Origin of the sequence: Streptomyces sp. NPDC001401 (assembly GCF_042895385.1) — a bacterium.
In the GTDB taxonomy this organism is placed as follows: Bacteria; Actinomycetota; Actinomycetes; order Streptomycetales; family Streptomycetaceae; genus Streptomyces.
In genome coordinates this window covers 226,928-283,135 of record NZ_JBIAWI010000002.1, presented here as the reverse complement: position 1 = coordinate 283,135, position 56,208 = coordinate 226,928, and the positions used below count along the sequence as shown (strand labels likewise).

At 70.5% G+C, this 56,208-nt stretch carries 53 protein-coding genes and 3 pseudogenes (2 of these 56 only partly in view); 23 read left to right on the top strand and 33 right to left on the bottom strand.

What is annotated here, in order from left to right:
• Positions 1-754, bottom strand: partial view of a PucR family transcriptional regulator gene (locus ACFY10_RS08975; protein WP_390664381.1) — the 5' portion only. Its footprint begins 242 nt before the window's first position; only the first 754 of its 996 coding nucleotides appear in the window; the start codon lies at positions 752-754; its stop codon lies beyond the left edge, outside the window.
• A 194-nt stretch (positions 755-948) separates the two neighbouring features.
• Positions 949-1,254: pseudogene (locus ACFY10_RS08970) on the bottom strand (PucR family transcriptional regulator ligand-binding domain-containing protein); the annotation flags it as partial.
• Positions 1,255-1,444: 190 nt separating this feature from the next.
• On the opposite strand from ACFY10_RS08970, the gene ACFY10_RS08965 reads away from it, so the two are divergent.
• Complete coding sequence (locus tag ACFY10_RS08965; protein WP_390664380.1) at positions 1,445-2,266, top strand: FAD binding domain-containing protein; 822 nt, start codon at positions 1,445-1,447, stop codon at positions 2,264-2,266.
• A complete protein-coding gene (locus ACFY10_RS08960) occupies positions 2,263-5,001 on the top strand; it encodes a molybdopterin-dependent oxidoreductase (protein WP_390664379.1) in 2,739 nt (912 codons plus the stop codon). The genes ACFY10_RS08965 and ACFY10_RS08960 overlap by 4 nt, the downstream gene beginning before the upstream one ends.
• Here the strand turns inward: ACFY10_RS08960 and ACFY10_RS08955 are convergent.
• From ACFY10_RS08955 to ACFY10_RS08935, 5 genes are all read right to left on the bottom strand, one after another.
• Positions 4,955-5,422, bottom strand: a complete 468-nt coding sequence (locus ACFY10_RS08955; RefSeq protein ID WP_390664378.1) for a molybdopterin-dependent oxidoreductase — start codon at positions 5,420-5,422, stop codon at positions 4,955-4,957. The two genes, ACFY10_RS08960 and ACFY10_RS08955, sit on opposite strands and share 47 nt — an antisense overlap.
• A 127-nt stretch (positions 5,423-5,549) precedes the next feature.
• The gene (locus tag ACFY10_RS08950) at positions 5,550-6,503 is read right to left on the bottom strand and encodes an XdhC family protein (protein ID WP_390664377.1); all 954 of its coding nucleotides are present in this window, start codon (positions 6,501-6,503) and stop codon (positions 5,550-5,552) included.
• 21 nt (positions 6,504-6,524) lie between these two features.
• A complete protein-coding gene (locus tag ACFY10_RS08945) occupies positions 6,525-10,589 on the bottom strand; it encodes a molybdopterin-dependent oxidoreductase (RefSeq protein WP_390664916.1) in 4,065 nt (1,354 codons plus the stop codon).
• Positions 10,590-10,794: 205 nt separating this feature from the next.
• Positions 10,795-11,214, bottom strand: coding sequence for a hypothetical protein (locus tag ACFY10_RS08940; RefSeq protein ID WP_390664376.1), 420 nt, complete (start codon positions 11,212-11,214; stop codon positions 10,795-10,797).
• A gap of 21 nt (positions 11,215-11,235) precedes the next feature.
• On the bottom strand, positions 11,236-11,772 hold the full coding sequence (locus ACFY10_RS08935) for a DUF2231 domain-containing protein (protein ID WP_390664375.1): 537 nt from the start codon (positions 11,770-11,772) through the stop codon (positions 11,236-11,238).
• A gap of 91 nt (positions 11,773-11,863) precedes the next feature.
• Between ACFY10_RS08935 and ACFY10_RS08930 the strand changes: the two genes are divergently transcribed.
• From ACFY10_RS08930 to ACFY10_RS08880, 11 genes are all read left to right on the top strand, one after another.
• The gene (locus tag ACFY10_RS08930) at positions 11,864-12,517 is read left to right on the top strand and encodes a helix-turn-helix transcriptional regulator (protein WP_390664374.1); all 654 of its coding nucleotides are present in this window, start codon (positions 11,864-11,866) and stop codon (positions 12,515-12,517) included.
• 243 nt (positions 12,518-12,760) lie between these two features.
• Positions 12,761-13,384, top strand: a complete 624-nt coding sequence (locus tag ACFY10_RS08925) for a hypothetical protein (protein ID WP_390664373.1) — start codon at positions 12,761-12,763, stop codon at positions 13,382-13,384.
• Positions 13,381-14,703, top strand: a complete 1,323-nt coding sequence (locus tag ACFY10_RS08920; RefSeq protein ID WP_390664372.1) for a copper resistance protein CopC — start codon at positions 13,381-13,383, stop codon at positions 14,701-14,703. The genes ACFY10_RS08925 and ACFY10_RS08920 overlap by 4 nt, the downstream gene beginning before the upstream one ends.
• 60 nt (positions 14,704-14,763) lie before the next feature.
• Positions 14,764-15,780 (top strand): plastocyanin/azurin family copper-binding protein, encoded by a 1,017-nt coding sequence (locus ACFY10_RS08915; protein ID WP_390664371.1) that lies wholly within the window; start codon positions 14,764-14,766, stop codon positions 15,778-15,780.
• A gap of 105 nt (positions 15,781-15,885) precedes the next feature.
• The gene (locus ACFY10_RS08910) at positions 15,886-16,401 is read left to right on the top strand and encodes a hypothetical protein (protein WP_390664370.1); all 516 of its coding nucleotides are present in this window, start codon (positions 15,886-15,888) and stop codon (positions 16,399-16,401) included.
• Complete coding sequence (locus ACFY10_RS08905) at positions 16,389-17,087, top strand: plastocyanin/azurin family copper-binding protein (protein ID WP_390664369.1); 699 nt, start codon at positions 16,389-16,391, stop codon at positions 17,085-17,087. The genes ACFY10_RS08910 and ACFY10_RS08905 overlap by 13 nt, the downstream gene beginning before the upstream one ends.
• 178 nt (positions 17,088-17,265) lie before the next feature.
• The gene (locus tag ACFY10_RS08900; RefSeq protein WP_390664368.1) at positions 17,266-17,703 is read left to right on the top strand and encodes a Fur family transcriptional regulator; all 438 of its coding nucleotides are present in this window, start codon (positions 17,266-17,268) and stop codon (positions 17,701-17,703) included.
• A gap of 23 nt (positions 17,704-17,726) precedes the next feature.
• A complete protein-coding gene (gene katG / locus ACFY10_RS08895) occupies positions 17,727-19,916 on the top strand; it encodes a catalase/peroxidase HPI (RefSeq protein WP_390664367.1) in 2,190 nt (729 codons plus the stop codon).
• 696 nt (positions 19,917-20,612) lie between these two features.
• Complete coding sequence (locus tag ACFY10_RS08890) at positions 20,613-21,446, top strand: PIG-L family deacetylase (protein WP_390664366.1); 834 nt, start codon at positions 20,613-20,615, stop codon at positions 21,444-21,446.
• Positions 21,447-21,843: 397 nt separating this feature from the next.
• On the top strand, positions 21,844-22,026 hold the full coding sequence (locus ACFY10_RS08885; protein WP_390664365.1) for a hypothetical protein: 183 nt from the start codon (positions 21,844-21,846) through the stop codon (positions 22,024-22,026).
• A gap of 235 nt (positions 22,027-22,261) precedes the next feature.
• Complete coding sequence (locus ACFY10_RS08880; RefSeq protein WP_390664364.1) at positions 22,262-22,603, top strand: carboxylesterase family protein; 342 nt, start codon at positions 22,262-22,264, stop codon at positions 22,601-22,603.
• Between the two features lie 56 nt (positions 22,604-22,659).
• Here the strand turns inward: ACFY10_RS08880 and ACFY10_RS08875 are convergent, their stop codons facing one another.
• From ACFY10_RS08875 to ACFY10_RS08865, 3 genes are all read right to left on the bottom strand, one after another.
• Complete coding sequence (locus ACFY10_RS08875) at positions 22,660-23,427, bottom strand: SDR family NAD(P)-dependent oxidoreductase (protein ID WP_390664363.1); 768 nt, start codon at positions 23,425-23,427, stop codon at positions 22,660-22,662.
• 30 nt (positions 23,428-23,457) lie between these two features.
• Positions 23,458-23,805, bottom strand: coding sequence for a cyclophilin-like fold protein (locus ACFY10_RS08870; RefSeq protein WP_390664362.1), 348 nt, complete (start codon positions 23,803-23,805; stop codon positions 23,458-23,460).
• A gap of 203 nt (positions 23,806-24,008) precedes the next feature.
• Complete coding sequence (locus tag ACFY10_RS08865; protein WP_390664361.1) at positions 24,009-24,674, bottom strand: SDR family NAD(P)-dependent oxidoreductase; 666 nt, start codon at positions 24,672-24,674, stop codon at positions 24,009-24,011.
• Between the two features lie 197 nt (positions 24,675-24,871).
• Here ACFY10_RS08865 and ACFY10_RS08860 point away from each other — a divergent pair, with 197 nt between their 5' ends.
• The gene (locus ACFY10_RS08860; protein WP_390664360.1) at positions 24,872-25,753 is read left to right on the top strand and encodes a helix-turn-helix transcriptional regulator; all 882 of its coding nucleotides are present in this window, start codon (positions 24,872-24,874) and stop codon (positions 25,751-25,753) included.
• A gap of 239 nt (positions 25,754-25,992) precedes the next feature.
• Entirely contained in the window at positions 25,993-26,655 is a 663-nt protein-coding gene (locus tag ACFY10_RS08855; RefSeq protein ID WP_390664359.1) for an alpha/beta hydrolase family protein, read from the top strand.
• A gap of 119 nt (positions 26,656-26,774) precedes the next feature.
• Here ACFY10_RS08855 and ACFY10_RS08850 read toward each other — a convergent pair whose 3' ends face one another.
• From ACFY10_RS08850 to ACFY10_RS08820, 7 genes and pseudogenes are all read right to left on the bottom strand, one after another.
• Positions 26,775-28,196 carry an MFS transporter gene (locus ACFY10_RS08850; protein ID WP_390664358.1) on the bottom strand — a complete coding sequence of 474 codons (1,422 nt, stop codon included), beginning with the start codon at positions 28,194-28,196 and terminating at the stop codon, positions 26,775-26,777.
• Positions 28,197-28,449: 253 nt separating this feature from the next.
• Positions 28,450-29,319, bottom strand: coding sequence for a helix-turn-helix transcriptional regulator (locus ACFY10_RS08845; RefSeq protein WP_390664357.1), 870 nt, complete (start codon positions 29,317-29,319; stop codon positions 28,450-28,452).
• A 93-nt stretch (positions 29,320-29,412) separates the two neighbouring features.
• Entirely contained in the window at positions 29,413-29,751 is a 339-nt protein-coding gene (locus tag ACFY10_RS08840) for a hypothetical protein (protein ID WP_266421262.1), read from the bottom strand.
• A 48-nt stretch (positions 29,752-29,799) separates the two neighbouring features.
• Positions 29,800-30,502: pseudogene (locus ACFY10_RS08835) on the bottom strand (type 1 glutamine amidotransferase domain-containing protein).
• A gap of 29 nt (positions 30,503-30,531) precedes the next feature.
• Entirely contained in the window at positions 30,532-30,921 is a 390-nt protein-coding gene (locus ACFY10_RS08830) for a nuclear transport factor 2 family protein (protein WP_390664356.1), read from the bottom strand.
• A 45-nt stretch (positions 30,922-30,966) separates the two neighbouring features.
• Positions 30,967-31,566: a flavodoxin family protein gene (locus ACFY10_RS08825; protein ID WP_272176065.1), complete on the bottom strand. Its 600-nt coding sequence runs from the start codon at positions 31,564-31,566 to the stop codon at positions 30,967-30,969.
• 132 nt (positions 31,567-31,698) lie between these two features.
• Positions 31,699-32,555: pseudogene (locus ACFY10_RS08820) on the bottom strand (helix-turn-helix domain-containing protein).
• Positions 32,556-32,796: 241 nt separating this feature from the next.
• Here ACFY10_RS08820 and ACFY10_RS08815 point away from each other — a divergent pair.
• The 4 genes from ACFY10_RS08815 (at position 32,797) to ACFY10_RS08800 (ending at position 36,843) form a co-directional block, all read left to right on the top strand.
• Positions 32,797-33,813, top strand: coding sequence for a zinc-dependent alcohol dehydrogenase family protein (locus ACFY10_RS08815; protein ID WP_390664355.1), 1,017 nt, complete (start codon positions 32,797-32,799; stop codon positions 33,811-33,813).
• 89 nt (positions 33,814-33,902) lie between these two features.
• Positions 33,903-34,274 (top strand): DUF2255 family protein, encoded by a 372-nt coding sequence (locus tag ACFY10_RS08810; protein WP_390664354.1) that lies wholly within the window; start codon positions 33,903-33,905, stop codon positions 34,272-34,274.
• Positions 34,275-34,296: 22 nt separating this feature from the next.
• On the top strand, positions 34,297-35,883 hold the full coding sequence (locus ACFY10_RS08805; protein ID WP_390664353.1) for a Na+/H+ antiporter: 1,587 nt from the start codon (positions 34,297-34,299) through the stop codon (positions 35,881-35,883).
• A 24-nt stretch (positions 35,884-35,907) separates the two neighbouring features.
• Complete coding sequence (locus ACFY10_RS08800; protein ID WP_390664352.1) at positions 35,908-36,843, top strand: NADP-dependent oxidoreductase; 936 nt, start codon at positions 35,908-35,910, stop codon at positions 36,841-36,843.
• A gap of 414 nt (positions 36,844-37,257) precedes the next feature.
• Here ACFY10_RS08800 and ACFY10_RS08795 read toward each other — a convergent pair whose 3' ends face one another.
• Together ACFY10_RS08795 and ACFY10_RS08790 are read right to left on the bottom strand one after the other, a co-directional pair.
• Positions 37,258-38,586, bottom strand: coding sequence for a class I SAM-dependent RNA methyltransferase (locus ACFY10_RS08795; protein ID WP_390664351.1), 1,329 nt, complete (start codon positions 38,584-38,586; stop codon positions 37,258-37,260).
• A gap of 117 nt (positions 38,587-38,703) precedes the next feature.
• A complete protein-coding gene (locus ACFY10_RS08790) occupies positions 38,704-40,758 on the bottom strand; it encodes an APC family permease (protein WP_390664350.1) in 2,055 nt (684 codons plus the stop codon).
• 403 nt (positions 40,759-41,161) lie between these two features.
• Between ACFY10_RS08790 and ACFY10_RS08785 the strand changes: the two genes are divergently transcribed.
• Together ACFY10_RS08785 and ACFY10_RS08780 are read left to right on the top strand one after the other, a co-directional pair.
• Positions 41,162-41,833: a potassium channel family protein gene (locus tag ACFY10_RS08785; RefSeq protein ID WP_390664349.1), complete on the top strand. Its 672-nt coding sequence runs from the start codon at positions 41,162-41,164 to the stop codon at positions 41,831-41,833.
• Positions 41,833-42,510, top strand: coding sequence for a potassium channel family protein (locus tag ACFY10_RS08780; RefSeq protein WP_390664348.1), 678 nt, complete (start codon positions 41,833-41,835; stop codon positions 42,508-42,510). Before ACFY10_RS08785 ends, ACFY10_RS08780 begins: the two co-directional genes overlap by 1 nt.
• A 211-nt stretch (positions 42,511-42,721) precedes the next feature.
• Here the strand turns inward: ACFY10_RS08780 and ACFY10_RS08775 are convergent, their stop codons facing one another.
• The 8 genes from ACFY10_RS08775 to ACFY10_RS08740 form a co-directional block, all read right to left on the bottom strand.
• The gene (locus tag ACFY10_RS08775; protein ID WP_390664347.1) at positions 42,722-43,486 is read right to left on the bottom strand and encodes a DUF3159 domain-containing protein; all 765 of its coding nucleotides are present in this window, start codon (positions 43,484-43,486) and stop codon (positions 42,722-42,724) included.
• A 3-nt stretch (positions 43,487-43,489) separates the two neighbouring features.
• Positions 43,490-43,894, bottom strand: a complete 405-nt coding sequence (locus ACFY10_RS08770; protein WP_390664346.1) for an OB-fold nucleic acid binding domain-containing protein — start codon at positions 43,892-43,894, stop codon at positions 43,490-43,492.
• A gap of 81 nt (positions 43,895-43,975) precedes the next feature.
• Positions 43,976-44,662 carry a response regulator gene (locus ACFY10_RS08765; protein WP_390664345.1) on the bottom strand — a complete coding sequence of 229 codons (687 nt, stop codon included), beginning with the start codon at positions 44,660-44,662 and terminating at the stop codon, positions 43,976-43,978.
• Positions 44,659-47,205, bottom strand: a complete 2,547-nt coding sequence (locus ACFY10_RS08760) for an ATP-binding protein (protein WP_390664344.1) — start codon at positions 47,203-47,205, stop codon at positions 44,659-44,661. Before ACFY10_RS08760 ends, ACFY10_RS08765 begins: the two co-directional genes overlap by 4 nt.
• A gap of 177 nt (positions 47,206-47,382) precedes the next feature.
• Positions 47,383-48,561 carry an alginate lyase family protein gene (locus ACFY10_RS08755; protein ID WP_390664915.1) on the bottom strand — a complete coding sequence of 393 codons (1,179 nt, stop codon included), beginning with the start codon at positions 48,559-48,561 and terminating at the stop codon, positions 47,383-47,385.
• A gap of 158 nt (positions 48,562-48,719) precedes the next feature.
• Entirely contained in the window at positions 48,720-49,481 is a 762-nt protein-coding gene (locus tag ACFY10_RS08750; protein ID WP_390664343.1) for a DUF3710 domain-containing protein, read from the bottom strand.
• Position 49,482: 1 nt separating this feature from the next.
• Positions 49,483-50,034, bottom strand: a complete 552-nt coding sequence (dut, locus tag ACFY10_RS08745; RefSeq protein ID WP_390664342.1) for a dUTP diphosphatase — start codon at positions 50,032-50,034, stop codon at positions 49,483-49,485.
• A complete protein-coding gene (locus ACFY10_RS08740; protein WP_390664341.1) occupies positions 50,031-50,615 on the bottom strand; it encodes a PaaI family thioesterase in 585 nt (194 codons plus the stop codon). The genes dut and ACFY10_RS08740 overlap by 4 nt, the downstream gene beginning before the upstream one ends.
• A 58-nt stretch (positions 50,616-50,673) precedes the next feature.
• Between ACFY10_RS08740 and ACFY10_RS08735 the strand changes: the two genes are divergently transcribed.
• Positions 50,674-51,138: a DUF3093 domain-containing protein gene (locus ACFY10_RS08735; protein WP_390664340.1), complete on the top strand. Its 465-nt coding sequence runs from the start codon at positions 50,674-50,676 to the stop codon at positions 51,136-51,138.
• 6 nt (positions 51,139-51,144) lie between these two features.
• On the opposite strand, the gene ACFY10_RS08730 is transcribed toward ACFY10_RS08735, so the two are convergent.
• From ACFY10_RS08730 to ACFY10_RS08715, 4 genes are all read right to left on the bottom strand, one after another.
• Positions 51,145-52,059, bottom strand: coding sequence for a hypothetical protein (locus ACFY10_RS08730; protein WP_390664339.1), 915 nt, complete (start codon positions 52,057-52,059; stop codon positions 51,145-51,147).
• A gap of 13 nt (positions 52,060-52,072) precedes the next feature.
• On the bottom strand, positions 52,073-52,369 hold the full coding sequence (locus ACFY10_RS08725) for a DUF4193 domain-containing protein (RefSeq protein WP_005481602.1): 297 nt from the start codon (positions 52,367-52,369) through the stop codon (positions 52,073-52,075).
• 393 nt (positions 52,370-52,762) lie between these two features.
• A complete protein-coding gene (locus ACFY10_RS08720; protein WP_390664338.1) occupies positions 52,763-54,001 on the bottom strand; it encodes a sensor histidine kinase in 1,239 nt (412 codons plus the stop codon).
• 6 nt (positions 54,002-54,007) lie between these two features.
• A complete protein-coding gene (locus tag ACFY10_RS08715; protein WP_031134731.1) occupies positions 54,008-54,661 on the bottom strand; it encodes a response regulator transcription factor in 654 nt (217 codons plus the stop codon).
• Positions 54,662-55,087: 426 nt separating this feature from the next.
• Between ACFY10_RS08715 and ACFY10_RS08710 the strand changes: the two genes are divergently transcribed.
• Positions 55,088-55,252, top strand: coding sequence for a hypothetical protein (locus ACFY10_RS08710; protein WP_242764828.1), 165 nt, complete (start codon positions 55,088-55,090; stop codon positions 55,250-55,252).
• Positions 55,253-55,381: 129 nt separating this feature from the next.
• On the opposite strand, the gene ACFY10_RS08705 is transcribed toward ACFY10_RS08710, so the two are convergent.
• Entirely contained in the window at positions 55,382-56,197 is an 816-nt protein-coding gene (locus tag ACFY10_RS08705) for an inositol monophosphatase family protein (protein WP_390664337.1), read from the bottom strand.
• Positions 56,198-56,205: 8 nt separating this feature from the next.
• Positions 56,206-56,208, bottom strand: the final stretch of a protein-coding gene (locus ACFY10_RS08700; RefSeq protein ID WP_390664336.1) for a ferrochelatase. 1,125 nt of this gene lie beyond the right edge of the window; the window shows 3 of its 1,128 coding nt (coding positions 1,126-1,128); the start codon falls outside the window, past its right edge; the stop codon is at positions 56,206-56,208.

Sequence of the window (56,208 nt, the reverse complement as noted above, 5' to 3'; positions counted from 1 at the left end):
GCACGGTGTGGCTGTAGGCGGTGCGGACCTCGGCGGGTATGCCGGTCAGCAGCGTCTCGAGGCCGGTGAGGGCGGCTGAGTCGCGGAGCGTGGAGGCACCGGGCGCGGTGGTGCGGGCGGAGGCAAGGGCGTAACTGGCCTCCGCGAGGGCCCCGCCCAGCCCGCGCGGGCCGGATCCGATCCCGCCGTGCACCGGCACGGACGGCTCGCAGGCGGTGACAAGGGGCCAGGCCTCGGCCACCCGCTCGGCGTCCTCCGCGGGCACGACGGCGAAGGCGAGCCCGTCGGGCAGCCGGCCCACGGCGGCGGGCCCCGCGCCGTGCGCGACCGCCTCGGTCAGCGCCCCCTCCGCCAGACCGTCCTGCCGGGTCCCCGTGTCGGCGACGATCACCCGGTAGGGGCCGTCCGGGGGCAGACCACAGGTGCGCAGCGCCGCCCCGACGGCCGCCGGCTCCGCCCCGGGGAGGGTGAGCAGGGCGCCGAGTTCGTCCGCGGACTGGTGTGCGGCGGCCCGCTGCCGGGCGCTCGACTCCTGGCAGCGGCCCAGGATCGCGGCGATCTCGTGCAGCATGCGCGGCGGTACGGCGTCGGCCTCGGACAGGTGGAGGTGCCACCGCTCGTAGAGGGAGACCGTCTCGGCCTCGACCGGCACCGCACCGGCCTCCACCAGGGCGGCGGCCTCACGCGCCGGGATCGCGGGGGCGCCCTCGGTGGCCGCGACGGTCCGCCCCGACGGCGTGAGGACGTATGCCACGGTCTTGTCGAGATGGGCGAAAGCGGCCGCCAGGATCGCGCCGGGCCGGTGTCCCGGGCGAGCAGCCGGGTCAGGGTGGAGCGGACGACCTCGGGCAGCGCGTGGTGGCGGCTCAGCTCGCCCCACTGCCGCAGGTACACGGTGTCGGTGATCGTCCGGAACATGATGTGGGCGGGCACCCCCGCGACCGGCACACCGTGCCGTACGCACGCCTCGATCAGGTCGTCGGGGACCGCGCCGTGCGTCTCCTCGCCGGCCAGCAGCACGGTGGCGCCGGCGCCCTTGAGCGCGGAGACGAACCGCTCCGCCTTTCCTCGCCCGCCGTCCGGCTGCCACCAGACCAGGCCGCTCATGACGGCCTCCCCGGGCCGCACGAACCGGGCCGGGTCCTCCAGGTCGGTGACGGTCACTCCGGTGATCTCCCGCCGCAGAAGTCCGTCCTCGGCCCACAGCAGGCGCAGGCCAAGGGACTCGTCCCCCAGGAGGTGTTCGACGTGCATGTGCTCAGGCTCCTCGCGCTTGCTTGCCTCGCATTCACCAGGTCAATGCGGGTTACAGCATCGTAAATGCAAGGTCCCGGACGGAGGAACACTCTTTGGTTGATCCTCCAGTACGGGCCGGTCCGGTGACGAGTTTTCCGTGCTCGGCACCAGTCGTCCCGGCCGGGTCCGCGTTGCTTCACTGACGGTCATGGACCTGAACACGGTGACGGAGATACGGGACGCCCGGGTGCCCGCGCCCTGGCGGCCGGGCGACGCCTGGCTGGGCGGCGGGACCTACCTGTTCTCCGAGCCGCAGCCGCAGCTGCGCCGCCTGGTGGACCTCAGCCGCACCGGCTGGACCCCGCTCGAGCTGCTCCCGGACGGCTCGCTGGAGATCGCCGCCACCTGCACGATCGCCGAACTCTCCCGGTTCGCCAAGGGACTTGGGGTCGGGGCGGCGCCACTCTTCGAGCAGTGCTGCCGCGCCTTCCTCGCCTCGTTCAAGATCTGGAACATGGCCACGGTCGGCGGCAACCTCTGCAACGCCCTCCCGGCCGGCCCGATGATCTCCCTCACGTCCGCGCTCGACGGGGAGTGCCTGCTGCTCGGCCAGGACGGCGTACGGCGCCGGGTGCGCGTCGCCGACTTCGTGACCGGCGCGGGCCGCAAGGACCTGGCCGAGGGCGAGCTGCTGCGGTCCGTCACCCTGCCCGCCCGCGCGCTGGGCTGCCGTACGGCGTTCCGGCAGGCCTCGCTGTACGGGCTGGGGCGCTCCGGGGTGCTGGTGATCGGGGCACTGGACCCGGTCGACGGCTCCATGAACGTCACGGTCACCGCCTCGACCGTGCGGCCCGTGCGGCTGTGGTTCCCGCTGTCGCCGACGGCGGGAGTGCTGCGGGCGGCGATCGGTGCCGCCGTCGCGGACGACGAGTGGTTCGACGACATCCACGGGCTGCCCGAGTGGCGGTGCCATATGACATTGCACTACGCGGAGGAGATCCGCCGGGAGCTCGAAGGGGTCGCGAAGTGAGGATCGACGTCAACGGCCGTTCCCACGAGGAGGAACCACGCCCCGGCCAGTGTCTGCGCACCTATCTGCGCGAACGCGGCTGGTTCGGCGTGAAGAAGGGCTGCGACGCGGGCGACTGCGGCGCCTGCACGGTCCACGTGGACGGCCGTCCCGTGCACAGCTGCCTCTACCCGGCCTTCCGCGCCGACGGCCGCACGGTCACCACGGTCGAGGGACTGGCGTCTCCCGAGGGCGAACTCCATCCCGTACAAAGGCAGTTCCTGGACGCGCAGGGCTTCCAGTGCGGCTTTTGCACGGCCGGTTTCCTGATGACGACGGCCGCCATGGACCAGGACCAACTCGCCGATCTGCCAAGGGCGTTCAAGGGCAACCTGTGCCGCTGCACGGGCTACCGGGCCATCGAGGACGCGGTACGGGGCGTCAAGCACGTCGAGGCTCCGTGCGCGGGCGAGTCCGTCGGCCGCAACCTGCCCGCTCCCGCCGGCCCCCAGGTCGTCACGGGCACCGCCCGCTACACCTTCGACCTCGAGGCCCCGGGCCTTCTGCACATGAAGCTGCTCCGCTCCCCGCACGCCCACGCCCGCATCACCGCGATCGACACGACCGCCGCCCTCCGGGTCCCCGGCGTCCACGCCGTGTTCACCCATCTCGACGCCCCGGAAGGGCACTTCTCCACCGCCCGCCACGAGCACCCGGAGGAGGACCCGGACGACACCCGCGTCCTCGACGACACCGTCCGGTATGTCGGCCAGCGTGTCGCCGCGGTCGTCACGGACAGCGAGGCGACGGCCGAGGAGGGCTGCCGGCGCATCGAGGTGACGTACGAGGTGCTGCCCGCGGTGCTCGACCCGGAGGAGGCGATGCGGCCGGGCGCACCGGTCGTGCACGACAAGGACCCTTCCGTGGCCCGGATTTCGCGGCCCCACGACAACGTCGTCGGCGAGGCGCACGGCGAGATCGGCGACGTCGAGGCGGGCTTCGCGGAGGCGGACGCCGTGTACGAGGGCACGTACCGCACCCAGCGGGTGCAACACGCCAGCCTGGAGACGCACGGCGCGGTGGCCTGGCTCGACGAGGACAACCGGCTGACCGTGCGCACGAGTTCGCAGACGCCGTTCCTCACCCGGCGCGCCCTGTGCGCCCTGTACGACCTGCCCGAGGAGCAGGTGCGGGTGGTCGCGGGACGGGTCGGCGGCGGCTTCGGCGGCAAGCAGGAGATGCTCGTCGAGGACATCGTGGCCCCGGCGGTGCTGCGGCTGCGCCGGCCGGTGAAGCTGGAGTACACGCGCGCCGAGCAGTTCTACGGGGCCACCACCCGGCACCCGTTCACCATCCGTGTGAAGGCGGGCGCCCGCCACGACGGCACGCTCACCGCACTGCAGCTGCGGGTCGTGTCCAACACCGGTGCGTACGGCAACCACGGACCGGCCGTGATGTTCCACAGCGTCGGCGAGTCGATGGCCGTCTACCGCGCCCCGCACAAGAAGGTCGACGCCTTCTCGGTCTACACGCACACCGTCCCCGCAGGGGCCTTCCGGGGCTACGGCCTCGGCCAGGTGATGTTCGCCGTCGAGTCGGCGCTGGACGAGCTGGCCCGCCGACTCGGCCTGGATTCCCTGGAGTTCAAGGCCCGCAACATCATCGGCCCGGGCGAGTCCATGATCACGCCCGGCGGTGAGGAGGAGGACCTGCACATCGCCAGCTACGGCCTCGACCAGTGCCTGGCGATCGTGCGCCGCGCCCGGGCGGAGCCGGCGGCCGAGCCCGTGCCCGAGGGCTGGCTGGTCGGTGAGGGCGCCGCCCTGGCGATGATCGCGACGGGCCCGCCCGGCGGCCACATCGCCGACGCACGAGCCGCACTCCTCCCCGACGGCAGCTTCGATCTCGCCGTGGGCACCGCGGAGTTCGGCAACGGCACGACCACCGTGCACCAGCAGATCGCGGCGGGCGAACTGGCCACGACCGTCGAGCGGATCACCGTCCGCCAGTCCGACACGGACGTCGTACGGCACGACACGGGCGCCTTCGCCTCGACCGGCACCGTCGTCGCGGGCAAGGCGACCCTGCGCGCCTCCCGTGCCCTGGCCGACCTGCTGCTGGACTTCGCCGCCGCCCAGCTGCGGGTGGAGCGCGCCGACTGCCGGCTCGCGGAGGAGGCGGTGCTGCATCCGGGCGGACGGCTGTTGCTGAAGGAGGTGTACGAGGCCGGACGTGCGGTGGGGGTGGAGTTCGCCGCCGACGGGCACTTCGGCGGCACCCCGCGCTCGGTCGCCTTCAACGCGCAGTGGTTCCGGGTGGCCGTGGACCCGGGCACCGGCGAGATCCGCATCCTGCGCAGTGTGCACGCGGCCGACGCGGGCAAGGTCATGAACCCGATGCAGTGCCGGGGGCAGGTGGAGGGCGGGGTCGCGCAGGCGCTCGGGGCCGCTCTCTTCGAGAACATCCGTATCGACGAGCGGGGCGCCGTCGAGACGGCCGCCTTCCGCCGCTACCGGCTCCCCCAGTACGCCGACATCCCGCGCACCGAGGTCCACTTCATGGAGACGGCGGACGCGATCGGTCCGCTGGGCGCCAAGTCGATGAGCGAGAGCCCGTTCAACCCGGTCGCGCCGGCCCTTGCCAACGCACTGCGGGACGCGACGGGCGTGCGCTTCACGGAGGTGCCGCTGACCCGGGACCGGGTGTGGCTCATGCTTCGGGGCGCGGGTAGCCGCCGTCCACCCGTATCGCCCTGATCCCGCTGATGTAGCGGGCCCCGCAGCGGTCCTGCGGCAGCACCAGCTGGGATCCGGCCCGGTCGAGCGGGGTGTCGTCGATGCTGGTGGCCAGCAGTACCGGCGCGTGCGCGAAGTCCGGGTCGATCTCGGCCCAGGACAGGAGGGCGTGGTGGCCGTCCGTGCCGGTAACGGCGATCAGGAAGCGCAGCCGGTCCTTGCGGCGGGCGGGGTCGAAGCCGGGGCCGGCGTCCGACAGCACGTCGTAGAGCCGGGGCCCTGCGAACTCGTGGTGCTGGACGCCGCTGGTCCGGCACTCGAACGCGACCCGCACCCGGTGCTGCGGCCAGCCGAGCAGGTCGGGCACCGTCAGGCGGGCCGGGCGGGCGAGATCACCGGTCAGGGCGAGCTCGGCGACCGGCTGCGTCAAGGTCTGGCTCACGGGCTACCACCTCCCGGGAGACGGTACCCGGGAGGCCACTCACGACAAACGCACCTGCACGCCAAAATAGGAGCATGGTCGAGCTTGTGCGATGTGACAGCGCGACTTCGCCTCGCATCTGCGTCAGCTAGTGCACAAGGGCCGCGAGAACCTCCGCACAGATGGCCATCGCGGTCTCCGCCGGTGTACGGGCGCCGATGTCCAGGCCGATCGGGCCGTGGATGCGCCCGAGGTGCTCGTCGTCCAGGCCCGCCTCGACCAGCCCGGCGGCGCGACGCTCCTGGGTGTGCCGGGACCCCAGCGCACCCACGTACGGGATGCCCGAGGTCAGCGCGGCGTGGAGGGTGGGGACGTCCACGTCGGGCTCGTGGCTCAGCATGATCAGGCAGGCTGCGGCCGGACGCTCGGCGAGCAGCTTGCCCGCGTCCTGGGCGGTCGGCGTCACCGTGGCCTGCCAGCCGAGCAACCCGGCCTGGGCGACGAGGAGTTCGGCGAGTTCGCCGCCGCCGGCGATCACGAGGTGGGGGACGGCGGGGCAGGCCTCGATGAGGACGAGTCCGGCGTCGGTGGCGTGCTCCTCGCGGCCGGCGCGGTGGCGGGCGAGCAGCTCGCGGGCCCGGGCGGCGGCCTGTGGTGGTACGTCCGGCCCATCGGCCCGGCCGTCCCGGGACACGACGGCGCTGACGGCATGCGTACGCCGCTCGTCCAGCCAGGTCACCAGTGCCGCGTCGACACCCGCACCGAGCAGCTCCCACCAGCGGGCCGGAACGGCGGCCACCGGCTGGAGCAGGATCTCGGCCTGGCCCCCGCAGGTCAGCCCGGCCTCCTTGACGCCGTCGTCGTGCACGGCCACCGCGACCACCCGGGCGGTGTGACCGGGCGGAAGCGAGGCGGCCTCGGCGGCGAGCTGCCGGTCGAAGGCGCCCCGGTAGAGCCGGCCGTGGCAGTGCCCGTCCTCGTCGACGAGGATCGCGTCGGCCGGATGCCGGGGCCCGAAGCCCCGCTCACTGAGCGGCCGCGCAAGGACCGCCGCACGTCCCTGGGCCGCCCACTGTCGTGCCGTGTCCGCCAGTTCACGCATGGTTCCAGCGTAGTCCGCAGGTCAGTACACGTCCCTGACGTAGCGCTTCTCGCTCGCGAGCTGCTTCACGTACGCCGCCGCGCCCGTCTCGTCCAGGCCGCCGTGCACGGCGGCGATGTCCTTGAGGGCCTGCTCGACGTCCTTGGCCATGCGCGAGGCGTCGCCGCAGACGTAGAAGTGGGCGCCGTCCTGGAGCCAGGACCACAGCAGCGGGCCGTGTTCGCGCATCCGGTCCTGGACATAGACCTTGGCGCGCTGGTCCCGGGAGAAGGCGGTGTCCAGGCGGGCGAGGGTGCCGTCGGCGAGGAAGGCGGTGAGCTCCTCCTCGTAGTAGAAGTCCGTGGCCTGGTGCTGCTCGCCGAAGAACAGCCAGTTGGAGCCCCGGTGGCCCAGGGCGCGGCGCTGCTCCAGGAACCCGATGAAGGGGGCGACACCGGTGCCGGGGCCGACCATGACCATCGGGGTGGCGGGGTCGGCGGGCGGACGGAAGTGCGCGGAGCGCTGCACATGGACCGGTACGGGGGTGTCCTGTTCGGCGTCGGCCAGGAAGGGGGAGCAGACGCCCTGGCGGGGGCGGCCGTGCAGGTTCTCGTAGCGGACCACGGAGACGGTCAGCGAGACCAGGTGGGGGTCGGTCAGCGGGCTGGACGATATGGAGTACAGGCGGGGCTGCAGGCGGCCCAGCGCGTCGGCCCACTCCTGGGCCCCGGCGCCGACCCCGTGCTCGGCGACCAGGTCCACGGCCTGCCTGCCCCAGGACCACTTCGCCAGCTCGCCCTTGTTGTCCGGGCGCAGCAGCTTCTTCAACTCCCTCGGGTCGCGGGCCCGTTCGGCGACGAAGCGGAGCAGGTAGGGGGTGATGCGGGTGATGTCGAGGTGGCGGAGCAGGGCTTCGCCGAGGGGGATCTCGCCGGCGCCCTTCACCTCGACCGCCGCGTCCGCGTCCAGGCCGGTGACGGTCAGCCACTCGCCCACCAGCTCACGGGAGTTGAGGGGCCGCACGCCGAGCGCGTCGCCCGCCTCGTAGAGCAGTGGGGTCTCGCTGTCGCGGGTGTCGAAGGTGAACCGGCGGACCTCCTTGCCGGCGCCGGGCAGGCTCAGCAGACGGTTTCCGGTGAGGCGGGCGGTGACCGGGGCGGGTTTCTTCGTACGGGGGGCGGGCGGGGCCGTCGCCGGAGCGAGGGCGGGCCGTTCCGGCGTTCCGGACAGGGCCGTGAGCACCTGGTCGAGCCAGGCGTGCGCGGCGTCCTCGTAGTCGGGCTCGCAGTCCGTGCGCGGGGCGAGGCGCAGTCCGCCGAGTTCGTCGAGGCGCTGGTCGAGGCGGCGGCCGTGGCCGCAGAAGTCGTCGTAGGAGGAGTCACCGAAGGCGAGGACGGCATAGCGCCGTCCCTCCATGTGCGGGGTGTCGGACGCGGCGAGGGTCTCCCAGAACCCGGTGCCGTTGTCCGGGGCGTCGCCGTCGCCGAAGGTACTGGTGACGAGGAGCAGATCGGCGCCGGCCGGCAGCGCGGCGGGGTCGGCCTCGTCCATGCCCAGCAGGGACGTGGCGTGGCCGTCGGACTTGAGCCGCTCGGCGACGGCGGCGGCGAACTCCTCGGCGTTGCCGGTCTGCGAGGCCCAGAGGATCACGACCTCACGGCCGGGTGACGGCGTGGTCGGTACGGGGGTTTCGGGCGCCCGCGAGTACATGCCGGCCAGGACCCCGTTGACCCACACGGCGTGCTCGGGGCTGAAGGGCGCGGAGGGCGGCAGCACCGGCACACCCGGGGCGCCGGACGGGATACCGGCGAGGAACCCGACGAGGTACTGCCGTTCCTGCGCGGTGAGCACGGGCGGCGGGGCGGGCGCGAGCCCGAAGGGATCGGCGGCGGGTACGGACACGGATACAGGTACGGGTGTCTGTGCGGTGTCAACTGCCGTTGCCGCGGCGGGCGTTCGCACCGCCACCGGCGTCGACACCTTGGTCAGCGACACCGCGCACACCTTCAGCTCGGGCTGGAAGGACAGCGGATCGACGGCGTCGCTCGTCACGGCGTTGACGCTCAGGTACTCCCCGAACAGGTCGTTCCAGTGGAACGGCGCGAAGCAGCTCCCGGGCCGCACCCGGTCGGTGACCACCGCGGGCAGCACGGCCCGCCCGCGCCGTGAGGCGACCTCCACCGAATCGCCGTCGGTGACGTCGAGTCCGGCGGCGTCCTGCGGGTGGAGCTCCACGAACGGCCCCGGGTTGAGCCTGTTCAGCTTGGGCACCTTCGCCGTCTTGGTCAGCGTGTGCCACTGGTGCTGCAGCCGTCCGGTGTTCAGTACGAACGGGTAGTCGTCGTCGGGCATTTCGGCGGCCGGGAGGTGCGGGCGGGCGAAGAAGGCGGCACGGCCGCTCGCGGTGGGGAAGGTTAGGGAGCCGTCCTCGCCGACGTACCGGACGGGGTTGCGGTCGGGCCCGTCGGCGCTCGCGGCGGGCCACTGCACGGGAGTCTCCCGCAGCCGGTCGTAGGTGACCCCGCGCAGGTCCCACCCGGTCTTCGGGTTCCAGGCCCGCTTGATCTCCTCGAAGATCTCCTCGGCGCTGTCGTACGAGAACCCCTTCTCGTACCCCATCTCGCGCGCGACGGCCGCGATGATCCGCCAGTCCGCCGTCGCCTCGCCGGGCGGGTCGGCGGCGGGCCGGGCGAGGGTGAGGTTGCGCTCGCTGTTGATGAGGACGCCCTCGGTCTCGGTCCACAGGGCGGCGGGCAGGACGACGTCGGCGTAGGCGTTGGTCTCGGTGTCGGCGAAGACGTCCTGCGTGACGACGAACTCGGCGGCCTCCAGGCCCTCGATGACCGTCTTGCGGTTGCCGACGGAGGCGACCGGGTTGGTGCAGATGATCCAGCAGGCCTTGATGTCCCCGTCGGCCATCTTGCGGAACATCTCGACGGTGCCCTTGCCGACCCCGTCGGCGCGGATGCTGCCGGGCTCCAGCTCCCACAGCTCCTCCACGAACGCCCGCTCTTCGTCGACGAGCACGGACCGCTGGCCGGGGAGCCCGGGGCCCATGTAGCCCATTTCGCGGCCGCCCATGGCGTTGGGCTGGCCGGTGAGGGAGAACGGGCCGCTGCCCGGTCGGCAGATGGCGCCCGTCGCCAGATGGAGGTTGACCAGGGCGTTGGTGTTCCAGGTGCCGTGCGTGGACTGGTTGAGGCCCATGGTCCAGCAGCTGGTCCACTCCCCCGCCTCGCCGATCAGCCGGGCGGCCTCCCGGATGTCGTCCTCGGGGATTCCGGTGATCTCGGCGACGGCGGCGGGCGGATAGTCGGCGAGGAAGGCGGGCATCTCCTCCCAGCCGTCGGTGTACCGGGCGATGAACTCGGGGTCCGTGTGGCCGTTCTCGTGCAGGAGGTGCAGCAGCCCGTTCAGCAGTGCCAGGTCGGTTCCCGGCTTGATCTGCAGGAACAGGTCGGCCTTCTCGGCGGTGGCGCTGCGGCGCGGGTCGACGACGACGAGCTTGGCTCCGGCCGCTTTGACCCGTTCCAACATGCGCAGGAAGAGGATCGGGTGGCAGTCGGCCATGTTGGAGCCGATGACGAAGAAGAGGTCGGCCTTGTCGAGGTCCTGGTACGAGCCGGGCGGCCCGTCGGCGCCGAGCGACAGCTTGTAGCCGGTGCCCGCGCTCGCCATGCACAGCCGCGAGTTCGACTCGATCTGGTTCGTGCGCACGAACCCCTTGGCCAGCTTGTTCGCCAGGTACTGCGCCTCGAGGCTCATCTGCCCGGAGACGTAGAGGGCGATCGCGTCCGGCCCGTGCTCGTCGACGATCGCGCGCAGCCGCCGGGCGGTCTCCCTGACGGCCGCGCCGACGGCATCGGGCACGGGCTCCTCGCCCCGCTCGTGCCGGACCAGGGCCGTGGTCAGCCGTCCGGGGGCGACGAGCAGGTCGGCGGTGGTCGCGCCCTTGGTGCACAGGCGGCCGAAGTTCGCGGGGTGCTCCTTGTCGCCGGACGCCTTCAGGACAGTACGGCGTCCGTCCGGTCCGAACCCGACATCCAGCACGATGCCGCAGCCCACACCGCAGTACGAGCAGACCGTCCGCACCTTCGTCGCCTTCATCGTGTTGGCGTTCCGCGAGTCCGGCGCGGCCACGGGCACCCCCTGCCTCTCATGATCGTCCCGTACGGGTGGAGCTTCCGTGACGGTACGAAATGCCCATTACACCGGTGTCTCCTGAGCCGGTCATCAGGAGTTACGCCCGGCGCACAGGGATGGGAGGCGCCATGTGAGAGGTCCTCCGGGAGGCGGATCGGGGCATGAGAGATCAGCTGCCGACTCCGGCGGCCGCCAGCAGCACCAGGACCAGGGTGGTGGCGCCGAGGAGGCCGTGGGCGGCGACGACCGGCACGGGCAGATGCCGTTCGGCGGGTGTCGCCTCGGGCCCGGCGGGGGCCGTGCGGTAGACGGGGATCCAGCGGGCGAGCAGGGTGAATCCGAGCAGGGCGACGGCGACGAGCACGCCGAAGGCCGTCCAGGCCAGGGCGTCCTTGTCGGCGGCGAGATAGACGATCCAGACCACCAGGCCGACGGCCGCCAGCAAGAAGTGCCCGAAGACGACCGGCGCCGGGAAGCGTGTGGTCCCGGTCTGCTCCTGGCGCAGGCCACCGCCGGAGATCCAGCGGGCGAGGAGGACGGATCCGCCGAGGGCGGTGACGATCCAGGCGACGAGAGCGGCGATGTCCATGTCCGCCTCCGGTTGCTCCGGTCAGGGCGTCGTACGAGTACTGCGGTAGCCCTCCGCCTGCACGGACTCTGCGGCCACGCGGACGCCGTAGCGGTAGGCGAGCCTGCCGCCGAGGTATCCGGAGACACCCAGGGCGGCCAGGGCGGCGGCGGAGAGCGTCAGCTGCCCGTTGCCGACGCTCTGCCCTCCCGCGTAGCCGCCGCCCTGCCGCCAGGCGAAACCGGCCGCGTACGCCGCGGTCACGGTGAGATTCAGCGCCATGTGCACCAGTGCCGTACGGAATGCCGGTGTCCCGGTGGGGATGGCGAACAGATCGAGGAAACCGACGCAGGCCGCGACGAGGGCGCCGAGCACACCGATCGCGATCAGCCAGGCCGAGCCGTGGGTCAGGAAGCCCGGCCGGTCGACGATCTTGGAGGCGATGTCGAAGACCAGGCTGCACACCCAGGCCCCGATCGGCACGGTGACCAGGATCGGATGGAACGGATGCCCGTACGGCCCCGCCAGCGCACCGCTGACCGGCTGCTTCGCCTGACGTAGAGCACTGTCGACGGTCATGGGGGCACCTCGCCTGAGAGGTATTTCACCAACAAGTGTTGGTCTTATTCGAGCGGGGGTCAAGCCTCCGGGTCGGAGTTACGGTGAGTCTGTGACGTCCGGCTCCGACCCCATGACCGCCCTCGCCGTTCTCGGCGACGAGTCACGGCGGCGGCTGCTCGACTTCGTGCGGCGGGCCCGGCGGCCGGTGACCCGGGAGGAGGCCTCGGCGGCGGTCGGGATCTCCCGCAAGCTCGCGGCCTTCCACCTCGACAAGCTGGTGGCATCGGGCCTGCTCCAGTCCCGGCACGGCGGCCACGCCCCGCGCCGGGTCGGCCGCGCACCGAAGGTGTACGAGCCCACCCCGCACACCCTCTCCCTGAGCCTCCCCCCGCGCCGCCACGAATTGCTGGCCTCGCTCCTGACCGAGGCGCTGACGGCACAGAAGCCGGGGGAAAACGCACAGGAGGCGGCTTTGCGCGTGGCCCGGGAAAGGGGCGAGGCTCTCGGCAACGAGGCCCGCTCCGGCGACATCATGGCCACTCTGGAATCGCTCGGATTCGAACCCGCTGCCGCAGGAGCCGGCCGCACGGTGCTGCACAACTGCCCCTTCCATCCGGTCGCCGCACAGGCACCGGATCTGATCTGCGGCATGAACCACGCCTTCCTGGGCGGCTGTCTCGCGGCCTCCGGCCATCCCGAGACCACGGCCGTACTGACCCCGCAGCCGGGCATCTGCTGCGTCGAGTTGCACACCGAGCCGTAAGGCATATGCATTCAGGGCGATTCAGTGAAGAAAGAAATGCCCTGCGCGTTCGAATTCACGCTCCCCTCGCTTTCTTCACTGAAAGCAATGCACGCATTGGGGCGGGGAGGTCCGTTCTCACAGTCACCCCCCGGTCGGAAATGAGGCAACGAAACGACCGATTAACGGACGCGTAGCGGACGGGAATCGTCACAGCTGTGCACTCCTGGTCACCGCCGTTCACGCACAGCGTCAGGAGGGACCATGTCCTTCTTCGCCAGGGCATCCTGGCCAGGAGACCATCGTGACGAGATCGTCGCGGGCGCGCTCGTCGCAGCCGTGGTCGTCGTACTCGGATACGCCTCGGGCATCGGCGCATCCGCACCGACGACCATCGACACCGCGTCCCCGCCGGCCTCCGAAGCCCCGTCCACGTCACACGAACCCACGGCCCGCTCCGAGACCGGCCCGCCCGACACCTCCGGGGATGTCGCAGGGTCCGGATCGACGGGCGGTTACTGGGCGGGAGGTGGCGGGACCGGAATTCCCGCGGCCGACGGCTCGTCTCCCACAGGCGGCGAGAGCGGTCACGACCACGGCTCGACCGGCGAAGGCGGCGGACAAGGAAACGGATCCGCCGGCCCCTCGCCCTCCCCCACACCGACCCCCTCCCCCACCTCTTCCGACAGCTGCGACGAAGGCGAAGTCCGCCTCGTCCAGCCGCTGTTGAACGGGGTCGTCGCTCCGGCCACCGGCCTGCTGGGCAGCCTGCTCACCCCGGCGTCCCCGCCCCCGTCACCCTCCGCCTCCCCCTCGACCGACACCCTCTCCTCGCTCTGCGTCGGCGTGGCGGCCTCGCCCCCGGTGCTGCCGGAGGTGCTCCCGTGAGGCGCCGCGCACCGTCCCTGCTCATCACCGTCCTGACCGCCCTCTCGGCCCTGCTGCTCGCCGCGCCCCCGGCGTCGGCCCACACGGAGCTGGAGTCCTCCTCCCCGCAGAACGGCACCCGGCTCACACACACCCCGGCCACCGTACGGCTCACCTTCAGCGAGCCGGTCGAGCTCGACGACGTCCACATCGCGGTCGCGGGCAAGCAGGTGAAGGTGTCCCGCAGCGGCCATGGCAACGATGCCGTCCAGGTCACCGTCCCCAGGACCGCCGCAGGCCGGGACCGCCTGGCCCTGGTTTGGCAGGTCCTTGACATGGAGGACGGGCATCCCACCTCCGGGACGCTCTCCTTCCGCCTCACCGCGAAGGCCACGTCCGACACCACGACGCCGACGGCGGCACCGGAACCGAACGGGACGGTGCGAGAGGCCTGGGCCGCCGTCCGCTGGGCCGGCTACCTCGCCCTCGCCCTGTACGTGGGCGGTCTGGCCTTCGTCGCGCTGCTCTGGCCGCAGGGCGCCGGGGACCCCCGTACCCGCCGTCTCCTCACCCTCTCCTGGACCGCCGGTCTCGCGGCGAGCCTGCTTGCGCCGGGACTCCAGGGCGCGTACGGGGCGATGGGCACCCTGGGCGACGTGTTCCGACTCCCCACCTACACCGGCCTGTTGAGCAGCGAGGTCGGCATCGTCGCCGCCTGCCGGGTGCTGATGTGGGTGCTCGCCGCCATCGTCCTGGCCGCCGTCCTGCAGGGCGGGGACCGGGCGGCCCGCTCGCCGGGCTGGCGCGTCGGCGCTCTGGCGGTGGCCCTCGGGCTGCTGCGGACGACGAGCATGACCGGGCACAACTCCGAGGGCACGCACCCCGGTTGGGGCGCGGTGGCCGATGTCGTGCACCTCCTCGGCGTGTCGCTCTGGCTCGGCGGTCTGACGCTGCTGCTGTTCGGGGTGCTGCCCCGGCGCCGGCCCGAGGAGCTGTCGGCCGTGGTGTCCGGCTACTCCCGGCTTGCCGGGGTGGCGGTCGCGGCGATCGTGGCGGCCGGGGTGGTGTTGACCTGGCAGGTGGTCGGCTCCTTCGGAGCCCTGGTCGACACCGGTTACGGGCGACTGCTGCTGCTCAAACTCGCCGTACTGACCCTGGTGTTGCTGATCGCGCAGCGCAGCCGCGGCTGGGTGAAGACCCGGCTCGACATCGCCGTCCTGCTGCGCGGCGACCGCGCCACGGTACGGCCCTTCGTCCACTCGGTCGCGGCGGAGACGGGGCTCGTCCTCGTCGTGCTCGCCGCGACGAGTCTGCTGGTCACGTCCGCTCCCGGCCGCTGACCGGCGCCTGTCCCACCCCTCCCCTCAAAAAAGGGAACCTCACAAGGGAGACGCACCACCATGCACACAGAGGAAACCACCGCACCCCCGTCGCACCACCGGCGTTCCCGGGTGGGCAACCGGGTGCTGCTCGCCACCGGTCTGGGCGCGGGTATCGCTGCCGTCGCCGGTCTCGGCCTGCTGCAGGCATCGGCCGGGGCCGCGGCCCCGCAGACCGCCACGCCGGCGGCCGAGGCCCAGTCGATGGCAGGCATGGACCACACGTCCACGAAGGCCGCGGCGGCCGACTACACCATAGAGATCAAGGACTACAAGTTCGCCCAGCCGAAGCTGACCGTGAAGGTCGGCGACACCGTGAAGTGGGTCAACGAGGACTCCGCTCCGCACACCGTCACCACCACCAGCGGCCCGGCCAAGTTCGACTCCGGCACGCTGCAGAAGGGCGACAGCTGGTCGTACACCTTCACCAAGGCCGGTACGTACGACTACTACTGCGCGGTCCACCCGGACATGACGGCCTCGATCACCGTGGTCGCCGACGGCTCGGGCTCCTCCGGCGGATCCACCGGCGGCAGCACGGGTGGCTCCACCGGCGGTTCGTCGGGCGGCTCGACGGGCGGCAGCACGGGTGGCTCGACCGGCGGGTCCACCGGTGGCTCCACGGGCGGTTCGACCAGCGGGGGCAGCAGCTCCGGCGGTACGAGCGGCGGGGGCGGCGGCGAGCAGTGCGTCAGCGCCCAGCAGGTGCTGCTGCCGATCCTGCAGCACATCAACAAGGCGCACCTGGAGCAGTCCCCGGGCCAGCAGGTCCAGGACGCGCTCAAGCTCGACGACTACATCAAGATGCACACCGTGTGGATCGAGTCGATCCTCACGCCCGCCGTCAACGGCGCCGGCAGCGTCTCCGACGACACCCTCAGCGTGCTGCTGCAGCACATCGACAAGGCGCACCTGGAGGAGTCGCTGGGCCAGCAGGTCTCGGACCTTCTCAACCCCGACGCCTACGTGAAGATGCACACCGTCTGGGCCGAGCACCTGCTCGCCCCGACCGAGAACTACATCACCAACTCCTGCTGATCTCCCCCGGGCAGGACGCGGCGGGCCGGCCGAGTCGCAGTCGGCCGGCCCGCCGCACCCCCATTCTCCCCGCCCGTCACTCCGCTCGCCCACCGAGGTGCCGAGATGACCACCGAGACTCTTCCCACTGCTCCCCTGCCGCAGCCCCTCCCGGGCCCCGACTGGCTGCCCGACCCCGGCACCTACGGCGCCGCTCCGGACCGCTGCATCGTCGAACTGACCGCACGATTCGGCCCGTTGACCACACTGCGCCGCCGTCTCACCGCCCTGGACGCGACCCTCACCGTGGCACCCGATTCCGACGACTGCGTACTGAGCCTGGAGCTGGCCGGCCGGCCGCTCGGCGGCAGGGTGCTCACCTTCGTCAGCACGAGCCTCACGCCCACGGACGGGGCCACACGGCTGCACGTTCCCGGCGAACTCGCCCTGGCCGGCGAGCCCGCCGAGGCCACCTTCGGCTTCCGCGTCGTCGAGCGCACCGCCGACCGGCTCCTGGTCCTCGGCACCGTCCGGCTGCCGTACCGGCCCCTGCACCGCAGGACCGGCCTCACCCTGCCCCGCACCCGCCCCGCAGCCCGTGTCCGGCTGCTCGTAGCCGCGGAGTTCACATGCGCCGCCTGATCGTCCCGCGCACCCTGCTCGCCGCGTTCCTCGTGGCCGCGCCCGTCACCGTCCTGCCGGCCTCCCCGGCACAGGCCGCCGGCACGCACCAAGTCCTCATGTCCGGTTACGCGTTCAGCCCCCGCTCCCTCACCATCACGGCCGGGGACACGGTCACCTGGACCAACCGGGACCAGGCACCCCACGACGTGAAGACCACGTCCGGCCCCGCGTCAGTCCACTCCCCGATGCTGAACAAGGGCGGCAGCTGGAGCCACACCTTCACCACCGCGGGGACGTACGGCTACGTCTGCACGGTGCACCCGGGCATGACGGCGCAGCTCGTGGTCGAGCCCGCCGCGGCCCCGACCACCCGGGCGCCGGTCCACGAGCACCACACCTCGGCACCCGCCGCAGTACCCACCGAACGGTCCACCGCGGCGTCCACGCCCGCCATGACCATGGACCACAGCGCGCACACCACGAAGTCGGCCGCCGCCGCGGCCCCGGCATCGCAAGCCCCGTCGCCCACCGCCCCGGCGGCCCAGCCCGCCCTCGGCACCCAGAACGCCGCCTCCGCGACCCGCCCCCTGCAGCCGCTGCTGCTCCTGACCGGCGTCGTCGCAGGCGTCGCGGTCCTGTGCCTGCTGCTGGTCGGCTCCCGATCGGCCGCCGCGACCGGAAAGGACGACCCGAGCCCGAGCTGACCTCACGACCCGCCCCGCAACGGCCTGCGGCAGCCGCGCCACACCTGGCGTGCGCTGCCGCAGGCCGTTGTGGCGAGCCCTTGAGCTGCGGGGATCCCCGGGGAGTCATACGCTGGCCACCAAACCTGTCTCGTTCGTTTTCTTGAATCATTCGTGTTTATGGCTGTAGGTTGGCGCCATGACTTCACCCCAGACTCCGACCACCGCCGAGGAGCTCCGCGGTGCCGGCCTGCGGGTGACGGCCGCCCGTGTCGCGCTGCTCGAGACCGTCCGCGAGGGTGACCACCTCGGGGTCGAGGCCATCGCCTCGGGCGTGCGTGAGCGTGTGGGCCACATATCCCTGCAAGCCGTGTACGAGGCGCTGCACGCGCTCACCACGGCCGGACTCGTACGCCGCATCGAGCCGCCGGGCAGCCCGGCCCGGTTCGAGGGCAGGGTCGGGGACAACCACCACCACCTCGTGTGCCGGTCGTGCGGTGCCGTCTTCGACGTCGACTGCGCGGTCGGTCATGCCCCCTGTCTCACCGCTTCGGACGACCGAGGCTTCGCGATCGACGAGGCCGAGGTCATCTACTGGGGCCTGTGCCCCGACTGTTCCACCGCTCGCACGGCCTGAGCACCAACCCCGGAAGGATTCCCATGTCTGAGAACAACGCCGCTGAAGCGAAGTGCCCGGTGGCGCACGATCGCGCTCTGCACCCGACCCAGGGCGGTGGAAACCGCCAGTGGTGGCCGGAGCGGCTCAACCTGAAGATCCTTGCCAAGAACCCTGCCGTGGCCAACCCGCTCGGTGAGGAGTTCGACTACGCCGAGGCGTTCCAGACCCTCGACCTCCCGGCCGTGAAACAGGACATCGCCGAGGTGCTGACGGACTCCAAGGACTGGTGGCCGGCCGACTTCGGTCACTACGGCCCGTTCATGATCCGTATGGCCTGGCACAGCGCGGGCACCTACCGCATCAGCGACGGCCGCGGCGGCGCCGGCGCCGGTCAGCAGCGCTTCGCCCCGCTGAACAGCTGGCCGGACAACGGCAACCTGGACAAGGCCCGCCGTCTGCTGTGGCCGGTCAAGAAGAAGTACGGCAAGAGCCTGTCCTGGGCCGACCTCATGATCCTCGCCGGCAACGTCGCCCTTGAGTCCATGGGCTTCAAGACCTTCGGCTTCGGCGGCGGCCGCGAGGACGTCTGGGAGTCGGAGGAGGACGTCTACTGGGGTCCCGAGAAGGTCTGGCTCGACGACCAGCGCTACACCGGCGACCGTGAGCTGGAGAACCCGCTCGGCGCGGTCCAGATGGGCCTGATCTACGTCAACCCGGAGGGCCCGAACGGCAACCCGGACCCGATCGCCGCGGCCCGCGACATCCGCGAGACCTTCCGCCGCATGGCGATGAACGACGAGGAGACCGTCGCCCTCATCGCCGGTGGCCACACCTTCGGCAAGACCCACGGCGCGGGCCCGGCCGAGAACGTCGGCGCCGACCCCGAGGCCGCCCCGATCGAGGCCCAGGGTCTCGGCTGGGCGTCCACCTACGGCTCCGGCAAGGGCGGCGACGCGATCACGTCCGGCCTCGAGGTCACCTGGACGGCCACGCCCACCCAGTGGAGCAACGGCTTCTTCAAGAACCTCTTCGAGTACGAGTACGAGCTCACCCAGAGCCCGGCCGGTGCGAACCAGTGGGTGGCGAAGAACGCCGAGGCGATCATCCCCGACGCGCACGACGCGTCGAAGACGAAGCTCCCGACGATGCTCACCACCGACCTGTCGCTGAAGTTCGACCCGGTCTACGAGCAGATCTCGCGCCGCTTCTACGAGAACCCGGAGGAGTTCGCGGACGCCTTCGCCCGCGCCTGGTACAAGCTGACCCACCGTGACATGGGTCCGAAGGCGCTGTACCTCGGCTCGGAGGTCCCCGCCGAGACCCTGCTGTGGCAGGACCCGCTGCCGGCGGCCGAGGGCGAGACCATCGACGCCGCCGATGTCGCGGCCCTGAAGGCCAAGCTGCTCGACTCGGGCCTCACGGTCTCCCAGCTGGTCTCCACCGCGTGGGCGTCGGCCTCGACGTACCGCACCAGCGACAAGCGCGGCGGTGCCAACGGCGCCCGGATCCGTCTGCAGCCGCAGGCCGGCTGGGACGTCAACGAGCCCGACGAGCTGGCCCAGGTCCTCCGCGTACTGGAGGGCATCCAGGCGGAGTTCAACACCGGCGCCAAGAAGGTCTCCCTGGCCGACCTGATCGTCCTCGGTGGCGCGGCCGGCGTGGAGAAGGCCGCCAAGGACGCCGGTCACGACGTGACGGTGCCGTTCGCCCCGGGTCGTGTGGACGCCACGGAGGAGCACACCGACGCGGAGTCCTTCGCCGCGCTGGAGCCCGCCGCCGACGGCTTCCGCAACTACCAGGGCAAGGGCAACCGCCTGCCGGCCGAGTACCTGCTGCTCGACAAGGCGAACCTGCTGGGCCTGAGCGCCCCCGAGCTGACCGTCCTCGTCGGCGGCCTGCGCGTCCTCGGTGCCAACTACCAGCAGACGGCGTACGGCGTCTTCACCGACACCCCGGGCAAGCTGACGAACGACTTCTTCGTCAACCTGCTCGACCTGGGCCACACCTGGTCGCCGGTCTCCGAGGACCAGACCGTCTTCGAGTGCCGTGACGACGCGACCGGCGAGGTCAAGTGGACCGGCACCCGTGCCGACCTCGTCTTCGGCTCGAACTCCGAGCTCCGCGCGCTCGCCGAGGTCTACGCGAGCGACGACGCGAAGGAGAAGTTCGTGAACGACTTCGTCGCGGCGTGGGTCAAGGTCTCGAACCTGGACCGGATCGACCTCGTCTGAGGCTGAGTCCGCTCACGACGTCCGGGCCGGCCCACACGGGCCGGCCCGGACGTCTGCGTTCGGGAGAACCACGAGTTGAGCCGAGCGGACGCCCGCCGGTGTCACCAGACGCCGGATCGTCAGAGCGGGTCGGGGGCGGTGAGTACCACGACGCGGTTCTGGCCGCCGAAGCCGAAGGCGTTCGCCATCGCTGTCCGCCTCGATCTCCAGGAATGGTCGGGTGCCGGCTGACCTGGCCCCAGCACGAGCCGTCGCACCGGCAGGGGCGCACTCTCCCTGGGGAGGGTGCGCCCTCGCTGCCCGGCAGTCGCGCGCGACGTTACGCGGAGACTCCGGCCCACGCGCGCGGACTGGCGAGCGAGTGGAGGTCGACACGGGTTCAGCGGTACTCAGACCCCTGAGCAGGGCGCGGCGATCGCCATCCGGTTGGCGGCTTTCCCGACGACGGTGCTGAGACATGCAGGTCGCGCCTGTGCCTCGTTCGCGTTGAAACGCCGACGCCTGGAAGACCGGGCGGCCACACCGGGAACAGCCGGCCCGGCCGACACGGTTGCATGGACCGAGGGACCGGCGCCGCACGGGCGGGGAACACGGAGACCGCAAGGTCGTGCGCTCCACCAGGATCCGGGCCCCAGGATCGCGGTACGCCCGCCGCGCTACTTGGACCAAGACGTAATTCTGCAGGAGGAGTGTTTCGTGACTGACCGGCCCTTGACGCTTATGGCGGTACACGCCCACCCCGACGACGAGGCCACCGGAACCGGAGGGGTCCTGGCGCGGTATGCGGCGGAAGGCATCCGTACGGTTCTCGTGACGTGTACCGACGGCGGCTGCGGTGACGGACCGGGGGGTGTCAAGCCGGGCGATCCCGGGCACGATCCGGCGGCGGTCGCCTTGATGCGCCGTCAGGAACTCGAGGCGAGCCGTGACGTCCTGAAGATCAGCGATCTGGAGATGCTGGACTATGCCGACTCCGGGATGATGGGCTGGCCGAGCAACGACGCCCCCGGATCCTTCTGGCAGACCCCCGTACAGGAAGGCGCGGCCCGCCTCGCGGAACTCATGCGGCACTACCGACCTGATGTGGTCGTCACCTACGACGAGAACGGCTTCTACGGCCACCCCGACCACATCCAGGCCCACCGCATCACGATGGCGGCGCTGGAGATGACCGCGCTGACACCGAAGGTGTACTGGACCACGATGCCCCGCTCGATGATGCAGCGGTTCGGGGAGATCATGCGCGAGTTTCATCCGGACATGCCGGAGCCGGATCCCGCCGAGGCCGCCGCGATGGCCAAGATCGGCCTTCCCGACGACGAGATCACCACGTGGGTGGACGCCACCGCGTTCAGCGGTCAGAAGTTCGACGCGCTGGCCGCGCACGCCAGCCAGGGCGAGAACATCTTCTTCCTCAAGATGGGCAAGGAGAGGTTCGGCGAGTTGATGGGCATGGAGACCTTCGTACGCGTCCAGGACGCCACCGGCGCGGCCCTACCCGAGAACGATCTCTTCGCCGGACTGCGCTGATCCGCCCGCCCGACCGGCCGGGAAAGCGCATCGACCGCACGGCGCGATCGAGCAGGTCACACATCCGGAGGCTTGTCCACGCGGGTTCGCTCCGGCGGCCCGCGTGCAGGCTCTCGCCGACGGCGTCGCCGCGCGCCCGCACTTCCGACCCGACACCGCGCTGGTCCCCGAAACACCCGACAACCGCACAGGTGGCACACCTGTCGGCTCCTGACTGCCTGGGACGGTTCTTCCTCTTCCGGGCTCGGCGGTGGAGATCCCCCTGCGCATGGTGCAGATCTTCGTGGAGGTGAAGAAGGCTGATGAGGACCCCGACGTTTGAGGAGCTCAACGCAGGCCGAGCGGCCCGCGCCCCTGTCACACCACCGAGTTCGCCTCCGCGACCCGGGATGCGGTCATGCGATCCCTCGGGATCACGGACGCCTTGCGCCTGACGTCTGTGTCGACCGCGGAACTGCTCGACGCCTCGGTGCAGGCCGCGAACGACCCTCAGCTGCTGGAGCCGTACGGCCACGTCATCGACGGGCAGGTGCTGCCGCAGCATCCGCTGGGGCGGTGGCCGGCACAGTCGACCTGCTGATCGGCACCTGTGCCATGGAGGCCGAGCCGTTCATGGGCTCGCCAGTCTTCTCCCGCCGTTTCGAGACCCCTCGCCCGGCAGGCGACGGGCGAGCGCGCCTGGGACCGGCTCCTGAAGGTCTACGGCGACACCGCCCGCCCGGACGCACGACCCTCAACGACGTGCTCAGCGGCTGGTTCGTCGTCATGCCCTCAGTGTGGCTGGCCGAGTACGCCCACCGGGCCGGCGCCCGGGTGTGGCAGTACACCTTCGACTACGCGCAGGCCGGGCCCTGCGGGCCACGCACAGCAGCGACGTCCAGTTCACCTTCGGCAACTGGGGCCAGGGCGACTTCACCGGGGCCGCACCCGCCGACCTCCCCACTGCCAAGGCCCTGTCCGCGAAGATGGTGGACTCCTTCGCCGCGTTCGCCCAGCACGGAACGCCTGCGCCCCGGGCACTGCCGGACTGGCCGGCCTTCACCCCTCGCGACCGGGCGTGCCTGTCGCTCGACGTGGAGCCACGCCTGGTGCGTGACCGGCTCGCCGACGCGCGGCGCGAGGCGTGGGACGGGGTCGATCCCTTCGCCGTCTGCTGATGTCTGATGCTGGCGTTGGAGCCGCTGTCCGTTGTGTGACAGCGGCTCCAACGCCGTTATCGGGCGACGTAGCCGCCGTCGACGGGGAGGGCGACGCCTACCACGAAACCGGCTCCCGGACTGCACAGCCACAGGACCGCCTGGGCGATCTCCTCGGCCGTACCGAGGCGGTTGATGGGCTGGTTGGCCTCGGCCTCGGCGCGGTCCAGCTCCCCCTTGGCGATCATGTCGCTGACCATCGGGGTGTCGATGGTGCCGGGGCAGACGGCGTTGATACGGATGCCGCGCGGGGCGTACTCCAGGGCCGCGCTGGTGGTCAGGCCGATCACGCCGTGCTTGGAGGCATGGTAGGAGGCACGGCCGGGGAGGCCGACCAGGCCGCCGAGTGAGGAGCAGTTGACGATGGCGCCGCTGCCCTGGGCGCGCATGTGCCGCAGCTCGTGTTTCATGCAGGCCCACACGCCGCGGAGGTTGATGGAGTTGACGAGGTCGAACCGCTCGGCGGGTTCGTCGGCGGCGTCGCTGGGCGGGATCTGGATGCCGGCGTTGTTGTAGGCCATGTCGAGACGGCCGAAGGTCTCGACGGTGCGGTCGACCGCAGCCGCCACCTGGTCCTCGTCGCTGACGTCGCAGGTGAGGGCGAGTGCTCGGTGGCCGGAGTCGGTGAGTTCCTTGACGGCTGAGTTCAGGGCGGCTTCGTCGATGTCGGTGAGGGCGACGGCGGCCCCGGATTCGGCGAAGGCGCGGGCGGTCGCCAGGCCCATGCCCGAGCCGGCGCCGGTGACGAGGGCAACCTGGCCGGTGAAGTCGAAGACGGGGTTCAAGTGTCTTTCTCCCGTTGAGAGCGGGCCGAGTCAGGAGGCGGCTTCGATGGTGACCTTGGTGGCGGTGGCGAGGCGTTCGGTGTCGCCGTGCACGCTGCCGAGGATGATCAGGCCGGCGTCGCTGGAGCCGCTGCCCCGGTAGAAGAGGGCCAAGTTGCCCCAGGGGGCGTAGTACGCCAGGTCGCCGGGCTTGGCTTCGGCGGCGTCCGGGGCGCCGGAGGTGGACAGCCGACGGGGCAGGTCGGCGATCTTCTCCGTCTCGTGGAAGTCGCTCAGGTTCAGCGTGAGCGGGAGCAGGGCGGCGAAGTCGCGGGCCGTGGCGCTGTCGTTCAGGGTGGCGTCGACCCGGTGGCCCTCGATGGTGACCCGGATGTTCATGGCGGTGCCCTTGTCATCGGACGGTGAGGCTGGTGCCGTGGCCGTCGGCGTTCGCTGTGACGCGGAGGCGGAGGGCAAGGACGGAGAAGACGGGGACGGGGGCGCCTCGTCGGTACAGGCGGTCACTGCAAGCAGTAAGACGGTCGGGGCGGCACGGGCAAGGCTGGAACGCGTGGTCGGGCTCACGGCACCCTCCGGGGGCGTCAGTCGGGCAGGGGCTCGGCGTAGTGGCGGAAGCCGTCGCGCTTGAGGTGGATGTCGTACAGGCGGCGGGCCAGCACGTCAGGGCTGCTGTGTCCGGCGTCGGGCCGGATAGCGCCCGGGATGATCAGCTGGGCGGTGTGGATGTTCTCCGGGGCGAGGGCGTCGTACAGCATGCGGGCGTAGGCGCTCTCGGCCGCAAAGGCGATCGAGGTGCCGGCCCGGTCCGGGTGGGGGCGTACGGCGCTGCCGCCGTTGACGAACAGCAGGGTGCCGCGGCCGAGTTGGCGCATGCCGGGCAGGACGGCGTTCACCGCGGTGACCGGGCCCTTGACGGAGAAGGCGAGGGGCGCGTCGAGGTCGTCGGCAGTCGCCTCGAGGACGGGCTTCATGAAGTCGGCGCGGGGCACGGGGCTGTACTGCAGGATCTCGATGGGGCCCAGGGCGGCTGCCGCCGCGTACAGGGCCGCGTCCAGTGACTCGATGTCGAGGACGTCGGCGGTGAAGCCCCGCGCCTGGATGCCGTCGCGGGCCAGTTCGGCGGTCAGCCCCTCCAGCTTCTCGGCGCTGCGGGAGATGAGGGCGACGGTGTGTCCGGCGGATCCGAAGCGGCGTGCGGTGGCGAGCCCGAGGCCGGGGCCGGCGCCGACGAGGGCGAAGGTCGTCATGATGAGTCCTTGTGGGTGGAGGGGCTTCGCTCAGGCTTGGGGAGGACCTTGCCGGCACGGCGCTCGGGATCGCCGCGCAGGCTGCTCTATGTCGAGCCTCACACGCCGAGGCAAGAGCGAAAAGCGGAGAAAGACATCCGGGGAGGGACACATCCTGGGTGAAAACTCTCCCTCCTTCCTCAGGTGCGTTCGGTGTCATGCTGACCGGCATGACCGGCAATGTTCCCCTCAACGAGCTGGGAGAATTCCTCAAGAAGCGCCGCGCAGAGCTGAGCCCGCGCACTGTAGGCCTGCCCGACAACGGCGGCCCGCGCCGAGTCGCCGGGCTGCGCCGCGAAGAGGTCGCCCAGCTCGCCAGCATCAGCACTGACTACTACACGCGTCTCGAACAGGGCCGTATCCAGGCGTCCGCGCCCGTGCTGGACACGCTCACCCGGGTGCTCCATCTCGACGACGACGAACGCGGCTATCTCTTCCAGCTCGCCGGCAAGATCACCACACGCACCCGCAGCCGGGGGCGGCAGAAGGTCCAGCCGCAGTTGCAGCGCGTGCTGGACGATCTCACCGCCACTCCGGCCATCGTGCAGGGGCGGCGCGGGGACATCCTGGCCTGGAACGCGCTGGCGGCCGCGCTGGTCACCGACTTCTCCCGGGTCCCGGAGAAGCACCGCAACTACCCGCGGATCATCTTCACGGACCCGGCCATGCGCACCCTGTACGCCGACTGGGAGACCTCCGCGCGGCTCGCCGTGGCCCAGCTGCGGATGGAAGCCGCGCAGTATCCCGAGGACCCCCGTCTGATCGAGCTGGTCGGTGAACTGTCCCTGCGCGACAAGCAGTTCGCCCAGTGGTGGGGCGACCACCGGGTCGCGGCCCGCACGGTGGGCACGAAGACCCTCAACCACCCGGTGGTCGGCGAACTCGTCCTGGACTGGGACACCCTGACCGCCAACACCGACCCCGACCAGCACCTCACCGTCTGGACGGCCGCACCCGGCTCGCCCACCCACGAGCGACTGCGCATCCTCGCCTCCTGGGCCGCCGACCAGAACCTGCCGGCCTCTCCTCCTCTCGCCTGACGACGGTCGGGCCCCTATTCGCCGAGCAGGCACCGCACCATGAACGACATACCCAACGGCCAACTGCCGCCGTCCGGGCGTGAGCGGTCCCGCTCCACCACGAACCGCGGGACCCTGCTGTTCGGTGCGGGCGCCGCGCTCGTCGTCGGCCTCGGCAGCGCGGCGGCCGGCGTCGGCGACGACGGCCCGGGACAGCGTGGCGCGCTCCGGGACGGAACGGTCGACCAGCCCTCCGCCCAGTGGATCGCCGCGTCGCCGCCAACTACCGCTACGCCGACCGACCCGACGACTACACCATCGACCGCATCGTCATCCACGTCACCCAGTCCCGCTTCACCGCGGCCGCCCGGGCCTTCCAGGACCCGGGGCACCGCACGATCGGCCTCACCGAGTACCGCGACGTCATCGGAGCCCTCCGCTACGCCGCAGCACGCCCCGACACCAAGAACATGAAGAAGGCCCTGCTGTCGGTGTGCCTGGGCGCCAACTCCACCGCAGTGGCCTGGGCCAAGCACCCCGAGGAGTTCGCCGAGATCCAGGCACTGGTCATGCTCCAGCCGCTGGAGGGCCGTTCCATCGGCGAACAGTTCTCCAAGGCCCTCGGCTTCAAAGGCGGTTACGACCGGCTCGACCAGGCCGTGCTGGAGCGCACCGGCTTCCATCTGGCAGAGCAGTCGCCTGCCAAGTACGCCTCCGCCATCACCGTGCCCACGCTGGTGGCGCAGGAGCACGACGACGTCATGACCACCCCCGAAGCCGTGCAGGCCGTCCACGACGCCATCCCCGTCGAGGACAAGCAGATGCACTGGATCCACGGCAGCACCCGCCGCTTCGACGGCTACAACTACTTCAGCGAGCACCCCGAGGTCGCTGTCGACTGGTTCGACTCCCACATCCGCTGACGAACAACGCAGGAGAGGCAGGGACATGGAGGAGTTCTTCGCCAAGAACCTGGCGTAAGCGCCGATCACGGAAAGCCGACCCGGGGCTGGCCCCGGGTCGGCTTTCCGTCTGTCGGGGCTCAGCGCCGCCGCAGACGCAGTACGGGCACCAGGTTCAGGAGCAGCCCGATCGCGGCGACGCCCGTCACCAGGTTGAGGCCGGGGCGGTAGACGGTGAAGTCGGCGCCGCTGTCGCCGGCTTGGGCGATCACGGCCGTGAGAACGGCGAGGACGAGGGCGGCGCCGACCTGACCCGAGGTCTGCACCAGGCCGGAGGCGAGGCCCTGTTCGGAGTCGTCGATGCCTTCGGTGGCCTGGGCCATGATGGCGCTGTAGCCGAACGCGAAGCCGCCGCCGAGGAACAGCAGGGACGGGAGCATGGCGGTGACGTAGTCAGGTGAGGAGCCGGCCGTCGCCAGGAACCAGACGTAGCCGAGGGTCAGCGAGGTCATCGAGGCGATGATCAGCGGTGCCGTGCCGAAGCGGTTGACGAGCCGTCCGGTGAGGGGCGAGCCGACGGCGACGATCAGGCCGACCGGCAGCAGCGCGAAGGCCATGCGCAGGGGCGACCAGCCGAGCCCGTCCTGCAGGAACAGCGTCATCATGAACTGGAAGCTGAGGTAGGAGCCCATCAGCGCGACGATGCTGAGGTTGGCCCGGACCGTGGTGGCCTTGCGCAGGATGCCGAAGCGGACCAGCGGGTGCCGGACTCGCTGCTCGATCAGGACGAAAGCGAGCAGCAGCAGGGCGGCGACGCCGAAGGCGGCGAGCGTCGCCGCGGAGGTCCAGCCCGTCTCGGGGGCAGTGACCACTGCGTAGACAGCGAGCAGCATGCCCGCGGTGAGGGTGACCGCCCCGGCCGGGTCCTGGCCGCCGGTCTCGGTGCGGCGGTCGCGCGGGATCAGGATCAGGCCGACGACCAGTGCGAGCAGGGCGAGCGGGACCGGCATGAGGAAGGTCCACCGCCAGCCGATCCCGGTGAGCAGACCGCCCAGGATCAGGCCCGAGGAGTAGCCCAGGGCACCGAAGAGGCTGAAGACCGACAGCGCCCGGTTGCGCTGCGGGCCCTCCGGGAACGTCGTGGTGAGGATCGACAGGCCGGCGGGCGCGGTGAAGGCGGCGGCCACGCCCTTGACGAAGCGGGTGGCGATCAGCAGCGAGCCGCTGTCGACCAGCCCGCCGAGCAGCGAGGCGGCGGCGAAGACGGCCAGCGCGACGAGGAACACCCGGCGGCGTCCGAGCAGGTCGGCGGTGCGGCCGCCGAGCAGCATCAGGCCGCCGTAGCCGAGGACGTAGCCGTTGATGATCCACTGCAGGGAGCCGGTGGTCATGCCGAGGTCGTGGCCGATGGAGGGCAGGGCGACGCCGACCATGGAGACGTCGAGGCCGTCGAGGAACAGCACGAGGCACAGCACGGCGAGGACGGCCCAGAGGCGGGCGGTCCAGCGCGGTTCGGGGACGGCCGAGGGCAGCGTCCCGGGGCGGGACTGGGTCAGGGACATGGGGAGGGGGATCTCTTTCCTGGCGGATGAGCAGGCAGGTCGGACGCCTCGGCGCTGAGGAAACCGGTTCTGTCGGTGGGAAGAAGGCCGGACCGGGGCGGGGACGCGCAGCGCGGTGGGCCTCGTGAAGAGCGTGCCAGGAGAGCCGTACACGAAAAAGGGAGAGCTTCTTCCTAGGCGCGGGGCGCGTAGGAGGAAAGGCTCCCCCTTTGAAGGGAATACCTGGGCGACGAAGGGGATACCTGGGCGACGGTCAGGCGGAGCTGTCGCTGGTCGAGTGGCGAGGGTCCGCCGCCCAGGAGGCCAGCATGCGCAGGCTGTCGTGGGTCGGGCTGCCGGTTTCGGCGGTCCAGATGATGATCGCCAGGTCGGGATCGGCGGCCCAGGTGACGGCGTTCCAGTCGAGGTGCAGGTCGCCGACGACGGGGTGGCGCAGGTGCTTGGTCCCGGTGTCCCGGACGGCGACGTGGTGGGCGCCCCACCACTGGCGGAACTGCTCGTCTCTGACCGAGAGTTCACCCACCAGGGCGGCGAGCTGCCTGTCCCCGGGGTTGTTGGCGTTGTGCATCCGCATCTGGGCGATGGCCAGCCGGGTGACTCCCTCCCAGTCCGCGTACAGCTCGCGCATCGCGGGGTCGGTGATGAGGAGCCTGATGTAGTACCGCTGCTTCTCGGGGATCTTGCCGAAGTCGGTGATCAGGGCGGCGCCCATGGCGTTCCAGGCGACGATCTCGGTGCGCGGACCGATCACGAACGCGGGGGTGTGCGCCATGTCGTCGAGCATGCGCTGCAGTTGCGGCTGCGCCTTGAGGCGCGGCTGCCGACGGGGCGGGCGGAATTCGTCCTTGGCCGCGAGCTCGTACAGGTAGGCGCGCTGGTCCTCGTCCAGGCGCAGCACGCGGGCCAGGGACTCCAGCACCGACGGCGACGGCTGGATACGGCCCTGTTCGAGGCGGGCGTAGTAGTCGGTGCTGATGGCCGCCAGTACGGCGACCTCCTCACGGCGCAGGCCCGCGACGCGACGCGAGCCGCCGTCGGGCAGGCCGACGGCGGCCGGGTCGAGTTCGGCACGGCGCGCCTTGAGGAATTCCCCCAGATCGTGGCGGTGAGGATCGCGGTTCATGCCATCACCCTGGCATCGGAAAGCGGCGTTGTCAGGGGGAGAGTTTTGTCCCTGGAAGTCCTCACCGTCGAGAAGAGGCGCTGCCCTGCGGGATCAGCGGACGCGGGTCCACTTCCCGTGGAGCTGGACGAACTCGCCACCGATAACCGAGCTGGCCATGCAGGTGCCCTCGGTGTAGTCCTCGATGTGCGTGACGTGGTCACCGGCGTCGGGCTCGGTCCAGCGGACGACGAACAGGCCGTCGCGGAGCTGGGTGGTGGTGTACTCCATCGTCTGCTTACGGCCCTTGATGGCGCCGCCCGTCACCTCGAAGCTGACCTGGGTCGCCGAGTCGAAGGTGATCTCCACCGTGAAGTGGCCGAGCGGGGTGTCCGGGCCGAGGTCCGCCAGCCAGGTCTGGCCCACGCTGGGGAGAGTCGCGTTGCTGTCCATCGGTACTACCTCTTTCTTTGAACCTTTGAGCGGTGGTGCGGGGTGTCGTCAGCCGAGGGTCTTGACGACTTCCTGGGCCAGCGGGACGGCCGAGGAGGGGTTCTGGCCGGTGATGAGGGTGCGGTCCACCTCAATGTGGGGGGGCGAAGTTCTCCTCGCCCTTGCGGTAGTCCGCGCCGACGTCCGAGACGAGGCGGTCCTCAAGCAGCCACTTCGCCCGGTCCGCGAGGCCGTTCTGGATCTCTTCGGAGTTGGACAGACCGGTCAGGCGGTAGCCGGAGAACGGGGACTTGCCGTCGGCGTCCACGGTGGACAGCAGCGCGGCCGGGCCGTGGCACACCAGCGTCACGAGCTTGCCGGAGGCGAGCCAGTCGCTCAGCAGCTTGCCGGCCGCGGGGTCGTCGGACAGGTCCTTCATCGGGCCCCAGCCGCCGGGGACGAACACGGCGTCGTAGTCGTCGATGTTCACGTCCTCGATACGGATGGGGTTCGCCAGTTCGGTGGCCTCGCGCAGGGCGGTCTTCATCTGCTCGGCGCCCTCCTCGCCGCCGTTGAAGTCCGGGGTGAGGCTGAGGGCGTCGGCGGTGGGCGGGACGCCGCCGGGGGTGGCCGCGGCGATCTCGTAGCCGGCCTCCTTGAAGACGCCGTACGGGCCGATGGCCTCCTCGGCCCAGAAGCCGGCCGGCTGCTCGAAGCCGTCGGCCAGGGTCCAGTGGTCGGCGGCAGTGATGAGGAAGAGGATCTTCGCCATGGGGTGCTCCCAGGGGTGAGTGCGGGCGGTCAGTTGTTCGCGGCCTGCTGGACGACGTGGCTGTCGGCGGCCTGTACGAGGTGGGTGAGCTTGCCGTCGCCGACCGTCCACAGGTGGATGAAGCGGGCATCCGACTCCTCGCCGGACTTGGACACGGCGTGGTAGTGACCGCGGACGAACACGTGCTCACCGGCGTCGTAGAACTCCTCGGCCACCGCGCCGAAGGAGGTGAAGCGCGGCGCGAGCCGGCCGAAGAAGTCGCCGCCGGCGCTCGCCCAGGTCTTGTAGACGCCGCCGTAGGGGAAGCCGGGGGTGATGTCCCAGACGATGTCGGGGTCGATGACCTCGGCGACCACGTCCGGGGCCATGCCGGAGTCGTAGAGCCGGCGGACGAGAGCGAGGTTCGGGGAGTCGGACATGGTGCTGCTCCTTTACGGGTCAGGCTGCGGGTGAGGTTCTTGGGCTCAGGCGGCGAGAGCGGCGCGACCGGCGCGGAAGAAGGCGGTCTGCTGCGCGACGCGGGCGCCGAGGCCCTCGGCGGTGGCGATGTCCGACTTGTGGACGGCCTCCGGGCCGGCATCGGTCGGGGTCTGGGCACCGGCACCGACGAAGTAGCCCAGACGGTTGATGTCGTCCTCGCTGCCCTCGGTGGAGGCCCAGCCCGGCTGCACGCCCAGACTGACCCAGTGCATGCCGTGCTGGGCAGCCATGGTGAAGAAGTAGCCCAGGGTCGAGGACTTGTCGCCGTTCTTGGCACCGGAGTTGGTGAAACCGGCGGCGATCTTGTCGACCCAGGTCTGGGTGAACCAGCGCTTGCTGCTCGCCTCGGCGAAGGTGTGGAAGGCGGCGGAGGCGGTGCCCATGTAGGTGGGGGCACCGAAGATGATGGCGTCGGCGGCGTCCAGCTGCGCCCACTGCTCGTCGGTGATCGTGTCCACGGGGATGGAGATCACCTCGGCACCGGCTTCCGCGGCACCGCGCGCCACGGCCTCGGCTATGACAGCGGTGTGGCCGTAGCCGGAATGGAATGCGACGGCGACCGTGGGGCGGGAGGTGGAGGACATGGGGGTATTGCTCCTCGAAAAGGATCTCGAAAGGGATTGCATGAATCGTGCCCTGGAAGCATGGCACGGAATTCAACAGCGAAGGTAGGAAGGATTTGTCCCTGGCTTTACGCCGGGAATCCTCTGCCGGTTTTACGAATTCATGGCGGGGGTCGCCGCCCAGGAGGAAAGGAAGCGCAGGCCCTCGTACGTACGCGAGTCGGGTTCGGCGCTCCAGACGATCAGCTGCTGATCGGGGTCGGCCACGCAGGAGAGGGCGTCCCAGGCGAGGGAGAGTTCACCGGCGACCGGGTGGTTGAACACCTTGGTGCCGCCAGTCCGGGGTACCACAGTGCGGCCTCCCCACCACTGGCAGAACTGGTCGTCCTGCACCGACAGCTCACCGACGAGGTCGGCCAGTCTCCGGTCGTCGGGACAGGCCGCGGCCTGCTGTCGCAGCACGGCCACGGCGTTGCGGGCGGAGTCCTCCCAGTCGGCGTACAGCGTTCTCATGGCCGGGTCGGTGAAGAGCTGCCGGACGTAGTTGCGCTGCTGCTGGGGGGCCTTCGCGAAATCGGTGCCGAACAGGGCGGCGGCCGTCGGGTTCCACGCCAGGATGTCCAGGTGGCGGCCCAGGATCACCCCGGGGCCACGCTGAGCTCGTTCAACACGGTACGCAGCCGCGGGTGCGCCTTCTGCGGGGCCCGCCGCCGCGCCCGACCGGCCTCCCTTCCGGCCAGCTCGAACAGCTGGTCCCGCTGGGCGTCACTCAAGTGCAGGACCCGGACGAGCTCGGACAGCACGGACGTGGAGGGGGTCAGGCGACCCTGCTCCAGGCGGGTGTAGTAATTGGTGCTGATGGCGGCCAGCACGGCCACCTCGTCCCGGCGCAGTCCGGCCACGCGCCGCCGCCCGTCGGTTTCGGGCAGACCGACCGTGCGGGGGCTGAGCTCGGCCCGGCGGGCCTTCAGGAATTGCCCCAGCTCCTTACGGTGCGCGCTGCTGTTCATACTGGCCAGTCTGCGCTGTCCGCCACTCGGCTGGGTAGGAAGGATTTATCCCTGGATACATCTCTCCGGGGGTGGAATTCTCCTCTGTACGGGCCCTGCGGGCGGTGACAGAGTCAGAGACCGGCAATTGTTTTCACAGGCCGTCGGCGCTTCTGAACACCCTTTCCCTTTTGACCATCGTCGACGAATCCGGCACGTCCGGGTGACGCCGCTGCCCGAGAAACGCTTCAGGAGAAAAGACATGCGCGCAACCGTGATCCACGCCCCCGGTGACATCCGGGTGGAGGACGCCCCCGAGCCCAAGATCGTCAACCCGACCGACGCGATCATCCGCACCGTCGCCACCTGTGTGTGCGGCTCGGACCTGTGGCCATACCGCGGCCTGGAGCCGGTCGGCGAACCGCACCCGATGGGGCACGAGTACGTCGGCATCGTCGAGGAAGTCGGCAGCGAGGTCGGCAACGTCAAGCCCGGCCAGTTCGTGGTCGGCTCCTTCGCCACCTCCGACAACACCTGCGCGAACTGCCAGAAGGGCTGGCAGTCCTCCTGTCTGAACCGCGAGTTCATGGGCACCTGCCAGGCCGAGTACGTGCGCATCCCCAACGCCCACGGCACCCTGGTCGCCACCGACGAGCACCCCTCCGGTGACTTGGTACCGAGCCTGCTGGCCGTGTCCGATGTGATGGGAACCGGCTGGTACGCGGCCCTCGCCGCCGAGGTCAAGCCGGGTTCGACGGCCGTCGTGGTCGGTGACGGAGCCGTCGGCCTGTGCGGTGTCATCGCCGCGAAGGAGCTCGGCGCGGAGCGGATCATCGCCATGTCCCGTCACGAGTCCCGGCAGAAGCTCGCCCTGGAGTTCGGCGCCACCGACATCGTCAGCGAGCGCGGCGAGGAAGGCATCGCCCGCATCAAGGACCTCACCGCCGGCATCGGCGCCGACTCGGTCCTGGAGTGCGTCGGCACCTCCCAGTCCATGAGCCAGGCCCTGCACTCCGCGCGACCCGGCGGCAACGTCGGCTTCGTCGGCGTCCCGCACGAGGTGGCCGTCGACGGCCAGGAGCTGTTCTTCTCCCAGGTCGGCCTGCGCGGCGGCCCCGCCCCTGTCCGCCGCTACCTGCCCGAGCTGATCGACCTGGTGCTGTCCGGCCACATCAACCCGGGCAAGGTCTTCGACCTCACCCTGCCGCTGGAGCAGGTCGCCGAGGGCTACAAGGCGATGGACGAGCGCCGCGCCATCAAGGCCCTCCTCAAGCCCTGACCCGGTCGCCTCGTGGGCGTGAGCTGCGCCGGCCGTGCTCACGCCCACGAGGGCACACCCCGCCGCATGGTCGTAAAGGAGGCAAGCCCATGACGACCTGGACGAACGACGAGCTGACCCGGATCGAGCACGCCGAGGAACTTCAGATGGCCCCTTCGCGCAGCGACGGAACGCCGCGCACACCCGTGCCGATCTGGGTCGTCCGCGACGGCGACGACCTCTACGTCCGCTCCTTCCGCGGCAGCGCCGGCGCCTGGTACCGGGCGGCCCGGGCCAGCCACGAGGGCCGTATCCGCTCCGGCGGCGTCGACAAGGACGTCACCCTCATCGAGGTCTCCGACCCCGCCGTCAACGACCGCATCGACACCGCCTACCGCACCAAGTACGGCCGCTACGGCGCGAGTTACATCGATCCCATGGTGGCCTCGCGGAACACGACCCTGAAGCTCGTACCGCGCTGACCTACAGGAGACAAGAACAACCGTGCTCGGTCTCGAACTCGTCGTGGTCCTGGGCGTGGCCGTGCTGGTGGGCAACGTCGCGGGACAGCGCCTCGGCATCGCCCCGCCCGTCGTCCTGCTCTTGACGGGTGTGCTGCTGGGATTCATCCCGGCAGTGCGGGAGGCGCAACTGCCACCGGAGGTAGTGCTGTTGCTCTTCCTTCCGGTGCTGCTGTACTGGGAGAGCCTGACCACCTCCCTGCGGGAGATCCGCACCAACCTGCGCGGCATCCTGCAGCTGAGCACCGTCCTCGTCATCCTCACCGCCTGGGCCGTCGCCGCGACGGGGCACGCCCTCGGGCTGCCGTGGGGGCCGGCCTGTGTGCTCGGCGCGGCCATGGCACCCACGGACGCGACCGCGGTCGGCGTCCTCGCCCGCGCCCTGCCGCGCCGTCAGGTCACCATCCTGCGCGCGGAGAGCCTGGTCAACGACGGTACGGCCCTGGTCGTCTACGGTCTCGCCGTCGGCATCACGGTCGGCGAGGAACACCTGAGCATGCCGCACGTCGGCGGGCTGTTCCTGCTCGCCTACGGCGGCGGGGCCCTGGTCGGGGTGGCGGTCGCGTGGGTCAACATGAACCTGCGGCGCCGCCTGACCGATCCGCTGCTGGGCAACCTGGTCATGATCCTGGCGCCCTTCACCGCGTATCTACTGGCCGAACTGGTCGAGGCTTCCGGTGTCCTCGCGGTGGTCGTCAGCGGCCTGATCATGTCCCAGGTCGCCCCGCGCATCATCCAGGCCGAACACCGCACGCAGGCACTGGCGTTCTGGCCGCTGGCCACCTTCATCATCAACGGTGCGCTGTTCGTCCTGGTGGGGGTGGAACTGCAGTACGCGGTCCGCGACCTGGGCCGCGCCGATCTTCGGGACGCGCTGATCGCGGTGGGTGCCATCTGCGTGGTGCTGGTCGCCGTGCGCTTCGCGTTCCTGTACGCCTCCACCTACCTGGTCCGCGCAATCGAGCGCCGCCCCCAGCAACGCATGCTCCGCGTCGGTCACCGGACCCGCGTCGTCAACGGGCTGGCCGGCTTCCGGGGCGCGGTCTCGCTCGCGATGGTGCTCTCGGTGCCGCAGACGCTCGACTCGGGCGAGCCGTTCCCCGACCGCAGCTTCATCGTCTTCGTCACCTCCGGCGTCATCCTCGTGACGCTGGTGGTGCAGGGACTGCTGCTGCCGGTGGCGGTGCGCTGGGCGAAGCTGCCGCCGGACACGTCGGTCGACGAGGAACACGACCTCGCCGAGACCGCCGCCATAGAAGAGGCGATCAAGGCGATGCCCCAACTCGCCACCGATCTGCGGTCCGAACCGAAGATCGTCGAGTGGCTGCGGCAGGAGTACGAGGCCCACCTGGCGTCCGTCCGGGCGAGGAGCGCAGGCGCCCACGACGACCCCGCCGTGCTCCAGCACCAGGACTACCTCGCGCTGCGCCTGGCCCTCATCGCCAACAAACGCTCCACCGTCGTCCGGCTCCGCGACGAGCGCCGGATCGACGACACCGTTCTGCGCCGCCTGCAGGCCGCCCTCGACAGCGAAGAGGTGCGCCTGGCCGGGGGCGCGGCGGTCGAATGACCCATCCCTGAGGAAGGACTTTCCATGAAGGCCATAGGACTCACTGCGTTCGGCGGGCCCGAGGTACTGCGGGTCCTGGACCCTCCGGTCCCCGAGGCCGGGCCGGGCGAGATACGAATACGGGTGCATGCGGCGACGGTCAACCCGGTCGACGCGCTGGTGCGCCGAGGAATCGCCTTCGTCGCCGACGCCGAGCCACCCTATGTTCCCGGGATGGACGCGGCGGGCGTGGTCGAGCAGATCGGCGAGGGAGTCGACACCGATCTCACTGTCGGCGACCATGTCATGGCCGTCGCGGTCGTCTCCGGAATGCACGGGGCATACGCCGAACACCTGGTTGTCCCCGCCGAGTCGGTGGTCCGCGTACCGGCCGGTGCGAGCGACATCGAGGCCGCCACGCTCCCGATGAACGGACTGACGGCCCACATGGCCCTGGACCTGCTGGAACTTCCCGCGGGCGCAACCGTGGCCGTCACCGGAGCGGCCGTCGCGGTAGGCGGCTACGCCGTCCAACTGGCCAAGGCGGACGGGTTCCGGGTGATCGCCGACGCGGCGCCGAAGGACGAGCAGTTGGTGAAGGAGCTCGGCGCCGACGTGGTCCTGCTGCGAGGTACCGATTTCCCGGAGCTGGTGCGCGAGGAGATACCCGACGGAGTCGACGGCCTCGTCGACACTGCGGGCATCGCCGCCCTCGCCATCCGCGCGGTACGCGACGGCGGCCGGGTGGCCTCGTCGGTCGGCGGCACCCAGGTGCCCGCCGAACGCGGCATCGAGACCCGGCACACGTTCGTACCGCAGTACGCACGCGAACACGCCAAGCTCGACCGCCTGCGCGAACTGGCGGAGAAGAGCAGCCTCACCTCTCGGGTCGCGCGAACCCTGCCTGCCGAGCAGGCCCCCGAAGCGCACCGACTGCTGGAGGCAGGCGGCCTCCGAGGGCGAGTGGTGCTCACTTTCTGAGCATCGAATCGGGGACGGCAGCGGACTGCGCTCACGTCGGCAGCCGAGGTCACCTGAGTACGAAGTAGGAGCCTCGGGCCAAGTCCACGGGGGCAGTAACTGCTTGTGACCGCCGCATGAACCGAGGGAGCTTCCGCAGCGCGCCCGACCGACCACGGGCAGAGCCCTCGGCACCCGTCGTTTCAAGTGGCCTGACCAGCCCAGCAACGCACCTGATGCCCCATCAGAACGAGCGTCAAATGGGTGTCATTTCAGCGACAAGGGTTCGCCCGTACCGCCCACACCGCATATCGCGCACACACGAAACCGCAGGTCAGGAGCCCTGAACGAGCGGTTCGAGGGTCGCGACACACTCCATGTGATGCATCCACCGGAAACAGGTCGAACCTCTGCCCGTTCCCGAGAAACCGCAGGTCAGACGGCCTGTCGGACCGGCTCCAGAATGGCGACGCACTCCACGTGCGAGGTCATCGGAAACAGATCGAACGCCCGCAACATCCGCACCCGATACCCCCCGTCCCGGAAGTACGCCAGATCCCGCGCCAGCGCCGCCGGGTCGCAGGCCACGTACGCGATCCGGCGTGCGCCCAGTGACGAGAGGTGGGCCACCGTCTGGCGGCCGGCACCTGCCCGTGGGGGGTCCAGGACGATCAGGTCGACCTCGGTGATGCCGGTGCGCGGCAGCACGGCCTCGACCTTGCCCTGCTCGATCCGCACCCGCTCGAAGTCGGCGAGGTTGTGCCGGGCGTCCTCGACGGCCCGCTTGCCGGACTCGATGCCGAGCACCGCGCCCTTGTCGCCGAGCCGGTCGGCCAGGGCGCCCGCGAACAGGCCCACACCGCAGTACAGGTCGAGCGCCATCTCGCCCTTGCGCGGCAGCAGGCCCTGCATGACCGCCGTCACCAAGGTGTCCGCGGCCTTCGGGTGGACCTGCCAGAAGCCGCCGCTGCCGACCCGGTACGTACGGCCGTCGGCGCGCTCGCGCACGAACGCGCGGCCGTGGACGCGGTGGATGCCGCCGTCCTTCTCCTCGACACGCATGACCGATACGGGCCTGTCGAGTTCGACGAGGGGCAGGCGGGCACCGGGCCGGGGTTCCAGGATCACCATGCGGTCCTGGGATCCCGTCGCAGCGATCGCGTCGACGGAGGCCATGCCGGACCAGTCGCGCTTCTCGATGCCCAGTTCGCTCACACCGGGAGCCGCGATCATGCAGTGCTCGATCGGCTCGACCTCGTGCGAACGGTGTCGGCGCAGCCCCGCGTTGCCGTCGGCGTCGACGGCGTACTGCAGCCGCGTCCGCCACTGCGGCACCTCGCCCGCGGGCAGCTTGTCGCCCTCGGCCGGCATCACCGTGCCGTCCCAGCCGGCCTCCTCGGGTGTGAGGCCCGCGAGCCGCTGCAGCTGCTCGGCGAGGACCTCGCCCTTCAGCCGGCGCTGCGCCCCCGGCTTGGCGTGCTGCCAGTCGCAGCCGCCGCAACGGCCGGGACCCGCGTAGGGGCAGGGCGCCTCGATGCGGTCCTTGGACGCCGTGAGGACCTCGACCGCGTCGGCGCGCAGGAAACGGGCCCCCTCCTCGCCCTCCGTCACCCGCGCCACGACCCGCTCACCGGGCAGCGCGTGCCGGACGAACAGCACCTGGCCCTCGGACGTACGGGCGATGCAGTGCCCGCCGTGGGCGACGGGGCCGATCTCGACCTCGTACTCCTCACCCACCAGCGACTTCTTCGGTTCTGTCTGCATGGCGGGGTGACTCCACAACATCGAAAGGGAAACAGCGAGAGGAAGCTGCGAAAGAAAACAGCCGGACAACAGCCCACCAGTCTACGTGGGCGTCGTCCGGCCGTTGACCGACGTGTGTCAGCTCTTGGTGCCCGAGGGCTGCTTCGGTCGGCCCTCCTCGGCCGGACCGCGCCGCACCGAACCCGGCGCGTTCCAGTCCTGCCGCTTGCGGGCCCGGACCTTCGCGGCCTCCGAGGACTGCAGCTGGTAGGGCACGGAGGTGACCATGATGCCCGGCGTGAACAGCAGCCGGCCCTTCAGCCTGAGCGCGCTCTGGTTGTGCAGCAGGTGCTCGTACCAGCGGCCCACCACGTACTCGGGGATGATCACGGACACCGCGTCCCGCGGCGACTCCTTGCGCAGCCCCTTCACGTACTCGATGATCGGCCGCGTGATCTCGCGGTACGGCGAGTCGAGCACCTTCAGCGGTACGTCGATGCCGCGCCGCTCCCACTCCTCCTTCAGCGCCTTCGTCTCCGCCGCATCGACGTTGACGGTCAGCGCCTCCAGGCTGTCCGAGCGCATCAGCTTGGCGTAGGCGAGGGCACGCAGCGTGGGGCGGTGGATCTTCGAGATCAGGACGACCGAGTGGACGCGGGAGGGCCGTACGCTGTCGTCGCTCGGGCCTTCGGGCGCCGCGATCTCCGCGGCCACACCGTCGTAGTGCCTGCGGATCGCCGTCATCGTCGCGTAGAAGATCACCATGCCGAGCAGTGCGACCCAGGCGCCGTGCGTGAACTTGGTGACGAGGACGACGACCAGCACCAGGCCGGTGAAGAAGGCGCCGAAGGCGTTGATGGCGCGCGAGCGGACCATGTGACGGCGCTTGGCGGGGTCCTTCTCGACGGCCAGGTGGCGGTTCCAGTGGCGGACCATGCCGGTCTGGCTGAGCGTGAAGGACACGAACACGCCGACGATGTAGAGCTGGATCAGGCGGGTCGAGTCGGCGCCGTAGATCACGGTCAGGAGCGTGGCCGCGCTGGCCAGGAGCACGATGCCGTTCGAGAACGCCAGGCGGTCGCCGCGGGTGTGCAGCTGGCGCGGCAGGTAGCGGTCCTGGGCGAGGATCGAGCCGAGGACCGGGAAGCCGTTGTAGGCGGTGTTGGCGGCCAGGAACAGCACCAGCGCGGTGGCCGCGGCGAGCACGATGAACAGGAAACTGCCCTTGCCGAAGACGGCCTCGGCGACCTGGGTGATCACCGGGTTCTGGACGTAGTCCGCGCCGACTCCGACGCCGTGCTTGAGCAGGTCGGTGGCCGGGTTCTCGGCCATGCGGACCTTGGTCGTCAGGGCGAGGACGATGATCCCGCAGAACATGGTGACGGCGAGCAGGCCCATCGCCGCGAGCGTGGTCGCCGCGTTCTTCGACTTGGGCTTGCGGAAGGCCGGCACACCGTTGGAGATCGCCTCGACACCGGTGAGCGCGGCACAGCCGGAGGAGAAGGCCCGCAGCATCAGGAAGACCAGGGCGAACCCGGCCAGCCCCTGGTGCTCGGCCTTGATCGTGTACGACGCCGTCGGCGCCCGCATGGTGTCGTCGAGCACCAGCCCGCGGAACGCACCCCACGCGATCATGATGAACACGCCGCCGACGAAGACGTAGGTCGGGATCGCGAAGAGCTTCCCGGACTCCTTGACGCCCCGCAGGTTCATCAGCGTGAGCAGCACGATCACAGCGACCGCGCAGAGCACCTTGTGCTCGACCACGAAGGGCACCGCGGAGCCGAGGTTCTCGATGCCGGACGCGATCGAGACGGCGACGGTGAGGACGTAGTCGACGAGCAGGGCGCTGGCCACGGTCAGGCCCGCCTTGGCGCCCAGGTTGGTGGTCGCGACCTCGTAGTCGCCGCCGCCGCTGGGGTAGGCGTGCACGTTCTGCCGGTAGGAGGCGACCACGGTGAACATCAGCACGACGACCGCGAGCGCGATCCAGGGGCTGAAGTGGTACGCCGACACGCCCGCGATGGACAGGACCAGCAGCACCTCTCCCGGGGCATAGGCCACGGAGGACAGCGGGTCGGAGGCGAACACGGGGAGGGCAATGCGCTTCGGCAGGAGCGTTTCGCCCAGCCGGTCACTGCGCAGTGCGCGCCCGATCAAGATCCGTTTGGGCATGTCGGTCAGTTTGGACACAACAGGTAATCGTAGGCGCTCGAACGGGTGCCCAACCACCGGCCACCCCACATCTGCCCTCCGGGTGAAAACAGGGGCCGGTCCGGCTGCGGATTCCGCAGGTCGCCGCCGCGGCATGCCTATATGACAAGCACCCCCCATTTCCCCCGGCTGTCACGCCCTGTTGCCGTCCCACGGAGGTTCCATGCACGCCACAGCAGAGTTGATCGGCGCCGCGGCGGCCCTCATCGGCCTCGGAATCCTGACTCTTGCCAGCGTCCGCAGCATCAGCCGCCGCTGACGTCACACGCCGAACGGCAACCGTGCACAGGGGTGCCGACGTCCTACCGCGCGTGTGTAGCTTGGGCGTCGGTCTGAGACCCTGATGCTGAGCAGTAGTTTTTGGACATTCGGAAGGACGGTCGTGCACATCGTCATCATGGGCTGCGGAAGAGTGGGTTCCGCTCTTGCCCAGACCCTGGAGCAACAGGGGCACACGGTCGCAGTGATCGACCAGGACCCCACGGCCTTCCGCCGCCTCGGCCCCGGATTCGGCGGCCGCCGGGTCACCGGGATCGGCTTCGACCAGGACACCCTGCGCGAGGCCGGCATCGAGGAGGCCGGTGCCTTCGCCGCCGTGTCCAGCGGCGACAACTCGAACATCATCTCCGCCCGGGTGGCCCGCGAGATGTTCGGTGTGGAGAACGTCGCGGCCCGCATCTACGACCCGCGTCGTGCCGAGGTCTACCAGCGCCTCGGCATCCCCACCGTCGCGACGGTCCGCTGGACGGCCGACCAGATGCTGCGCCGGCTGCTGCCCTCCGGGGCGGAGCCGCTGTGGCGCGACCCCACCGGCGGTGTCCAGCTCGCCGAGGTACACGCCTCCACCGCCTGGGTCGGCCACAAGATCAGCAAGCTGCAGGAGGAGACGGGCGTCCGCGTGGCGTTCCTGACCCGGCTCGGCGAGGCGATCCTGCCCACCTCGCAGACGGTGCTGCAGGAGGGCGACCTGGTGCACGTGATGATGCGCACCGACGAGGTCGACAAGGTCGAGGCGTCCTTCGCCAAGGGTCCCGAAGAGGAGGGCGGTCACTGATGAGGGTCGCCATTGCCGGTGCCGGTGCGGTCGGCCGCTCGATCGCGGGCGAACTGCTGGAGAACGGCCACGAGGTCCTGCTGATCGACAAGGCGCCGACCGCCATCTCGGTCGAGCGCGTCCCGCAGGCGGAGTGGCTGCTGGCCGACGCCTGCGAGATCACGTCGCTGGACGAGGCGGCCCTCCAGCGCTGCAACGTCGTGATCGCCGCGACGGGCGACGACAAGGTCAACCTGGTCGTCTCGCTCCTCGCCAAGACGGAGTACGGCGTCCCGCGCGTCGTCGCCCGCGTCAACAACCCCAAGAACGAGTGGCTCTTCAACGAGTCCTGGGGCGTCGACGTAGCCGTCTCCACTCCCCGCCTGATGTCCGCCCTGGTCGAGGAAGCGGTCTCGGTCGGCGACCTGGTCCGCCTCCTGCGCTTCAGCCACGGCGACGCGAACCTGGTCGAACTGACCCTCCCCGAGGAGTCGGCGCTGGCCGGCACCCAGGTCGGCGACGTCGAATGGCCCGAGGACACGTCCCTGGTCACCATCATCCGCGGCACCCGAGTCCTCACCCCGTCCCGCGACGACTCGCTCGAACCGGGCGACGAACTCCTGTTCGTGGCCGCCCAGGCCCGCGAGGAACAGCTGGAGGACCTGCTGTCTGTACGCCGGGAGGACGCGGCAGGCTGATCGCCTCGGCCGCTACGACGCCGAAGGGCGCCCCGAAATCAAGGGGCGCCCTTCGTCTTCGTCTTTGTCTTTCAGCCCGTCGTGGGGGTCCCCCCGTTCGAGCGAAGCCGAGAGTGGGGGAGTTTGAGGACGAGGCCGTTCAGGCCGAAGCGGGGGTCTGGGGGCGGCAGCCCCCAGGGTCGGGACGGGAAGGGGCGGCGGGGGCGAAACCCTACGCCTCCCGACGGTGCCGTCCGCCGCTCGCCTCGGCCCCCGCCGCAGCGGCCCGCTCCTTCTCGGCCTTCTCCTTCTCGGCCTTCTCCTCGGCTTCCATCTCCGCGAACACATCGATAGGAGCCGGCGCCTTCGCCAGGAACACCCAGGTGAGCCACACGGCCAGCAGGAACGGCGGAATCTTCAGCGCAACCAGCACCCAGCCCAGCTGAGCCGTGTTCGCCCACCAGTACAGCGGAAAGAGGATCGCGCACTTGGCGAGCAGAATCAGACCCCAGGCCCAACTCGCCTTCGCGTACGCCTTCTTGCGCCCCGGATTCCGCGTCCGCCAGGAGAGGTTCTCCTTGAACACCGGCCCGAGAATCAGCCCGAGCAGCGGAACCCCGCACAGGGTCGTGACGATGTACGCCAGCGCCAGGCCCAGCGTGTAGAGCATGCCGGGGAGGTAGAAGTCCTTGGCGTTGCCGGTCATCATCGCGAAGACGACACCGAAGGCGACGCCGAAGACACCGCTGAACGCGTGCTTGACAGTGTCCCGCATGACCAGGCGGACCACCACGAGCAGCAGGGACACGGCGAGGGCGGCGATGGCCGACCAGTGCAGGTCCTTGTTGATCGTGAAGATGGTGACGAAGAGCAGGCCGGGCAGCACCGTCTCGACCATGCCCCGCACTCCGCCGAACGCCTCGAACAGGGCGGCCTCGGTCACCGCCCGCGCGTCGTCGGCTTGAGTGTCTTCGGTCGGCTTGTCGAGCGACGTCACCGGCTACTCCCGTCCGAGGGGTCTCAGTTCGTATTTCGGATTGAACAGCACCCGGCGGCCCCGGCTGAGCGAGACACGGCCCGATGCGATCAGCCTGCGCCCCGGTTCTATGCCCACGATGGAGCGCCTGCCGAGCCACACCACGTCCAGGGCGGCGGAACCGTCGAACAGCTCGGCCTCCAGGGCCGGGACGCCGGCGCGCGGCCGCAGGGTGACCGTGCGCAAGGTACCAGTAACCGTGACGATCTGTCGGTCGTGACAGTCACCGATCCGGGTACATCCGGCGGTCGCCGTGTCCTCCCGCAGCTCCTCGGACTCCAGGTCCTCCTGCGACGAGGAGAGCCGGTCGAGCATGCGCCGGAACCGGCCCACCGGCTTTTCCTTTTCGGAACGAGGAACAGCACTCATGTCTGAAGCGTACCGGGGTGCACTGACACGTTCGTACCCGCGGGGCCCCGCCCCGAACCGGCACCTTCCGCCCCCTGCCTGCTACTTCTCGAAGCGGTACCCCATGCCCGGTTCCGTAATGAAATGCCGGGGATGTGACGGATCAGACTCCAGCTTCCGCCGCAGCTGCGCCATGTACACGCGCAGGTAGTTGGTCTCCGTCCCGTACGACGGCCCCCACACCTCCTGGAGCAGCTGCTTCTGGCTCACCAGCCGGCCTGTGCTGCGCACCAGCACCTCCAGCAGATGCCACTCCGTGGGCGTCAGCCGTACGTCCTTCCCGCCCCGGTTGACCTTCTTCGCGGCCAGGTCGACGGTGAACTCCTCGGTCTCCACGGAGGTCACGTCGTCCTCGCCGGCGCCGACCGGCTCGGCGCGGCGGACGGCGGCCCGCAGCCGGGCGAGCAGTTCGTCCATGCCGAAGGGCTTGGTGACGTAGTCGTCGGCGCCCGCGTCCAGCGCCTCGACCTTCTCGTCTGAGGTGTGCCGTGCGGACAGCACCAGGATCGGCACGCGGGTCCAGCCGCGCAGGCCCCTGATCACCTCGACGCCGTCCATGTCGGGCAGGCCCAGGTCCAGGACGACCACGTCGGGGTGGCGGGCGGCGGCCAGCTGGAGGGCGGTGGCGCCGTCGTGGGCCGCGTCGACCTCGTACTTGCGCGCCTTGAGGTTGATCACGAGGGCGCGCACGATCTGCGGCTCGTCGTCGATCACCAACACGCGGGTCATGTGACCTGCCTTTCGGGTTCCGCTGGGTGGAGAAGCTCCTGCGCGCGCGATCCTGCCGCGCGCAGGGTGAGGACCATGGTGAGGCCGCCGCCGGGTGTGTCCTCGGCGTTCAGGGTGCCGCCCATGGCCTCGGCGAAGCCGCGCGCCACGGCGAGGCCGAGGCCCACGCCGGCCCCGCGCGGGGCGTCGCCGTACCGCTGGAAGGGCTCGAAGATGCGCTCCTTGGCGTCGTCGGGGACGCCGGGGCCGCGGTCCACGATGCGGACCTCGACGCGGTCGGCGATGGCGCTCGCGGCGACCAGTACCGCCCGGTCCGGCGGGCTGTACTTGACGGCGTTCTCGACCAGGTTGGCCACCGACCGCTCGAGGAGCCCCGGGTCCACGTCGACCATGGGCAGGGTCTCCGGCACTTCCAGTTCGACGCTGTCCTCGGGCACCCCGACCAGCGCCATCGGCACGACCTCGTCGAGGTCGACCTCGCGGATCAACGGGGTGACCGTGCCGGTCTGCAGGCGGGACATGTCGAGGAGGTTGCCCACCAGGTGGTCGAGCCGGTCGGCGCCCTCCTCGATGCCCTCCAGCAGCTCCGCCTGGTCCTCCTCGGACCACGCCACGTCGTCGGAGCGCAACGACGACACCGACGCCTTGATCCCGGCCAGAGGTGTACGGAGGTCATGGCTCACGGCGGCCAGCAGCGCCGTACGGATGCGGTTGCCCTCGGCCAGGGCCCGGGCCCGTTCGGCCTCCTCCTGGAGGCGCCGGCGGTCCAGCACGACGGCCGCCTGGGCGGCGAACGCGGCCAGCACCCGGCGGTCCTCGGCGGGCAGCACCCGGCCGGTCAGCGCCAGCGCCATGTGGTCCCCGACCGGCACGTCGACGTCGGCCTCGTCCGGCCGCTCCACCGCCGGCCCGAGTCCGGCGCGCCCCGCACACGTCCACGGGTCGTGCTCGCTCGCCCGCTCCAGCAGGGCCGCCGACTCCATGCCGAAGGTCTCGCGGACCCGTTCGAGGAGCTCCTCCAGGCCGGTCTCGCCGCGCAGCACGTTGCCCGCGAGGAAGGACAGGATCTCCGACTCGGCGCGCAGCCGGGCCGCCTGGTGGGTGCGGCGGGCGGCGAGGTCGACCACCGAGGCCACCGAGACGCCGACGCCCACGAAGATCACGATGGCGACGATGTTCTTCGGGTCGGCGATGGTCCAGCGGTGCAGGGGCGGTGTGTAGAAGTAGTTCAGCAGCAGTGAGCCCACCGCGGCCGAGGCCAGCGCGGGCAGCAGTCCGCCGAGCAGCGCCGCCGCGACCGTCACCGCCAGGAACAACAGCATGTCGTTGGCGAGCCCGAGGTGGACGGTGTTCAGGAGAGCCGCCAGGACGGCGGGGCCGAGTACGCCGACCAGCCAGCCCCAGATGATCCGCGAGCGGCCGAGCCGCGCCCCCCGGGCCACCGGCAGGCCGCGTCCCTTGCCCGCCTCGTCGTGGGTGATCAGGTGCACGTCCAGGTCGGGCCCCGAGTCGCGGGCCACACTCGCACCGACGCCCGGCCCGAAGACGTACTGCCAGCTCTTGCGCCGTGAGACGCCGAGCACGATCTGGGTCGCGTTGACCCCGCGCGCGAAGGCGAGCAGCGCCGCCGGTATGTCGTCGCCGACCACGTGGTGGAAGGTGCCGCCGAGGTCCTCCACGAGGGTGCGCTGCACGGCGAGTTCCTTCGGCGAGGCGGCCGTCAGCCCGTCGCTGCTGGCTATGTAGACGGCCAGCACCTCGCCGCCCGCGCCCTTCTCGGCGAGGCGCGCGGCCCGCCGGATGAGGGTCCGGCCCTCGGGCCCGCCGGTCAGGCCGACCACGATCCGCTCCCGCGAGCCCCAGATCTTCGACACCCGGTGGTCGCTGCGGTACTGCTTCAGGTACTCGTCGACCCGGTCCGCCACCCACAGCAGGGCCAGCTCCCGCAGCGCGGTCAGATTGCCCGGCCGGAAGTAGTTCGACAAGGCCGCGTCGACCTTGTCGGGCTGGTAGATGTTGCCGTGCGCCATCCGGCGGCGCAGCGCCTGAGGCGACATGTCGACCAGCTCTATCTGGTCCGCCCGGCGCACCACCTCGTCCGGCACGGTCTCCCGCTGCCGCACCCCGGTGATCGACTCGACGACGTCGCCCAGCGACTCCAGGTGCTGGATGTTGACGGTCGAGACGACGTCGATGCCGGCCGCGAGGAGCTCCTCCACGTCCTGCCAGCGCTTGGCGTTGCGGGAGCCGGGGACGTTGGTGTGGGCGAGTTCGTCGACCAGGGCCACCTGCGGGCTGCGGGCGAGGACGGCGTCGACGTCCATCTCGGTGAAGGCCGTGCCCCGGTACGCGAGCTCCTTGCGCGCCACCTGCTCGAGGCCGTGCAGCATCACCTCGGTGCGCGGCCGCCCGTGGTGCTCCACGAAGGCCACCACACAGTCGGTGCCCCGCTCCACCCGCCGGTGCGCCTCGGAGAGCATCGCGTACGTCTTGCCGACGCCCGGTGCCGCACCGAGGTAGATCCGAAGCTTGCCGCGTCCCATGGCCCCTATTGTCTTCCGGTCCCTGCTGCCTACGCAGCGTCGACCTTACGGCCAGCAATCGCGACAAAAGGTCCCGGGACCGGCCGGGCGACCGTCTTTGACGGAACTCTGACGCCGTGGCGCTCAGCGCTTGTGGCGACCATGGCGCTGACGTGTTCGCTGTCGACGACAGCCCGGTCAGCTCGGGTTGTCCCCGTGGGTCAGGGTCTCCCAGGCGACGAAGAGGTTGTTGCTGCCGGCCGGGCGCTGCTGCTCGGTCAGCGTCTGGGTATTGGCCATCGCGATGCCGAGGCGGTTGTGCAGGGCGTTGTAGCCGACCTCGGTGACCGGCCCGAGCCCGAGCTTCAGCGACCCGCCGCACAGCCAGCTCGGGACGGCCGCGCCCAGCTGGTACTTGGCCTGGAACCCGAGCGCCTGCCGCAGCCGTTCGCCGACGTCGGTGCCGTAGAGGTCCTGGCCCTGGATCCGGCTGGTCTCGGCGACGTGGGAGATCGCGGAGATGCCGTAACCCGTGTGGGTGAGGTCGCGGCAGGTCTCCTGGGTGAGGCCGGTGACGAAGGTGGACTGCCCCTGCCAGTAGCTGACGATCTTCGCCTTGGTGTCGAGGTTCTGGCTGGGCACGGTCCTGGGCAGATCGCCGTCGGAGGAGAGATAGACATACGCGGCCGTACGGGTCCGGAACTTCGCCATGGCCTTGTCGTACGACGTCCTGTCCTCGAGGAAGACGGAGACGCCGACGGCGGCCTCCATCATCGACAGCTCCCAATTGCCGTTGGAGTTGGAGCCGTTGATGATCTCGGGGAGATAGACGTTCCGGAGCATGGTCGCGAAGCGGCCGGAGTTCGCCCAGCTCCCGGTGTACGTGTACTTGATGATCTCGGCGGCCTTGGGCCAGGAGGAGCCGGCCCAGCCGGTCTGCAGGGGTGCGTTGCTGTTGGTGTGTTCCTTGATCACCGCGGACCAGGCGTCCATCAGCTCGATCGACTTCTTCGCGTACCGGTCGTCGCGGGTGATGTACCAGGCGAGTGCGTCGGTGTACGCGGCTATCGCGTCCTCGCGCTCGTCCGTGCAGCCGTAGTTCGGGTTGGAGTACGGGCCGCACTCGACCGTCGCCCGTGGCTTCGGCGTGCGGTTCAGGTCGGCGTACTTGCTCGCCATCATCTGGTCGAAGGCACTCTTCCAGGGCTGGGAGCCCGCATTGACCTTGCTGCGGGTGAAGTCCAACTGCGCCTTGGAGACGGTGACTCCGGGGTGCACGAAGGCGGTGGGGGCGGCGTCGGCGTGGCGGGCGGCAGGCCAGGCGATCATGCCCACGACAAGAGCGGAGGCGGTCGCGAGGAGTGCGGTACGGCGCATGGCGGGGGTCATCCGTTCTCGTATGTGAACGTGAAGCGCCTTTGTGAACAGACGCTTGAGCGGAGACCGTAGGTACAGACCAATGCGCCGTCAAGAGGTCACGCATACGAAAGAGGGCCGCACCCCCGTGGAGGAGGTGCGGCCCTTTCGATGTACGGCTAGCGGACCTCGGTGATCTCCGGGCCGCGCTGCAGCTGTCCCATGCCGCCGGAGAAGCGCGAGCCCTCCTCCTGCTGGACGCCCTCGGGGACCATCTGGGCGTCGTTCGGCAGCTTCAGGACGATCGGGTCGCGGGGCGCCATCGGGCCCTCGCCGCGGACCACGACCGTGTCCCGGAAGATCTGCTCGAGCAGACCGGCCGCCTGCGGCTGCACCGCGCCCTGGCCCGAGATCACACCGCGCAGGAACCAGCGCGGGCCGTCCACACCGACGAACCGCACGACCTGGAAGCCGCCCGTGCCGTCCGGCAGTTGCACCGGCACCTGGGCGCGCAGCTCCCAGCCCAGCGGGCCCTCGACCTCGTCGATGATCCCACCCTGCTGGGTGATGCCCGAGCCGATCTCCTCGCGCACCTCGCCCCAGATGCCCTCGCGCTTGGGAGCGGCGAAGGCCTGCAGCTGGATGGCGCTGTCGCGCAGTACGACGGTCGCCGCGACGATCGCGTCGCCCGCGACCTCGACCCGCAGCTCCATGCCGTCGACTCCCGGCACGAAGAGTCCGCCCAGGTCCACGCGGCCCTCGGCGGGGTCGCGCACCTCGGTGTCGTCCCAGGGCCCGTCGGGCCGCGGCTCGGGCTCGAGCCTCACGCGCTCGCGCTCGCCCTCTTCGTCGTCCGCCTCAGTGTCGACGTAGTCGACGACCTGCTCGGCCTCGCCGGCCGCGTCCTCGGCGGCACCCTTCTTCTTGCGACGTCCGAACACGTCACTGTCCTTCCCGGTCGGATACGACCGAAGCGTATCGATTCCCACCCGTAGTGCCGCCACTGGCGGCCTGACCGCTTGTGCTGTTCGTTCCGGCCACCGCCGCATGTCCTCCGGTGGACCCGAAGCCCCCTTCGGCCCGCGCCGAGCCGGGAAGCTCCGCGACCTCCTGGAAGCGGACCCTCTCGACCTGCTGGACGACCAGTTGGGCAATCCGGTCGAAGCGCTCGAACCGCACGGCCTCGCGCGGGTCGAGATTCACCAGGATCACCTTGATCTCCCCACGGTACCCGGCATCAACCGTCCCCGGGGCATTCACCAGGGCGACACCGCAGCGGGCGGCGAGCCCGGACCGCGGGTGCACGAAGGCCGCGTACCCCTCCGGGAGGGCGATCGACACCCCGGTGGGCAGCACGACCCGCTCGCCCGGCTTCAGTTCGCACGCCTCGGTGGTGCGCAGATCGGCGCCCGCGTCACCGGGATGCGCGTACGACGGAAGCGGTACGTCGGGGTCGACGCGCCGGATCTGTACGTTCACGGGGTCACGGCTCACGGGTTCACCTCGAAGGCGCGGGCGCGCCGGCGCTGGTCGGGGTCGCTCATGGCGGCCCGGATCTCCTCCGGGCGGCCGTTGTCGATGAAGTGGTCGACCTTCACCTCGATGAAGAGCGCATCGGCGCGGACGGCCACGGGGCCGTCCGGGCCGCCGATCCGTCCGGTGGCGGACGAGTAGATCTTGCGGCCCGCCACCGCCGTCACCTCGGCCTCCAGATACAGCACCGTCCCGACCGGTACGGGCCGCGCGAAGTCGGTCTCCAGGCGTCCCGTCACGGCGATCGTGCGCAGCAGCCAGTTCAGCGAGCCGAGGGTCTCGTCCAGGGCAGTGGCCAGTACGCCGCCGTGGGCCAGTCCGGGCGCCCCCTGGTGGGCGGGCTGGACGGTGAACTCGGCGGTGATGGTGACGCCCTCGCCGGCCCGCGCCGCCAGGTGCAGCCCGTGGGGCTGCTCGCCGCCGCATCCGAAACACTGTTCGTAGTGGGCACCGAGCAGCTCACCGGGCGCGGGAGCGTCAGGGTGCCGCACGGGTTTCACCGCGTCGGCGGGAGGCTGAAGAGCTGCGGAAGTACCACTCACAGCCGCAGACCTTACCCGCGCGTCGGCACTATCCGGACACCGTGCCAAGCTTGCCTGCATGCAGCTCTCCGCCACCCCGTACGAAGAACGCCTCACCGCCCCCCGCTCGTGGTGGCTGATCTCCTTCCTCGTGGGCGTCTCCTTCGCCCTGATCCTGCTGCCCTTCGGCACCCTGCCGATGCTCGGCGGCCTGGTCGGCGGCACGGCGGCGATGGCGGTCGCGGCGAGCTCGTACGGCTCGCTCCGCATCCGTGTGGTGGGCGGCTCGCTGATCGCGGGCGAGGCGAAGATCCCGGTCACGGCGCTGGGCGAGGCAGAGGTCCTGGACCCGGAGGAGGCGCGCGCCTGGCGCACGTACAAGGCCGACACCCGCGCCTTCCTGCTGCTGCGCGCCTACATCCCCACGGCCCTGCGCGTGGAGGTCACCGACCCCGAGGACCCGACGCCGTATCTGTACCTGTCGACGCGGGAGCCGGAGCGCCTGGCGGAGGCGCTGAGGACGGCCAGGGAGGCCGTGGCGTAGCGGCTCTCAGCCCGCTGAGCCGTCCCCCAGCTCCAGCGGCCGCTCCGGAGCTTCCAGGGGCGGGAGTTCGGGGAGCGCGTCCCAGGGCACCTGGATCTTTCTCAGGTCCTTGCGGATCCGCGCCGCCAGTTTCCTGGTGTCCCGGCGGTTCATGACCGCCCCTACGGCGGCCCCCACCATGAAGGGCATGAGGTTCGGCAGGTCGCGGACCATGCGTTTCATGATCTGCTGACGCAGTTCGCGCTTCATGGGGCCGTTCAGCGCGGAGCTCACGGTCGACGGCTTGGTCACGTCGATTCCACGCTCTCCCGACCAGGAGTTGAGATACGCGGTGCTGCGCTGCTTGAGGTTGCCGGGCGGGCGTACGCCGTAGACCTCGTGGAGTTCGGCGATCAGCTTCAGCTCGATCGCCGCGACCCCGGTGATCTCGGCGGCCAGTTCTGTCGGCATCGCGGGCGGTACGGGCAGCATCGCCGCCGCTCCGATCCCCGCTCCGACCGTCGATGTGGCGGCTGCCGCGCCTGCCACGAGCTTGTCCGCGAGCTGCTCGGGCCCCAGGCCCGGGAACTGCCTGCGGAGCGCCGCAAGGTCCCGTACGGGGATCCGCGGGGCGTTCTCGATGATCCGGTCGGCGACATACGCGAGGCCTGCCCTGGCCGCGCTGCCGCCCTTGCGGACGCCTTCCCTGGCCTTGTCACGGATCACCGCGGCCCGCCGTCTGACGACGGGCACAGGTGTCTGCGACGGGGCCGGGAGGTCAGCCCGGCCGACCGCCGGTTCGAGCGAGGCCGATCCCGTGGATCCTTTCGTGCCGGACGGGCCCCGCTCGTCGTCACGCGCGCCGTGAGGGCCGCCGGGCGGCCCTTCGTCCGCTCCCGGCAGGGGGGAGCGGCGCTTCCAAGGTGGGGTCGAGCCGGTCACGGCCGACCCGGCCTCAGTCGCAGTCGCGGCAGATCGGCTGACCGTTCTTCTCCCTGGCCAGCTGGCTGCGGTGGTGCACCAGGAAGCAGCTCATGCAGGTGAACTCGTCCTGCTGCTTGGGCAGCACCCGGACGGCCAGCTCCTCGTTGGAGAGGTCTGCGCCGGGCAGCTCCAGGCCTTCGGCGGCCTCGAACTCGTCGACGTCCACTGCGGACGTCGACTTGTCGTTCCGCCTGGCCTTCAGCTCTTCAAGGCTGTCCGAGTCGACGTCGTCGTCGGTCTTGCGTGGGGTGTCGTAATCCGTTGCCATGTCGCTCTCCCCCTCTGGGTGTCTGCGGTGTCTCCAGCGCACGTAACGCGTGAGAGGCCGGACTTGTGCCCGACCCGAGGCGGAGATTTTGCCTCACATCAAGGTCTGTTACTCAATCGACACCCAACCGGACCCCTCAAGAGTGATCGGCTTGGATGGCGAACGGGACCGTACACGGTCCCCATACCGCTCTTCAAAGGCGTCTCACCCTGTACTTCCCGTGATCAGGACACCCGAAAACCCGGATTTTCCCGGCTTTCCGGCAGTCCTCATGATCACGGAGAGTAGATGGCTGGAAAATCGCCCTTGTGATCGATCACACATGGGATGCGCCGTTCGGCGGCCAGAAAATTCCGCGCAAAGCGAACATCCCCGTGTGTCGGCGACATGATCTCAGATCGGAAGCGCGACGCGCATCACGAGTCCACCCCCCTCACGCGGCTGGGCCGAGATGTGCCCGCCATGGGCCCGGGCCACGGACCGGACGATGGAAAGACCGAGGCCGACGCCCTTGTCGCTGCCCGTTCGCTCCGTGCGCAGCCGCCGGAAGGGCTCGAAGAGATTGTCGATCTCGTACGCCGGCACCACCGGTCCGGTGTTCGACACGACCAGGACCGCCTGACCGTGCTGGACCTCGGTGGTGACCTCGACCCAACCGCCGTCCGGCACGTTGTACCGCACGGCGTTCTGCACGAGGTTCAGCGCGATCCGCTCCAGGAGCACGCCGTTGCCCTGCACGACCGCGGGCTTCTGCTCGCCGCGGATCACCACGCCCTTGGCGTCCGCCTCCGAGCGGACCTGGTCGACGGCCTGCTCGGCGACCTCGGCGAGGTCCACCGGTTTGCGCTCGACGATCTGGTTGTCGCTGCGGGCGAGCAGCAGCAGGCCCTCGACGAGCTGCTCGCTGCGCTCGTTGGTGGCCAGCAGCGTCTTGCCGAGCTGCTGCAGCTCCACCGGCGCGTTCGGGTCGGACAGGTGCACCTCGAGGAGCGTGCGGTTGATCGCGAGGGGTGTGCGCAGCTCGTGCGAGGCGTTGCCGACGAAGCGCTGCTGGGCGGTGAAGGCGCGCTGGAGGCGCTCCAGCATGTCGTCGAAGGTGTCGGCCAGTTCCTTGAGCTCGTCGTCCGGGCCGTCCAGCTCGATCCGGCGGGACAGGTCCGAGCCGGCCACCGCGCGCGCGGTGCGCAGGATCCGGCCGAGCGGAGACAGCACGCGGCCGGCCATCGCGTAGCCGAAGGCGAACGCGATCACGGCGAGGCCGAGCAGGGCCAGCAGCGAGCGGCTGAGCAGATCGTCCAGGGCGTGCTGGCGCTGGATGGCGTCGCAGTTCTTGAGGATCGTGTTGAACTCGCTCCTCGGCGCCGAGTTCAGGGCGGGGCAAGTGGTGCTGGTGATGTCGATGTTGGCGCCGGAGATCGAGAAGGACTGGCCGCTGCCCTCATGGAGGGCCTGGGCGGCCAGCAGGTAGATGATCGAAAGCAGCAGGATGCCGGCGATCAGGAACATGCCGCCGTACAGCAGCGTGAGCCGTATGCGGATGGTCGGGCGCAGCCAGGGGAACGGCGGCTCGGGTTTCCTGGGGTCCCAGGTGGGCTTGGGGGGTGCCGTGGGGAGAGCGGGTGTTGCGGCCATCGCGCATCAGATCCGGTAGCCGGAGCCGGGCACGGTGACGATGACGGGCGGCTCGCCCAGCTTGCGGCGCAAGGTCATGACGGTCACGCGCACGACATTCGTGAACGGGTCGGTGTTCTCGTCCCAGGCCTTCTCCAGGAGCTGTTCCGCGGAGACGACGGCGCCCTCGGAGCGCATCAGCACCTCCAGGACGGCGAACTCCTTGGGCGCGAGCTGGACCTCCTGGCCGTCGCGGAAGACCTCGCGGCGGTTGGGGTCGAGCTTGATGCCCGCACGCTCCAGGACCGGCGGCAGCGGCACACTGGTGCGCCGGCCGAGGGCACGCACGCGTGCGATGAGCTCGCTGAACGCGAAGGGCTTGGGGAGATAGTCGTCGGCGCCGATCTCCAGGCCCTCGACGCGGTCGCTGACGTCGCCGGAGGCCGTGAGCATCAGCACGCGCGTGGGCATGCCGAGTTCCACGATCTTGCGGCAGACGTCGTCGCCGTGCACCAGCGGGAGGTCGCGGTCGAGGACGACCACGTCGTAGTCGTTGACGCCGATGCGCTCCAGGGCGGCCGCACCGTCGTACACGACGTCGACGGCCATGGCCTCCCGGCGCAGTCCGGTGGCCACCGCATCGGCGAGCAGCTGCTCGTCCTCGACGACGAGTACGCGCACGTCGCTTGTCCTTCCTGTGTCCACCCGCGTAGCGCCTGACGGGCACACGTGGGCAGGGGTCTTCATGGGTGTGTGCCTCCATCCTGCCCTTTTCGGTCATAAGTCGGCTGTAAGACGGGTGGGCGGAGGATGAGGGCAGGATGAAGGACAGGTGTGAGACCCGGGAATGCCAGATTTTCTCGCCGCGTTGAGGTTTCCGTGGAAGGGAGCGGGGGGAGGACGGTTCATACCCCGCGATCACGCTCTGCTAGTGCCGCAGCACCATGCGGCACGGCGCAATCCGCTTTCCGCAGAGTGGGCGTGGGTGTCCGGCACCGTCGCCGCCCGGCGCGGGCAGTGCTGGGCACCTGCAGGAGACGTGATCGCCCCTTCCGAACGGCACACCCCCGTGCCACCGACCCACGACCCAGGACGAGGGGGCGCAGCATGGACGCATTCACCGCAGGACTTCTGCAGCGCATAAGGACGACCGAGTCCGACCTGACGCGGGCTCGCGACGAGGGCGACGACTTCCTCGTCGAGGTGGAACAGGCCGAGCTCGACGACCTGCGCCGCCTCGCCGCCGAGCACGGTGTGGAGGTCGGCGCATAGCGTCTGCGGCTGATCAGCGCGTACGTACGACAGCGGGCCCCCGGCGAATCCAGCGCCGGGGGCCCGCTGCGTTGTCGTACGACGGCGTTCACCTGCCGTTGGCCGCGATGCCGCCCGTGAGTACGGCCCTCAGTCGTGCCAGGCGCCGAAGTCGTCCAGAAGCCGCTGGAGGGGCTCGAAGACGCCCGGGGTGGCGGCGATCGCCAGATCGCGTGCGGGGCGCTCTCCGGGGCGTCCACCGGTCAGGGCGCCCGCTTCCCGGGCGATGAGGTCGCCCGCCGCGAGGTCCCACGGGTGCAGCCCGCGCTCGTAGTAGCCGTCGAGGCGGCCGGACGCGAGGTCGCACAGGTCGACGGCGGCCGAGCCGCTGCGCCGGATGTCGCGCAGCAGGGGGATCAGCTTCTGCGCGACCTCGGCCTGGTGGGTGCGGACCTCGGTGACGTAGTTGAAGCCCGTCGAGACCAGGGCCTGGTCGAGGGGCGGCGCGGGGCGGCAGGCCAGCTCGCGCTCGCCCTCCCAGGCGCCCGTGGCACGGGCTCCGCCGCCGCGGACCGCGTGGTACGTCTCCCCGCGCATCGGGGCCGCGACGACCCCGACGACGGTCTCGCCGTCCTGCTCGGCCGCGATGGAGACGGCCCAAGTGGGCAGCCCGTACAGGTAGTTGACCGTGCCGTCGAGCGGGTCGATCACCCAGCGGATCCCGCTGGTGCCCTCGGTGGAGGCGCCTTCCTCGCCGAGGAAGCCGTCGTCCGGGCGGTGCTCGGAGATCAGGTCCGTGATCAGCTTCTCCGCCGCGATGTCCATCTCGGTGACCACGTCGATCGGGCTCGACTTGGTCGCGGCGACCGCGAGGTCGGCCGGGCGGCCGTCCCGCAGCAGCTCCCCGGCGCGGCGGGCGGCCTCCTGGGCCAGTGCGAGCAGTTCCTGGTGCAGGGGGTCGGTCACGGGGCTCCTCA

Excerpts from the sequence above, each read along its gene's own strand:
- ACFY10_RS08965 (WP_390664380.1), top strand. The coding sequence starts at position 1,445 with ATGGACCTGAACACGGTGACGGAGATACGGGACGCCCGGGTGCCCGCG.
- ACFY10_RS08950 (WP_390664377.1), bottom strand. The coding sequence starts at position 6,503 with ATGCGTGAACTGGCGGACACGGCACGACAGTGGGCGGCCCAGGGACGT.
- ACFY10_RS08945 (WP_390664916.1), bottom strand. The coding sequence starts at position 10,589 with ATGAAGGCGACGAAGGTGCGGACGGTCTGCTCGTACTGCGGTGTGGGC.
- ACFY10_RS08940 (WP_390664376.1), bottom strand. The coding sequence starts at position 11,214 with ATGGACATCGCCGCTCTCGTCGCCTGGATCGTCACCGCCCTCGGCGGA.
- ACFY10_RS08935 (WP_390664375.1), bottom strand. The coding sequence starts at position 11,772 with ATGACCGTCGACAGTGCTCTACGTCAGGCGAAGCAGCCGGTCAGCGGT.
- ACFY10_RS08925 (WP_390664373.1), top strand. The coding sequence starts at position 12,761 with ATGTCCTTCTTCGCCAGGGCATCCTGGCCAGGAGACCATCGTGACGAG.
- ACFY10_RS08915 (WP_390664371.1), top strand. The coding sequence starts at position 14,764 with ATGCACACAGAGGAAACCACCGCACCCCCGTCGCACCACCGGCGTTCC.
- ACFY10_RS08910 (WP_390664370.1), top strand. The coding sequence starts at position 15,886 with ATGACCACCGAGACTCTTCCCACTGCTCCCCTGCCGCAGCCCCTCCCG.
- ACFY10_RS08905 (WP_390664369.1), top strand. The coding sequence starts at position 16,389 with ATGCGCCGCCTGATCGTCCCGCGCACCCTGCTCGCCGCGTTCCTCGTG.
- ACFY10_RS08900 (WP_390664368.1), top strand. The coding sequence starts at position 17,266 with ATGACTTCACCCCAGACTCCGACCACCGCCGAGGAGCTCCGCGGTGCC.
- katG (WP_390664367.1), top strand. The coding sequence starts at position 17,727 with ATGTCTGAGAACAACGCCGCTGAAGCGAAGTGCCCGGTGGCGCACGAT.
- ACFY10_RS08885 (WP_390664365.1), top strand. The coding sequence starts at position 21,844 with ATGCGATCCCTCGGGATCACGGACGCCTTGCGCCTGACGTCTGTGTCG.
- ACFY10_RS08870 (WP_390664362.1), bottom strand. The coding sequence starts at position 23,805 with ATGAACATCCGGGTCACCATCGAGGGCCACCGGGTCGACGCCACCCTG.
- ACFY10_RS08865 (WP_390664361.1), bottom strand. The coding sequence starts at position 24,674 with ATGACGACCTTCGCCCTCGTCGGCGCCGGCCCCGGCCTCGGGCTCGCC.
- ACFY10_RS08860 (WP_390664360.1), top strand. The coding sequence starts at position 24,872 with ATGCTGACCGGCATGACCGGCAATGTTCCCCTCAACGAGCTGGGAGAA.
- ACFY10_RS08850 (WP_390664358.1), bottom strand. The coding sequence starts at position 28,196 with ATGTCCCTGACCCAGTCCCGCCCCGGGACGCTGCCCTCGGCCGTCCCC.
- ACFY10_RS08845 (WP_390664357.1), bottom strand. The coding sequence starts at position 29,319 with ATGAACCGCGATCCTCACCGCCACGATCTGGGGGAATTCCTCAAGGCG.
- ACFY10_RS08840 (WP_266421262.1), bottom strand. The coding sequence starts at position 29,751 with ATGGACAGCAACGCGACTCTCCCCAGCGTGGGCCAGACCTGGCTGGCG.
- ACFY10_RS08830 (WP_390664356.1), bottom strand. The coding sequence starts at position 30,921 with ATGTCCGACTCCCCGAACCTCGCTCTCGTCCGCCGGCTCTACGACTCC.
- ACFY10_RS08825 (WP_272176065.1), bottom strand. The coding sequence starts at position 31,566 with ATGTCCTCCACCTCCCGCCCCACGGTCGCCGTCGCATTCCATTCCGGC.
- ACFY10_RS08815 (WP_390664355.1), top strand. The coding sequence starts at position 32,797 with ATGCGCGCAACCGTGATCCACGCCCCCGGTGACATCCGGGTGGAGGAC.
- ACFY10_RS08810 (WP_390664354.1), top strand. The coding sequence starts at position 33,903 with ATGACGACCTGGACGAACGACGAGCTGACCCGGATCGAGCACGCCGAG.
- ACFY10_RS08800 (WP_390664352.1), top strand. The coding sequence starts at position 35,908 with ATGAAGGCCATAGGACTCACTGCGTTCGGCGGGCCCGAGGTACTGCGG.
- ACFY10_RS08795 (WP_390664351.1), bottom strand. The coding sequence starts at position 38,586 with ATGCAGACAGAACCGAAGAAGTCGCTGGTGGGTGAGGAGTACGAGGTC.
- ACFY10_RS08780 (WP_390664348.1), top strand. The coding sequence starts at position 41,833 with ATGAGGGTCGCCATTGCCGGTGCCGGTGCGGTCGGCCGCTCGATCGCG.
- ACFY10_RS08770 (WP_390664346.1), bottom strand. The coding sequence starts at position 43,894 with ATGAGTGCTGTTCCTCGTTCCGAAAAGGAAAAGCCGGTGGGCCGGTTC.
- ACFY10_RS08765 (WP_390664345.1), bottom strand. The coding sequence starts at position 44,662 with ATGACCCGCGTGTTGGTGATCGACGACGAGCCGCAGATCGTGCGCGCC.
- ACFY10_RS08760 (WP_390664344.1), bottom strand. The coding sequence starts at position 47,205 with ATGGGACGCGGCAAGCTTCGGATCTACCTCGGTGCGGCACCGGGCGTC.
- ACFY10_RS08755 (WP_390664915.1), bottom strand. The coding sequence starts at position 48,561 with ATGCGCCGTACCGCACTCCTCGCGACCGCCTCCGCTCTTGTCGTGGGC.
- ACFY10_RS08735 (WP_390664340.1), top strand. The coding sequence starts at position 50,674 with ATGCAGCTCTCCGCCACCCCGTACGAAGAACGCCTCACCGCCCCCCGC.
- ACFY10_RS08725 (WP_005481602.1), bottom strand. The coding sequence starts at position 52,369 with ATGGCAACGGATTACGACACCCCACGCAAGACCGACGACGACGTCGAC.
- ACFY10_RS08720 (WP_390664338.1), bottom strand. The coding sequence starts at position 54,001 with ATGGCCGCAACACCCGCTCTCCCCACGGCACCCCCCAAGCCCACCTGG.
- ACFY10_RS08710 (WP_242764828.1), top strand. The coding sequence starts at position 55,088 with ATGGACGCATTCACCGCAGGACTTCTGCAGCGCATAAGGACGACCGAG.